Origin of the sequence: Pseudidiomarina sp., from assembly GCF_033722695.1 — a bacterium.
GTDB lineage: Bacteria > Pseudomonadota > Gammaproteobacteria > Enterobacterales > Alteromonadaceae > Pseudidiomarina.
Window position 1 is genome coordinate 1 of sequence record NZ_JAWVYM010000010.1, and the last position, 56,651, is coordinate 56,651.

General features: G+C 55.4%; 55 protein-coding genes, 1 rRNA gene and 1 riboswitch. Of the genes, 35 read left to right on the top strand and 21 right to left on the bottom strand.

Annotated elements, in window-relative coordinates; all coding sequences use genetic code 11:
• The 3 genes from rrf to R3196_RS05400 form a co-directional block, all read left to right on the top strand.
• Nucleotides 1-93 (top strand): 5S ribosomal RNA (gene rrf, locus R3196_RS05390); the annotation flags it as partial.
• 241 nt (nucleotides 94-334) lie between these two features.
• Complete coding sequence (locus tag R3196_RS05395) at nucleotides 335-877, top strand: cytochrome b (protein WP_318935645.1); 543 nt, start codon at nucleotides 335-337, stop codon at nucleotides 875-877.
• A gap of 23 nt (nucleotides 878-900) precedes the next feature.
• On the top strand, nucleotides 901-1,476 hold the full coding sequence (locus tag R3196_RS05400) for a YceI family protein (protein WP_318935646.1): 576 nt from the start codon (nucleotides 901-903) through the stop codon (nucleotides 1,474-1,476).
• Nucleotides 1,477-1,506: 30 nt separating this feature from the next.
• On the opposite strand, the gene R3196_RS05405 is transcribed toward R3196_RS05400, so the two are convergent.
• From R3196_RS05405 to cyaY, 5 genes are read right to left on the bottom strand one after another with little or no spacing between them, the layout of a single operon-like run.
• Nucleotides 1,507-2,661: a heme biosynthesis HemY N-terminal domain-containing protein gene (locus R3196_RS05405; protein ID WP_318935648.1), complete on the bottom strand. Its 1,155-nt coding sequence runs from the start codon at nucleotides 2,659-2,661 to the stop codon at nucleotides 1,507-1,509.
• Nucleotides 2,658-3,809 (bottom strand): uroporphyrinogen-III C-methyltransferase, encoded by a 1,152-nt coding sequence (locus R3196_RS05410; RefSeq protein WP_318935649.1) that lies wholly within the window; start codon nucleotides 3,807-3,809, stop codon nucleotides 2,658-2,660. The genes R3196_RS05405 and R3196_RS05410 overlap by 4 nt, the downstream gene beginning before the upstream one ends.
• Nucleotides 3,799-4,593, bottom strand: a complete 795-nt coding sequence (locus tag R3196_RS05415) for a uroporphyrinogen-III synthase (protein WP_318935651.1) — start codon at nucleotides 4,591-4,593, stop codon at nucleotides 3,799-3,801. The genes R3196_RS05410 and R3196_RS05415 overlap by 11 nt, the downstream gene beginning before the upstream one ends.
• Nucleotides 4,590-5,531, bottom strand: a complete 942-nt coding sequence (hemC, locus tag R3196_RS05420; protein WP_318935652.1) for a hydroxymethylbilane synthase — start codon at nucleotides 5,529-5,531, stop codon at nucleotides 4,590-4,592. Before hemC ends, R3196_RS05415 begins: the two co-directional genes overlap by 4 nt.
• Entirely contained in the window at nucleotides 5,528-5,854 is a 327-nt protein-coding gene (cyaY, locus tag R3196_RS05425) for an iron donor protein CyaY (protein ID WP_318935653.1), read from the bottom strand. Before cyaY ends, hemC begins: the two co-directional genes overlap by 4 nt.
• Nucleotides 5,855-5,948: 94 nt before the next feature.
• Between cyaY and lptM the strand changes: the two genes are divergently transcribed.
• From lptM to uvrD, 7 genes are all read left to right on the top strand, one after another.
• Complete coding sequence (gene lptM, locus R3196_RS05430) at nucleotides 5,949-6,107, top strand: LPS translocon maturation chaperone LptM (RefSeq protein WP_318935654.1); 159 nt, start codon at nucleotides 5,949-5,951, stop codon at nucleotides 6,105-6,107.
• On the top strand, nucleotides 6,097-7,347 hold the full coding sequence (gene lysA, locus R3196_RS05435) for a diaminopimelate decarboxylase (RefSeq protein ID WP_318935655.1): 1,251 nt from the start codon (nucleotides 6,097-6,099) through the stop codon (nucleotides 7,345-7,347). Before lptM ends, lysA begins: the two co-directional genes overlap by 11 nt.
• 11 nt (nucleotides 7,348-7,358) lie before the next feature.
• Nucleotides 7,359-8,165: a diaminopimelate epimerase gene (dapF, locus tag R3196_RS05440; protein WP_318935718.1), complete on the top strand. Its 807-nt coding sequence runs from the start codon at nucleotides 7,359-7,361 to the stop codon at nucleotides 8,163-8,165.
• Nucleotides 8,162-8,857, top strand: coding sequence for a DUF484 family protein (locus R3196_RS05445; protein ID WP_318935656.1), 696 nt, complete (start codon nucleotides 8,162-8,164; stop codon nucleotides 8,855-8,857). The genes dapF and R3196_RS05445 overlap by 4 nt, the downstream gene beginning before the upstream one ends.
• Complete coding sequence (locus R3196_RS05450) at nucleotides 8,844-9,743, top strand: tyrosine recombinase XerC (RefSeq protein ID WP_318935657.1); 900 nt, start codon at nucleotides 8,844-8,846, stop codon at nucleotides 9,741-9,743. Before R3196_RS05445 ends, R3196_RS05450 begins: the two co-directional genes overlap by 14 nt.
• Nucleotides 9,744-9,758: 15 nt before the next feature.
• Nucleotides 9,759-10,484 carry an HAD-IA family hydrolase gene (locus tag R3196_RS05455; protein WP_318935658.1) on the top strand — a complete coding sequence of 242 codons (726 nt, stop codon included), beginning with the start codon at nucleotides 9,759-9,761 and terminating at the stop codon, nucleotides 10,482-10,484.
• Between the two features lie 92 nt (nucleotides 10,485-10,576).
• Nucleotides 10,577-12,787 carry a DNA helicase II gene (gene uvrD / locus R3196_RS05460; protein WP_318935720.1) on the top strand — a complete coding sequence of 737 codons (2,211 nt, stop codon included), beginning with the start codon at nucleotides 10,577-10,579 and terminating at the stop codon, nucleotides 12,785-12,787.
• Here the strand turns inward: uvrD and rarD are convergent.
• Nucleotides 12,763-13,662 carry an EamA family transporter RarD gene (gene rarD / locus R3196_RS05465; protein ID WP_318935659.1) on the bottom strand — a complete coding sequence of 300 codons (900 nt, stop codon included), beginning with the start codon at nucleotides 13,660-13,662 and terminating at the stop codon, nucleotides 12,763-12,765. The genes uvrD and rarD overlap by 25 nt on opposite strands.
• Before the next feature lie 132 nt (nucleotides 13,663-13,794).
• Here rarD and recQ point away from each other — a divergent pair, with 132 nt between their 5' ends.
• Nucleotides 13,795-15,627 carry a DNA helicase RecQ gene (gene recQ, locus R3196_RS05470; RefSeq protein ID WP_413242901.1) on the top strand — a complete coding sequence of 611 codons (1,833 nt, stop codon included), beginning with the start codon at nucleotides 13,795-13,797 and terminating at the stop codon, nucleotides 15,625-15,627.
• A 14-nt stretch (nucleotides 15,628-15,641) separates the two neighbouring features.
• On the opposite strand, the gene R3196_RS05475 is transcribed toward recQ, so the two are convergent.
• Nucleotides 15,642-16,262, bottom strand: a complete 621-nt coding sequence (locus R3196_RS05475) for a LysE family translocator (RefSeq protein WP_318935661.1) — start codon at nucleotides 16,260-16,262, stop codon at nucleotides 15,642-15,644.
• Between the two features lie 77 nt (nucleotides 16,263-16,339).
• Between R3196_RS05475 and R3196_RS05480 the strand changes: the two genes are divergently transcribed.
• Nucleotides 16,340-17,443 carry a transporter substrate-binding domain-containing protein gene (locus R3196_RS05480; protein ID WP_318935662.1) on the top strand — a complete coding sequence of 368 codons (1,104 nt, stop codon included), beginning with the start codon at nucleotides 16,340-16,342 and terminating at the stop codon, nucleotides 17,441-17,443.
• Nucleotides 17,444-17,454: 11 nt separating this feature from the next.
• Nucleotides 17,455-18,420: a lyase gene (locus tag R3196_RS05485; protein ID WP_318935663.1), complete on the top strand. Its 966-nt coding sequence runs from the start codon at nucleotides 17,455-17,457 to the stop codon at nucleotides 18,418-18,420.
• Here R3196_RS05485 and R3196_RS05490 read toward each other — a convergent pair.
• The 6 genes from R3196_RS05490 to yegQ form a co-directional block, all read right to left on the bottom strand.
• Nucleotides 18,417-18,800 carry a diacylglycerol kinase gene (locus R3196_RS05490; protein WP_318935665.1) on the bottom strand — a complete coding sequence of 128 codons (384 nt, stop codon included), beginning with the start codon at nucleotides 18,798-18,800 and terminating at the stop codon, nucleotides 18,417-18,419. The genes R3196_RS05485 and R3196_RS05490 overlap by 4 nt on opposite strands.
• A complete protein-coding gene (locus R3196_RS05495; protein WP_318935666.1) occupies nucleotides 18,801-19,856 on the bottom strand; it encodes a malonyl CoA-ACP transacylase in 1,056 nt (351 codons plus the stop codon).
• Nucleotides 19,853-22,051 carry a thiamine pyrophosphate-dependent enzyme gene (locus R3196_RS05500; protein WP_318935667.1) on the bottom strand — a complete coding sequence of 733 codons (2,199 nt, stop codon included), beginning with the start codon at nucleotides 22,049-22,051 and terminating at the stop codon, nucleotides 19,853-19,855. Before R3196_RS05500 ends, R3196_RS05495 begins: the two co-directional genes overlap by 4 nt.
• A gap of 17 nt (nucleotides 22,052-22,068) precedes the next feature.
• Entirely contained in the window at nucleotides 22,069-23,247 is a 1,179-nt protein-coding gene (locus R3196_RS05505; RefSeq protein ID WP_318935668.1) for an acyl-CoA dehydrogenase, read from the bottom strand.
• Between the two features lie 101 nt (nucleotides 23,248-23,348).
• Nucleotides 23,349-23,546 carry a YfhL family 4Fe-4S dicluster ferredoxin gene (locus R3196_RS05510; protein WP_318935669.1) on the bottom strand — a complete coding sequence of 66 codons (198 nt, stop codon included), beginning with the start codon at nucleotides 23,544-23,546 and terminating at the stop codon, nucleotides 23,349-23,351.
• Entirely contained in the window at nucleotides 23,546-24,859 is a 1,314-nt protein-coding gene (gene yegQ, locus R3196_RS05515) for a tRNA 5-hydroxyuridine modification protein YegQ (protein ID WP_318935670.1), read from the bottom strand. The genes R3196_RS05510 and yegQ overlap by 1 nt, the downstream gene beginning before the upstream one ends.
• A gap of 169 nt (nucleotides 24,860-25,028) precedes the next feature.
• Nucleotides 25,029-25,172: riboswitch (molybdenum cofactor riboswitch) on the top strand.
• Here yegQ and moaA point away from each other — a divergent pair.
• The 9 genes from moaA (at nucleotide 25,162) to modC (ending at nucleotide 31,030) form a co-directional block, all read left to right on the top strand.
• Nucleotides 25,162-26,133: a GTP 3',8-cyclase MoaA gene (moaA, locus tag R3196_RS05520; protein WP_318935671.1), complete on the top strand. Its 972-nt coding sequence runs from the start codon at nucleotides 25,162-25,164 to the stop codon at nucleotides 26,131-26,133. It overlaps the preceding riboswitch by 11 nt.
• A gap of 2 nt (nucleotides 26,134-26,135) precedes the next feature.
• On the top strand, nucleotides 26,136-26,720 hold the full coding sequence (locus R3196_RS05525) for a molybdenum cofactor guanylyltransferase (protein WP_318935672.1): 585 nt from the start codon (nucleotides 26,136-26,138) through the stop codon (nucleotides 26,718-26,720).
• On the top strand, nucleotides 26,717-27,271 hold the full coding sequence (locus tag R3196_RS05530; protein WP_318935673.1) for a molybdenum cofactor synthesis domain-containing protein: 555 nt from the start codon (nucleotides 26,717-26,719) through the stop codon (nucleotides 27,269-27,271). Before R3196_RS05525 ends, R3196_RS05530 begins: the two co-directional genes overlap by 4 nt.
• Nucleotides 27,268-27,771: a cyclic pyranopterin monophosphate synthase MoaC gene (moaC, locus tag R3196_RS05535; protein ID WP_318935674.1), complete on the top strand. Its 504-nt coding sequence runs from the start codon at nucleotides 27,268-27,270 to the stop codon at nucleotides 27,769-27,771. The genes R3196_RS05530 and moaC overlap by 4 nt, the downstream gene beginning before the upstream one ends.
• Nucleotides 27,758-28,006, top strand: a complete 249-nt coding sequence (gene moaD, locus R3196_RS05540; RefSeq protein WP_318935676.1) for a molybdopterin converting factor subunit 1 — start codon at nucleotides 27,758-27,760, stop codon at nucleotides 28,004-28,006. The genes moaC and moaD overlap by 14 nt, the downstream gene beginning before the upstream one ends.
• The gene (gene moaE, locus R3196_RS05545; RefSeq protein ID WP_413242900.1) at nucleotides 28,006-28,476 is read left to right on the top strand and encodes a molybdopterin synthase catalytic subunit MoaE; all 471 of its coding nucleotides are present in this window, start codon (nucleotides 28,006-28,008) and stop codon (nucleotides 28,474-28,476) included. The genes moaD and moaE overlap by 1 nt, the downstream gene beginning before the upstream one ends.
• Before the next feature lie 37 nt (nucleotides 28,477-28,513).
• On the top strand, nucleotides 28,514-29,275 hold the full coding sequence (modA, locus tag R3196_RS05550; RefSeq protein WP_318935677.1) for a molybdate ABC transporter substrate-binding protein: 762 nt from the start codon (nucleotides 28,514-28,516) through the stop codon (nucleotides 29,273-29,275).
• Nucleotides 29,262-29,960 carry a molybdate ABC transporter permease subunit gene (gene modB / locus R3196_RS05555; RefSeq protein WP_318935679.1) on the top strand — a complete coding sequence of 233 codons (699 nt, stop codon included), beginning with the start codon at nucleotides 29,262-29,264 and terminating at the stop codon, nucleotides 29,958-29,960. The genes modA and modB overlap by 14 nt, the downstream gene beginning before the upstream one ends.
• A gap of 2 nt (nucleotides 29,961-29,962) precedes the next feature.
• Entirely contained in the window at nucleotides 29,963-31,030 is a 1,068-nt protein-coding gene (gene modC, locus R3196_RS05560; protein ID WP_318935680.1) for a molybdenum ABC transporter ATP-binding protein, read from the top strand.
• Here modC and R3196_RS05565 read toward each other — a convergent pair.
• From R3196_RS05565 to narL, 3 genes are all read right to left on the bottom strand, one after another.
• On the bottom strand, nucleotides 31,027-32,655 hold the full coding sequence (locus R3196_RS05565; protein WP_318935681.1) for a thiamine pyrophosphate-binding protein: 1,629 nt from the start codon (nucleotides 32,653-32,655) through the stop codon (nucleotides 31,027-31,029). The genes modC and R3196_RS05565 overlap by 4 nt on opposite strands.
• A 116-nt stretch (nucleotides 32,656-32,771) precedes the next feature.
• The gene (moeA, locus tag R3196_RS05570) at nucleotides 32,772-33,995 is read right to left on the bottom strand and encodes a molybdopterin molybdotransferase MoeA (RefSeq protein ID WP_318935682.1); all 1,224 of its coding nucleotides are present in this window, start codon (nucleotides 33,993-33,995) and stop codon (nucleotides 32,772-32,774) included.
• On the bottom strand, nucleotides 33,988-34,644 hold the full coding sequence (gene narL, locus R3196_RS05575; protein WP_318935683.1) for a two-component system response regulator NarL: 657 nt from the start codon (nucleotides 34,642-34,644) through the stop codon (nucleotides 33,988-33,990). The genes moeA and narL overlap by 8 nt, the downstream gene beginning before the upstream one ends.
• A gap of 273 nt (nucleotides 34,645-34,917) precedes the next feature.
• On the opposite strand from narL, the gene R3196_RS05580 reads away from it, so the two are divergent.
• Nucleotides 34,918-36,282 (top strand): hypothetical protein, encoded by a 1,365-nt coding sequence (locus tag R3196_RS05580; protein WP_318935684.1) that lies wholly within the window; start codon nucleotides 34,918-34,920, stop codon nucleotides 36,280-36,282.
• A 6-nt stretch (nucleotides 36,283-36,288) separates the two neighbouring features.
• Here the strand turns inward: R3196_RS05580 and R3196_RS05585 are convergent, their stop codons facing one another.
• On the bottom strand, nucleotides 36,289-38,100 hold the full coding sequence (locus R3196_RS05585) for an ATP-binding protein (protein WP_318935685.1): 1,812 nt from the start codon (nucleotides 38,098-38,100) through the stop codon (nucleotides 36,289-36,291).
• 301 nt (nucleotides 38,101-38,401) lie between these two features.
• Between R3196_RS05585 and R3196_RS05590 the strand changes: the two genes are divergently transcribed.
• From R3196_RS05590 to R3196_RS05610, 5 genes are read left to right on the top strand one after another with little or no spacing between them, the layout of a single operon-like run.
• Complete coding sequence (locus R3196_RS05590) at nucleotides 38,402-42,121, top strand: nitrate reductase subunit alpha (protein ID WP_318935686.1); 3,720 nt, start codon at nucleotides 38,402-38,404, stop codon at nucleotides 42,119-42,121.
• A 21-nt stretch (nucleotides 42,122-42,142) separates the two neighbouring features.
• Nucleotides 42,143-43,678: a nitrate reductase subunit beta gene (gene narH, locus R3196_RS05595; RefSeq protein WP_318935687.1), complete on the top strand. Its 1,536-nt coding sequence runs from the start codon at nucleotides 42,143-42,145 to the stop codon at nucleotides 43,676-43,678.
• Nucleotides 43,679-43,682: 4 nt separating this feature from the next.
• Nucleotides 43,683-44,411: a nitrate reductase molybdenum cofactor assembly chaperone gene (gene narJ / locus R3196_RS05600; RefSeq protein WP_318935688.1), complete on the top strand. Its 729-nt coding sequence runs from the start codon at nucleotides 43,683-43,685 to the stop codon at nucleotides 44,409-44,411.
• A gap of 11 nt (nucleotides 44,412-44,422) precedes the next feature.
• Nucleotides 44,423-45,112 (top strand): respiratory nitrate reductase subunit gamma, encoded by a 690-nt coding sequence (gene narI, locus R3196_RS05605; RefSeq protein WP_318935689.1) that lies wholly within the window; start codon nucleotides 44,423-44,425, stop codon nucleotides 45,110-45,112.
• Between the two features lie 16 nt (nucleotides 45,113-45,128).
• Complete coding sequence (locus R3196_RS05610) at nucleotides 45,129-45,896, top strand: peptidylprolyl isomerase (RefSeq protein WP_318935690.1); 768 nt, start codon at nucleotides 45,129-45,131, stop codon at nucleotides 45,894-45,896.
• A 34-nt stretch (nucleotides 45,897-45,930) separates the two neighbouring features.
• Here R3196_RS05610 and R3196_RS05615 read toward each other — a convergent pair whose 3' ends face one another.
• Nucleotides 45,931-46,260 (bottom strand): hypothetical protein, encoded by a 330-nt coding sequence (locus R3196_RS05615; protein WP_318935691.1) that lies wholly within the window; start codon nucleotides 46,258-46,260, stop codon nucleotides 45,931-45,933.
• Nucleotides 46,261-46,423: 163 nt separating this feature from the next.
• Here R3196_RS05615 and R3196_RS05620 point away from each other — a divergent pair, with 163 nt between their 5' ends.
• From R3196_RS05620 to R3196_RS05635, 4 genes are all read left to right on the top strand, one after another.
• On the top strand, nucleotides 46,424-47,620 hold the full coding sequence (locus R3196_RS05620; protein ID WP_318935692.1) for a hypothetical protein: 1,197 nt from the start codon (nucleotides 46,424-46,426) through the stop codon (nucleotides 47,618-47,620).
• Between the two features lie 99 nt (nucleotides 47,621-47,719).
• Nucleotides 47,720-48,202, top strand: a complete 483-nt coding sequence (nrdG, locus tag R3196_RS05625) for an anaerobic ribonucleoside-triphosphate reductase activating protein (protein ID WP_318935694.1) — start codon at nucleotides 47,720-47,722, stop codon at nucleotides 48,200-48,202.
• Between the two features lie 26 nt (nucleotides 48,203-48,228).
• Nucleotides 48,229-50,067, top strand: a complete 1,839-nt coding sequence (nrdD, locus tag R3196_RS05630) for an anaerobic ribonucleoside-triphosphate reductase (RefSeq protein ID WP_318935696.1) — start codon at nucleotides 48,229-48,231, stop codon at nucleotides 50,065-50,067.
• A 128-nt stretch (nucleotides 50,068-50,195) separates the two neighbouring features.
• Complete coding sequence (locus R3196_RS05635) at nucleotides 50,196-50,603, top strand: ribonucleotide reductase subunit alpha (RefSeq protein WP_318935697.1); 408 nt, start codon at nucleotides 50,196-50,198, stop codon at nucleotides 50,601-50,603.
• 1 nt (nucleotide 50,604) lies between these two features.
• Here R3196_RS05635 and hemN read toward each other — a convergent pair whose 3' ends face one another.
• A complete protein-coding gene (hemN, locus tag R3196_RS05640; protein ID WP_318935698.1) occupies nucleotides 50,605-51,972 on the bottom strand; it encodes an oxygen-independent coproporphyrinogen III oxidase in 1,368 nt (455 codons plus the stop codon).
• Nucleotides 51,973-52,053: 81 nt separating this feature from the next.
• Nucleotides 52,054-52,560 (bottom strand): ubiquinone anaerobic biosynthesis accessory factor UbiT, encoded by a 507-nt coding sequence (gene ubiT / locus R3196_RS05645; protein ID WP_318935699.1) that lies wholly within the window; start codon nucleotides 52,558-52,560, stop codon nucleotides 52,054-52,056.
• A 111-nt stretch (nucleotides 52,561-52,671) separates the two neighbouring features.
• Between ubiT and ubiU the strand changes: the two genes are divergently transcribed.
• From ubiU to mog, 3 genes are read left to right on the top strand one after another with little or no spacing between them, the layout of a single operon-like run.
• A complete protein-coding gene (ubiU, locus tag R3196_RS05650; RefSeq protein ID WP_318935700.1) occupies nucleotides 52,672-53,667 on the top strand; it encodes a ubiquinone anaerobic biosynthesis protein UbiU in 996 nt (331 codons plus the stop codon).
• A 5-nt stretch (nucleotides 53,668-53,672) separates the two neighbouring features.
• On the top strand, nucleotides 53,673-54,545 hold the full coding sequence (locus R3196_RS05655; protein WP_318935701.1) for a U32 family peptidase: 873 nt from the start codon (nucleotides 53,673-53,675) through the stop codon (nucleotides 54,543-54,545).
• A 16-nt stretch (nucleotides 54,546-54,561) separates the two neighbouring features.
• Complete coding sequence (gene mog / locus R3196_RS05660; protein WP_318935703.1) at nucleotides 54,562-55,101, top strand: molybdopterin adenylyltransferase; 540 nt, start codon at nucleotides 54,562-54,564, stop codon at nucleotides 55,099-55,101.
• Between the two features lie 9 nt (nucleotides 55,102-55,110).
• Here the strand turns inward: mog and R3196_RS05665 are convergent, their stop codons facing one another.
• Complete coding sequence (locus R3196_RS05665; protein WP_318935704.1) at nucleotides 55,111-56,379, bottom strand: MFS transporter; 1,269 nt, start codon at nucleotides 56,377-56,379, stop codon at nucleotides 55,111-55,113.
• Nucleotides 56,380-56,651 lie beyond the last annotated feature (272 nt).

The following is a 56,651-nucleotide window of genomic DNA, read 5'->3' on the forward strand; positions in this document are numbered from 1 at the left end:
AACCACCTGATCCATTCCGAACTCAGTAGTGAAACGCTTCAGCGCCGATGGTAGTGTGGGGTCTCCCCATGTGAGAGTAGGACACCGCCAGGCTTTAAATAACGAAAGCCCCTGTCAGATGACAGGGGCTTTTTTTATGTGAAATTTTTCCTACCTGCTTTTAATACCGCCCCAGGGAAAAATGGAGATGCCAGGGATACCGTCATTCCTGGCAACCGATATTTGGTCCAACCGTTCGTTTTAATAGAACCTATACTGCGATTTATACCACTATTCTTTCCAATTAGTTCATTTAAACTGGCTAACGTAAATATCAGTCACAGGGTTTTTGATCGTGATCGCAGATAACAAACGTAGCTATGGATGGTTAACCATATTCATGCATTGGGTTTCGGCACTGGTCGTTGTGGGCCTGTTCGCTCTCGGCTACTGGATGTTGACGCTAAGCTATTACGACCCTTGGTATCGCCTGGGGCCCTGGTGGCATAAGTCATTTGGTATGTTGCTGCTGATCCTGACTCTGAGCCGGGTTATCTGGCGGGCCGGAAATAAAACCCCAACGCTCAGCGGCAGTGGTTTTGAACAAGTTGGGGCGCGCCTTGGCCACTGGCTGCTGTACGCCCTGTTACTGGTCACCATGCTGAGCGGCTATCTGATCTCAACCGCAGATGGACGCGGCATTTCGGTATTTGACTGGTTTACGGTACCGGCTGTAATTACCAGCATCCCGGCGCAGGAAGATCTGGCTGGCGAAGTGCACTGGTATTCGGCACTGGCGCTGGTGATTCTAGCCGGCGGCCACGCCCTGATGGCATTAAAGCATCATTTTTGGGATAAGCATGACACGCTAAAACGCATGCTTAAACCGCAAAAGTAACCCCCTCTGACAGGAGCAATAAAATGAAAAAGTTATTATTAGCATCGCTGGTTTCAGCGGCTTTATTAGGCGGCACCGCAGCACAAGCTGACGACTATGTGATTGATACTGAGGGTGCGCACGCATTTATCCAGTTTAAGATCAGCCACCTTGGGTATAGCTGGTTGCTCGGCCGCTTCAACGATTTTGAAGGTACGTTCAGCTACGATGAAGCGAATCCTGAAGCTGCAAAAGTATCTGTTGTTATTGATGTCGCAAGCATCGACAGCAATCATGCCGAGCGCGATAAGCACTTACGCAGCGAAGACTTCCTGAATGTCAGTGAATTTCCGCGGGCGCAGTTTGAGTCAAGCAGTTATGTGTCGAACGGTGATGGTACCGGTGTACTGGTTGGCGATTTCACTTTACATGGCACCACCAAAGAAATCGCCATTAATGTGAGCGAAATTGGTGCCGGCCCTGATCCATGGGGCGGCTATCGCCGCGGTTTTGAGGGCGCTATCACTTTCGCGCCGGCTGATTATGGGATCGAGTACGATTTGGGTCCGGCGGCTGAAACGGTTGAGATCTTCTTATCGATTGAAGGTATCCGTCAGTAACCTGACGGCAACTACCTGAGGCGCTGCGGGTTAATCCCGCAGTGCCTGCTGGTAGGCTTTAACAGCATTGACCGGATCGCCCTGCTCGGCATAGGCCTGGGCTAAATCCAGATAGACCCGCCGTGATGGTGCAACATCTGCCGCTTTACGCAATGCCCGCTGTGCCAGTGAATAATCTCCGGTCAGCAGCGATAGTTGCCCTAACGCCTGCAACGCCATTGCGTCGTCAGGTTTGCGTTTAAGCGTGTCCTGAATCCATTCCTGCAATTCTTTACCCGGTACCAGCAGTTCGCCTTCAATAAGGTGAGCCAGCTTCAGATCGCCCCGTTTTAAGCCGCGGGCCGCGACTTTTCCGGCTGCTGCGGTGTAGCCGAAATGAATCAAGGCCGCCAGATAAGCGCGTCGAATGGGCGCAAAGCGGCGTTTTTCACGGCTTAGAGCGCGCCAGTATTCCTGGAGTTTTTCCGCGCTGGAACGGCCGGCTTCGAGCATCAACTCGCGGTGTGCCCGTTCACATAATTGCTGATATTCCGTGGTATTGAACAGCTGCAGCCGCTCGGCAGTTGGCAACAGGCGGAGCACATCCTGCCAGCGATGCAGGCTGACATAAGCATCGATGGCCTGCCGGATAAGCTGCGGATGATGGAGGTGCTGGTTGGTGAGTTTCTCCAGCAGCTCGGTACGCCGGGCTGCCTGTTCGGGCTCCGCTCGCAGGGATAGCAGGGTCTCGGCGAGTTGCAGCTTATCAGCCTGCCCGGCTCGCGCTAGCCAGTCTTTTGCCTGCGCAAGTTCACCAATCTGCTGGGCGCTATATCCGGCAAGCATGGCGGTGACCGGGGTGTGGTCTAGCTGCCAGCTGCGGTTGAAAGCGGCTGACGCTGCCCGGTAGTCGCCGTTAAGCAACTGCCGCGCGCCCTCATCAAATGCTTGTTGTGCTTTGGCTTGCCGGCGTTGACCAAACCACCGCATTCCCCAGCGGGTGCTGCGGAATAGCCCCATTACGAGCCTGAAGAGAAACCGCAACAGGATTACTGCGACGACCAGAAAAATCGCCGCTGCTACCAGGCTGGTCTCTATTGTCAGATTGCCAATAGCAATGAGCACATACCCGGTATTACCCGACCACAATGGGCCCAGCAGTAAGCCAGCGGCTAATAACAGAACCAGAATTAAAGCGGTTTTCATTCAGCAGCCCCCGCAGTGATCTGATTAGCGAGACGGTTGAGGAAAGCCGGAGACTTCAACTCTTCGGGATAATCAGGCTGCAGCGTCAGGCCACGAAGTTTGGTAAGTTCCTCATGCGCAAACTGCAGCCCTTTGTGCTCCGGATCGCCAGCTTCCTCCAGCAAGTTCAGGGCGGTATCTATAGTGGCTTCATAAAGGGGCTGACGGCCAGTCAGCGCGGCTTGCTGAGCCAGCTGCAACTGCAAAAAAGTACGTTGCTGAATGAGCTCAATGTAGCTGTCAGAAAGCATCGGCTGCACGGGCTTATCGCGATACTGCACCCGTACCAGTTGATCCGTTAACGTGCCGGCACGTTGCTTTAAACGCTCCCACCAGTTTGTCGTCGTGGCGCCGGATTCAGCGCTACTGTCGCGGCTGGCCCGGCGTTGATACCAGTTGGCATCCTGCAATTGAGCATAAAGACTGTTCAGCTGCATTGCCGCGTCATACTGTTTTGGTTCGGGCAGGCTACGTAGCAGCATAATGTCATCCGCCAGCGCCTGGCGGGCCGACTGATGGGCCGGATTATCCAGTGCTGCCAGGTGCGACTCAGCTAATTTCAACAGCTCAAGCGCGGCTTTCGGATCCTGATCAATCCACAGCTTAACTGCCGCCCGGTCGGTCATATTGCGAGCTTCAAGAATGCGCCAGTCGGTTTCCTGGGAGATATCCAGCGCAGCAAGCTCAGCCTGCACCGACTGCACCGCTTGCTGGTAGTCGTTGATTCGCTGTTTCTGTTCTTGTAAATGGGAACTCAGCACCCCGGAAAACTGATCCAATTGCTGTCGTATATGCTGGCGGGTTTGCTCCTGCTGCTTATCAAGCTGCTCCTGAAACGACTCAATTTGGTTTTCCAGGTGCTGTTGGCGCGCCTCAAGGGTTGCGGTCTGCATCTGGTAATTTGGTAGCCAGTAGCGATAGCCATACCAGCCAAGGGCACTGACTAAGGCTATAACGATAATAAGGAGTAGCCAGCCCAGATAACTGTCGCGCCGCTGTTGTTTCGGTGGTGCTTTTTCAACACTGGCGGTGTTGGGCTTCGGGCCTTTTGGGGTTACCGGCTTATCCTGCGGGCCTTTATCTTTGTTTTTTTCTGCATCAGTTGTCATGGTCGGTTTCTTCCTTAAATTTCATGATGGCCTGCTGCCAGGCTTCAGCCATAGCAAAAGAAGCCGCGCTGTCGGCAATAACTGCCCGGCTGCGGATGGATGGCGGCATCAAATCGGCCAGGCGGGTACTGGCGACTACCCAATAACAGGATGTTAGCCAGCTTAGCCCTTCTTTGGGTACCGCGGCAAGAAAATAGCCCAGCTGTTCGGCACTGCTGACCATAATTCCGTTCATTTCGCGCTGCCAGCGGGTCATGATTGTTGGAGATACCGGCTGTGGCTGCCGCTGATAGACTTCCAGATAAGTGACTTCGGCGCCGCGTGCGCGCAGCGTATCTGCCAGTAGCTCACGGCCGCCATGGCCACGGACCAGCAACCAGCGCTGATCAGCAATATGTTTTAGCTCTGGCAGCGCCAGCAGCGTGTCACTGTTATGGCGGCGCCAGGAGCAGGTGACCGGGCGTCCGACGACAGCCTTTATGGCTCTGGCGCTGGTGGGGCCGACGGCATACCAACGTGCCGCTGGCATCGGTAAACCTGGCGCCCATTGGTGCGCCTGTTGCGCAAAGTACTGGGCGGCATTAACGCTGACCATTAACGCGGCATCCCAGTTCGCCGATAAAATCTCGGTAAGGCTATGATTCGGGTCATCGTAACTGCTGATGGCGACCATACTCGCGGCTTCGGTATTCAGCTCAAGCTGCTGTTCACCGGCACGGCGCTGCAGGGCCTGCTGAAGTTCAGCAGCCTGATCAGCCGGGCGCAGGATCAGCACGTTGCTCATGAATGCAGTTCTTGCTCGGCGTAGACGTCGGTCAGGATTTTGCCGGCCCCGCGTGACAGCAGATAATCTGCCAGTTCGGTGCCCAGCGCTTCGGCTCGCTCACGTGGCCCGCGAATAGCGCCTTCAATAATTTCGCTGCCATCGGGGCGACCGACCAGGCCGCGCAGGTGGATGGTGTCGCCATGGAGTTCTGCATAAGCACCGATTGGAACCTGGCAGCCACCTTGCAGGCGCCGGTTCATCGCGCGCTCAGCCAGCACACAACTGCGGGTATCCTGGCAGGCCAGAGGAGCGAGCAGGGCTTTGGTGGCTTCGTCATCACTGCGACATTCAATGCCAAGTACACCCTGGCCATTGGCTGGTAACGAGATATCGACTGGCAACCGCTGCCGGATACGTTGGCCCAGTTCGAGCCGCACCAGGCCAGCGGTGGCCAGAATGATGGCATCGAACTCGCCGTCATCAAGCTTACGCAGACGGGTTTGTACATTGCCGCGCAGATCAGCGATCTTCAAATGCGGATATTGCGCCAGGATCTGGCATTTACGACGCAGACTACAGGTGCCCACTACTGCATCTTCGGGTAATTCGTCTAAAGATTTATAGCGGTTCGATACAAAAGCATCACGTGGATCTTCGCGCTCACAGATGCCGAATAATTCCAGCCCCGGCGGAAACTCAACCGGCAGATCTTTCATCGAATGCACGGCCAGGTCGGCACGGCCTTCAAGCATAGCCACTTCGAGTTCTTTTACGAACAGGCCTTTGCCGCCGATCTTGGCCAGCGGGGTATCGAGAATGACATCGCCACGCGTGCTCATCGGCACCAGGTCAACGTGTAAGTCCTTATGCAAGGCTTCCAGTCGCGCTTTAATATGTTCGGCCTGCCACATGGCCAGCATGCTTTTGCGGGTGGCAATACGTAAAGTCCGGGTCATGCTTGCTCCGGGCGTAGGGTAATGTCCGTGCCAGCCTGTTTGCTGGCTGCTTCGCTTAGCAGCTGCCAGAGCTCGGCGCCGGTACGGTTGTCAATCCACACCCCGTCCCGGTATTCAAAGTGATGGCCATTAAACTTGGTGGCTACCCAGAGTTGATGCAAAGGCGGTTGCTTGTTGATCACCATCTTAGTGCCGTTCGTGAACGTGAGTTCAAGAATGTCACCACCAGATTCGCAATCGATATCGATGCCGCAATTCTCAACGGCCTCTTCTATGGCAAGGATAGTCGCTTCGGCCAGTTCATGATATTCCTGCTCTTGCATGTCTACTCCTGATAATGACATTTGTGCGCCGCAATGCGATGATAGGCGCATGGTTTAATTTGCAAATTACTATAGGTACAGTTTACCGATGTTTATGCTGAAAGTAATGCGTCTGATCATTGTAGCAGCTGCGCTGGGATTGGTCGCCTGCGGCCAGAAAGCGCCATTGCAGCAGCCGGCTCCGCCAGCAGATAAAAACACCGGCCTGACGGTGGAATTTGCGGTTATCGAATTGGGTCATCATGACGTTTGAATATCGAAGTAAACAGCTCCACGCAGAAGATTGTGCGCTGCGTGATTTAGCCGCCATTCACGGCACGCCGTTGTATGTGTATTCGCATGCCGCCATCGTCGCGAACTGGCAGCGTTTCGCGGACCACTGGCCGGCGCCGCATAAACTCTGTTACGCCGTTAAAGCCAACAGTAACCTGGCTATTCTGAATCTACTCGCCAGCCTGGGCGCGGGTTTTGATATTGTTTCAGGTGGTGAGCTGGCGCGGGTGCTGGCAGCTGGTGGCAAGGCCGAAGACGTCGTTTTTTCCGGCGTCGGGAAAAGCCGCGCAGAAATGCTCTACGCGCTCAAGCAGCAAATCCGCTGTTTTAACGTTGAATCCGCAGCTGAACTGGAGCGGCTCAATGAGGTAGCGCTGGAACTTGGTGTACGCGCGCCGGTTTCACTGCGGGTGAATCCCGACGTGGATGCGCAAACCCATCCCTATATAGCCACCGGCCTGAAAGCGAATAAATTTGGTATTGCTATGCAAGATGCTCGCGGCGTGGCTAAGCGCGCCGCTGAATTGCCGGGCATCCAGCTGCGCGGCCTGGATTGCCACATTGGCTCGCAGATTCTCAAAGTCAGCCCCTTTCTGGACGCCGCTGATCGCATGCTGGCCTTGATCAGAGAGCTCCGTGAGCAGGGCCTCGAAATTGATCACCTGGATATGGGTGGCGGCATGGGCATCCCTTATCAACAGGAAGATGCGCCCGATGTAGGTGCTTACTTGCAAGCGCTGCGGGAACGCGCTGAAGCGGTTGGCGGATTGACCCTGTTGCTGGAGCCCGGGCGGGCCATTGTTGGCAATGCCGGCGTGTTAGTGACCCAGGTGGAATACTATAAACCCGGCGCCGAGAAGAACTTTCTGTTGGTCGACGCGGGCATGAATGATCTGATTCGCCCGTCGCTTTACCAGGCCTATCACGCCATTCAGCCAGTCAATCAGAGCGCCGAAGACGCCAATCTGGTCGATGTAGTAGGTCCGGTGTGTGAAACCGGTGACTTCTTTGGTCATGCCCGCCATCTTGCCGCCCAAGAGGGCGATTTGCTGGCTATTATGAACGCTGGCGCTTATGGTTTTACCATGAGCTCCAATTACAATACCCGCCCGCGCGCCGCTGAGATTATGGTGGCCGGCAGTGATGTCCATGTGATTCGGCAGCGCGAACCCCTTGAAGATCTCTGGAAAGGTGAACAACTGATGGAGAAGCCACGTTGAATTTTGCCAAAATGCATGGGCTCGGCAACGACTTCATGGTGGTTGATAACGTCACCCAGAACTTTTACGTCAATCCGGAGCAAATCCGTCAGTGGGCCGATCGTCATCGTGGTATTGGCTTCGATCAGTTGTTGCTGGTAGAGCCGCCCTACGATCCTGATCTGGATTTTCACTACCGCATTTTTAACGCCGATGGCTCTGAAGTTGCCCAGTGCGGTAATGGCGCACGCTGCTTCGCGCTTTTTGTACGTCTGAAAGGGCTAAGTAATAAAAACCACCTGCGGGTCAGCACGAAAGCCGGTAAAATGGTGTTGCATCATGAACGCGATGGCCAGATCACGGTTGAAATGGGTGAGCCCGAGTTCGTGCCGGCCAATGTACCTTTTAAAGCCAATAAAGAAGAACTGACTTACGTAATCAGAGAGCAGGAACAAACCGTGTTGTGCGGGGTGATGGGGCTGGGCAATCCGCACTGTGTGATTGAAACGGAAAGCGTTACTGAGGCGCCGGTGGCAACCCTGGGGCGGCTGCTGGCCACCCACGAGCGCTTCCCGGAAGGGGTTAACGTGGGCTTTATGCAGGTTATCGACCGCGACCGGGTTAAGCTGCGCGTATATGAGCGCGGTGTTGGCGAGACCCAAGCCTGCGGCAGTGGCGCCTGTGCGGCGGCAGTCATTGGTATGCGCCAGGGCAAGTTGGCCGAGCAGGTACAGGTAGAATTGCCGGGTGGGAATCTGACCATTCGCTGGCAGCCGGGGCAGACTGTGCGTATGACAGGCCCGGCCGTGCATGTTTTTGACGGATATATAAAACTATGACGAACGAAATGAAAAAAACCAGCGCGCCTATTGTTGATGACAGTCTGATCGCCTCCTACCTGGAAGAAAATCCGGATTTCTTTGAGCGGCATCCGGCGCTGCTGCAGCAGATGAGTCTGCGTCATAACCAGCGCGGTGCTGTGTCGCTGGTTGAACGGCAGCAGCAGGTGCTGCGTGACCGTATTCGGCTGATGGAAGAAGAAATCACCGATCTGATGACCACCGCGCGGCGCAATGAAGAGCTGTTTCGTTATTACAGCGAGCTGTATGTGAAGTTACTGGGTTGCCGTAGCCTCGCTGAAGTCATGGACAGCCTGCAGCAAACCTTTGCTGAGCAATTGCATATGCCGGCCCTGTCGCTGAAGTTTTTTGATAGCCCACTGGAGCTGGACGAACAGTTTACTTTTGCGTCTGACACCCACAAACAGCTGTTAAGTAAGCGTTTTGCTGATGGTCCGGTTTACCTGGGCCGCCTTACTGCCGATGAGCAGCGGCTGCTGTTCCCTGCCGAGGCCATCGCTTCAGTGGCATTATTACTGCTTGGCGAAAAGGGCGAACTGGGTATGCTGGCAATTGGTAATCAGGACGCCGGTCATTTTGAACCCGCCATGGACACCTTGCTGGTCCGCCAGTTACAGGCGCTGCTCAGCATGATCTTACCGCCCTTGTTAACGCACTATGATACTGCCTGACGCACTGACCCGATTTATTAATCACCTGGCCGGCGAGCGTGGCCTCGCCGAGCTGACTTTAACCAGCTATTCCCGCCTGCTTTCTGAAGACATCAATCAGCTCCAACAGGATCGCATTACTGCCCCTGAACAATTAAGCTTACCCGTACTTGAACGGCTGTTTGTCAGTTGGCGCCGGCGCGGCTTAGGCGATGCGTCGCTGGCGCTGCGACTGGCAGCCTGGCGCACTTTCTGCGGCTATCTGGTGCGCGAGCGTGTGTTGCCCGACAATCCGGCCAGCCAGCTGAAAGCCCCGCGCGGAGCCAAGCGCCTGCCGAAAAACCTGGATGCTGATAGTATCAGCCAGTTATTACAGCTGCCCCAGAACGAACCCTTAGCCATCCGCGATGCGGCCATGATGGAATTGCTTTACGGTAGCGGCTTGCGACTGGCCGAACTGGTGGCACTGGATATCGATTCGATCAATCCGCGTCATCGCGAATTGCGGGTGCTGGGCAAAGGCAGTAAAACCCGTATCGTGCCATACGGGCGCTATGCCGCGGCGGCCATTGAGCGCTGGTTGCCGGTGCGCACCAGCTGGTTACCGGGGCAGATGCATGAAGTCGCCTTATTTATTACCCAGCGACAAAACCGCATCAGTCCGCGGGCAGTGCAGCAACGGCTGAACCACTGGGGCCAGCAGCAGGGGCTGTCGAGCCCGCTGCATCCCCATAAGCTACGACACTCCTTCGCCTCACATATGTTAGAATCCAGTGGTGATTTGCGAGCCGTGCAGGAGCTGCTGGGGCATGCCAACCTCAGCACTACCCAGGTTTATACCCACCTGGATTTTCAGCATCTGGCCAAAGTATATGATGGTGCCCATCCGCGGGCGCGCAAAAAATAGCGAACAGGATCAGTCATGCAGTTTTTCCGTCGCCTGCAGCCGGTGCAGGTGCTGAGTTTTGATTTAGACGATACCCTTTATCCGAATGCGCCCGTCATGCGTGCCGCGGAACAGGCCGTGCATAGCTATCTGTGTGAGCGCCACCCGCAGGTTGCCCACTGGACGGCCGAGGACTGGGCCCGGCGACGGCTGCATATGATGGGACGTGATCAGGACCTGGCCAGCGACATGACCGCGCTGCGGCTAGCCACTCTTAGTGAGGGCTTCCGCGAAGCTGGTATCGGTAACGTGGAAGCGGCCGCTGAAGCAGCCATGCAGGAGTTTCTCAAGCACCGTAATGCAGTGGAGATGGAAGCGAGCACTCGCCATAATCTCGAGCGGCTGGCCGCGCATTACCCGCTGTTTGCCCTGAGTAACGGCAATGTCAGCGTTGATGCCATTGGACTATCCGACTACTTCACCGGTATTTTTCAGCCCCGCAAAGGGCGGCGTGGCAAACCGCACCCGGATATGTTCGATGAAGCCCGGCAGTTACTTCCCGATATTCCTCCTTCCGGCTGGCTGCATATTGGTGATAGCCCGACCGCTGATGTTCTCGGCGCCTGTCGGGCTGGCTGGCAAACGGCCTGGTTTACCGGCGGGCTGGGGGTTAGCGGGCAGCTGCACGTATTGCCGAGCCTGGCTTTTGATGACTTTAGCCGACTCACCGACTTTCTTCTGAAAGACAAAGAGCAGGGTTAACAGCGATAACTGGTTGCATATACAGTAGTCGCTGATTAAACTGCCTGCAGACACGAGACTCCAGATCATTGGATAAGCAAATGGACAAACAGATGCCGACACATCCTTTACTAGCTGAACTTAATGATAAACAGCGCGAGGCTGTGGGCGCCGAGGAACGCCATATGCTGGTACTGGCTGGCGCTGGCAGTGGTAAAACCCGGGTACTGGTGCACCGTATTGCCTGGTTATTGCAAAACCGGCAGGTGTCACCTTACAGCATCATGGCGGTGACTTTTACCAACAAAGCCGCCGCCGAAATGCGCGGCCGGGTGGAGCAGTTATTGGGCAGCTCGGTGCGCGCGATGTGGATCGGCACCTTCCACGGACTGGCGCACCGGCTGCTGCGTGCTCACTATATGGATGTTGGCCTGCCACAGAACTTCCAGATCCTCGACAGCGATGACCAGCAGCGCCTGGTAAAACGGATTATCCGCAGTATGAACCTGGATGAAAAACGCTGGCCCGCCAAGCAGGCCCAGTGGTACATCAACGGCAAAAAAGATGAAGGCTTGCGGCCCCACCATCTGAATAGTTACGATATTAATGAACGTACCTTAAATGAAATTTATGACGGCTATCAGGTTGCCTGTGATCGCGCTGGCCTGGTAGATTTCGCTGAGCTGTTGCTGCGGGCCCACGAACTGATCCGCGACAATGCCATAGTTCGCGATCATTATCAGCGGCGCTTCCGGCATATCCTGGTGGATGAATTTCAGGATACCAACTCGATTCAGTACGCCTGGATCAAACTGCTGTCCGGTGTAGGCAATCCGGCGGCCGAACCCAGTTACGTTGCTATTGTTGGCGACGACGATCAGTCTATTTATGGCTGGCGCGGCGCCAAAGTCGAAAACATTCAGCAGTTTCTGCGTGATTATCCCGATGTGCTGACCATTCGCCTGGAGCAAAATTACCGCTCAACGGATACCATACTGACCGCCGCCAATGCCGTGATTGCCAATAACCGCGATCGCCTGGGTAAAGAACTCTGGACCGAGGGTAACAGTGGCGATCCGATTGAACTCTATGCCGCCTTTAACGAAATGGATGAGGCCCGTTATATCGCCGGACAAATCGAAAGCTGGCATGAAAAAGGTAACGCACTGCAGGATGTGGCGCTATTGTACCGCAGTAACGCTCAGTCACGGGTGCTGGAAGAAGCTTTGTTGCATGCCCGTATTCCCTATCGCATTTATGGCGGCCTGCGCTTCTTTGACCGGCAGGAAGTAAAAGATGCTCTGGGCTATTTGCGGTTGCTGGCGAATCGCAATGATGACGCGGCGTTGGAGCGCGTCATTAATACGCCTACCCGCGGTATTGGTAACCGCACTATTGAGATTATCCGCGCGGCCGCACGTGAACGCGGGCTGCCATTATGGGAAGCGGCACGCCAGCTGGTGGTTGAGAAGATCCTGACCGGACGCGCCGCCAACGCCGTGGCGGCCTTTATTGATCTGATTAACCAGCTGGAAGACGAAACCGGCGAGTTCAGTCTGGGCCGCCAGGTGGATGTGGTGATCAAAAGCAGCGGCCTGATGGCTATGTACGAAGCCGAGAAAGGCGAGAAAGCCGAGACCAGGGTGGAGAACTTAAAAGAGCTGGTGAACGCCTGCGATAACTTCGATGCCTTTGGCGGCCAGTATGATGAGGAAGAAGACGAAAACCTCACTCCGCTGAATGCGTTTCTTGCCCACGCCTCACTGGAATCCGGTGACGAGCAGGCGGACGAACACCAGGATGCGGTGCAGCTCATGACCCTGCACAGCGCCAAGGGGCTGGAATTTCCGCTGGTGTTTATGACCGGCGTGGAAGAAGGCCTGTTTCCCTCGCAACAGTCGATGGACGAGCCCGGCCGGCTCGAAGAAGAGCGTCGCCTGTGTTACGTCGGGATGACCCGGGCCATGCAAAAGCTGATATTGACCTATGCCGAGCAGCGCCGCATTTATGGCCAGGAAATGATGCACCGGGTGAGTCGTTTTGTTGGTGAGATTCCGGCCGACTTACTTCACCATGTGCGCATGCAAAGCCGCATGGATCCAAGCTCCGGCCGTGAGCTGGGGCGCTTTCACAGCGGTGCCAGCCATGAAGCATTCGAGCAAACCGGCTTTCAGCTGGGAGAGCGGGTGCGACACAGTAAATTTGGCGAAGGCACTGTGCTTAACTATGAAGGCAGCGGCCCGCAGAGCCGCATCCAGGTTAATTTTGAAGGCCTCGGCAGTAAATGGCTGGTGGTCGGTTACGCGCGCCTGGATCGGTGCTGATGCACCAGGGTATCGAGGCTATATAACAGCAAGGCCGACCAGATAATGGCGAAAGTGACCAGTTTATCCGTCGCCAGCGGCTCGCCATAAACCCACACAGCCAGAATAAACATCATACTGGGGCCTATGTACTGGAAGAAGCCCAGCGTTGAATAGCGGATGCGCTGGGCGGCCGCGGTAAAGCATAACAATGGTGCGGTGGTGACGATGCCCGCGGCGACCAGCAAGCTGTTCAGTTGCCAGCTGTTGGTGGTCATATCCACCGCTGCGGATTCAGCGATGAAGGCCAGATAAAACAGTACTATCGGCAACAATATCAGGGTTTCCAGCCACAGGCCGGTGATGGAGTCGACCGGCAGGCGCTTGCGAATGGCGCCATAAGTGGCGAAGCTGAAGGCCAGAGTCAGGGCGATCCAGGGCACTGAGCCGAACGAAATAATTTGGATCAGCACGCCGGTAACCGCCAGCGCGATAGCAAGCAACTGCATCTTGCGCATCCGCTCCGAGAAAAATGCCATACCAATAGCGACGTTCAGCAACGGATTAATGTAGTAGCCCAGGCTGGCGTCGAGAATGTGGTCGTTATTGATGGCCCAGATAAACAGAAACCAGTTACCTGCCAGTAAAAATGTCGCCAGTGTCAGCTTCAGCATGTGCGATCGGTGCCGCAGAATCGGCATAATGCGATCCTTACGCCGTAATAGCAGAATCAACATTAGCACCAATACGAAAGACCAGAGGATCCGGTGACTCAGGATCTCCAGCGCCGGTACCGCCTGCAGCAATTTAAAATAAATCGGGGCGACGCCCCACATGGTGTATGCGGCAATGGCAAAAAGTACACCCTGGCGGCCACGAAGGGCAGAATCGGTCATGGCGAAGCAATCTCAATAAGCATATGTATGATACCTGCGCAGCCGGTCACCGAATATTGCGTAAATCGTCCGGATACGGTGGTGCTCAGGGCGAGGGATGCATACAATAGAGCCAATCAACGACCGCCGTCAATCGGAGTATCTGTTTTGCCTTCACACCCCCTGTCAAAAGTCCTTGCCGAAGTTTTTGGTTACACGGGTTTCCGTGAAGGCCAGCAGCAGGTCATTGACGCTGTCACAGCGGGACGGGACGCGCTGGTGCTGATGCCGACTGGCGGTGGTAAGTCGCTGTGCTACCAGTTGCCGGCAATTCAGAGTGATGGTCTGACGGTGGTGATATCACCACTGATCTCGCTCATGCAGGATCAGGTCGAAGCCCTGCAGGCCATGGGCGTTGCCGCCGCAGCACTGCACAACGGTATGACCGGCGAAGAAGCCGCCAGCATCAGCCAGCAATTGCAGGACAATGCTATTCGCTTACTTTATGTGAGCCCGGAGCGCGCCTTACAGCATTACTTTACCCGGCAGCTGCAGCAGTGGCCGGTGCAGCTGATCGCCATTGATGAAGCCCATTGTATTTCGCAATGGGGTCATGACTTCCGGCCCGAGTATGGCCAGCTTGGCAGCCTGCGCGAGATGCTGCCGCAGGTTCCTTTCATGGCACTGACGGCGACCGCCGATGCCGCCACCCAGGCCGATATCGCCAGCCGGCTCCACCTGCACGACCCGGTTGTTTACAAGGGCTCATTCGACCGGCCGAATATCCGCTATGTGGTGGAAGACAAATACAAACCGCAGAAGCAGGTGCGCGACTATATCGCCCGGCAACGCGGTGCCTCCGGTATTGTTTATTGCGGTAGCCGCAAGAAAGTTGAAGATCTGGCCGAGAAGCTGCATCAGGATGGGATTAAAGCCGCGGCTTATCATGCGGGACTGGATCACAAGCTCCGCGAACAAGTGCTGCGCGGCTTTGTCCGTGACGATATTGACGTGGTGGTGGCGACCGTGGCGTTCGGTATGGGTATCAATAAACCTAACGTGCGCTTCGTGGTGCATTTTGATGTGCCGCGCAGTGTCGAGGCTTATTATCAGGAAACCGGCCGGGCCGGACGTGATGGCTTGCCCGCCGAGGCTCTGTTGCTGTACGACCCTTCAGACGCCGCCTGGATCCGCAGCATTATCAATGAACAGGCGGACGAAGATCGCCGGCGGGTCGAACAGCATAAGTTCGCGGCCATGCAGTCACTGGGTGAAGGGCAGACTTGCCGCCGCCTGATGCTCCTGAATTATTTTAATGAGTATCGCGATAATGCCTGCGGCAACTGTGATATCTGCCTGGATCCGCCGCGCCAGTACGATGGTACCGTGGACGCGCAGAAGGTGTTGTCCTGTATCTACCGGGTCGAGCAGCGCTTTGGTATGAATCATGTGATCGACGTGCTGCGCGGCAGCAAATCCCAGCGGCTCACTGAGCTGAATCATAATCAGCTGTCAACTTATGGTATCGGTGCCGAGCAGAGCCAGGAATACTGGCTGGCGGTAATTCGTCAGCTGATCCACCGCGGCCTGATTATCCAGAATATTCAGCAGTACGGAGTGTTGCAGCTAACCCAGGCGGCGCGGCCGGTACTGAAAGGCGAAGTGGCCCTGCAACTGGCCGAGCCACGGATCAACCTGGTCGTGAGCAAGCCACGAGTGGCTGATCGCGGGGACTATGATAAAGTTTTGTTCCGTCGCCTGCGCGCCTTGCGCAAGTCGATAGCTGATGCGGAAGAAGTGCCGCCCTTTGTGGTCTTTAACGACACCACGCTGGTGGAAATGGCGGTACATTATCCGACCGATAAGTCCGCATTGCTGGAGATTACAGGCGTGGGCCAGAAAAAACTCGAACGCTATGGTACCGAGTTTCTGGCCGCGATTACCGCCTACCTTGATGCTGACGATGAGCCGTTGCTGAGTTTCTGATCGCTAGCCCTCAATCAGCCCACGGCCAGATAGTACTGCCAGAGTTCCTGCAATACCGGCAGCAGCGACGCCACCAGAATCAATGCCATAGTGACATTGAAAATGCGCCGCATGGTTGCCGTTTTCAGCACTTTGCGCAGCAGCGAGCCAAATACCATCCACACGCCGACACAAGGGAACGCCATCAGCAGAAAGGCTGCGGTAATCGCCAGCACTTCCATCACCAGGTTGCCATCGACCGAGGTAAAGGCAGCGACAGCGCCGGAGGCCATCACCCAGGCTTTGGCATTGACCCACTGAAACAGCGCGGCCTGCCAGAAACTAAAAGGCTTGCGCTCGGTTTTGACGATGGGTGACGGTTCCGCGGTGGCAATGCGCCACGCCAGCCAGAACAGGTAGATCACACCCAGAATCTTGATCAGCTCATGCAGATTAGGAAAACGTTCGAACACCACGCCAAAACCAAACCCGACCAACAGCACCATCAGCGGGAAGCCCAGGCAAATCCCCAAAAAGTGCGGCAGGCTGGCGCGCACCCCGTAATTCATGCCTGAGGACATGATCATGACATTGTTTGGACCCGGTGTAATAGTGGTGGAAAAGGCGAAGAAAAGAACGGCGACAAAGATTTCCATGATCTGTTCACTGGTTAAGGGTCTATATTGTAGATACTAAAGAGTTAACTGATGCCAGGCAACACGAAGGAGACATTATGAAATTATGGAACTGGACCGTCGGACTGACGGTCGCCACATTGCTTAGCCTGAGCCCGGCTTCCGCGCAGGACCAGCCGCAGGCCGAATCCCAGGCACAGCCCGGCGAGGCGCTGCAGGTAGCAGTGCGTGTCAGCCCCCCTTTTGTGATGAAGAATGAGCAGGGCGAGTACAGCGGCCTGACGATTCGACTATGGGAGCGCATCGCCGAGCAGAACGGCTACGACTATGAGTATCAGGAAACCGGCCTGACTGAGCTGCTTGATGGCGTAGAACAGCAGCGTTTTCATATCGGTCTGGGTGCGATTTCCGTAACCGCGGACCGTGAAAGTCAGATAGATTTCACCCAGCCTTTCTATAATGCCGGACTCGGTATCGCTATCCCCGATAAAACCGGTAGTTCCTGGTGGTATGTGATGCAGCGCTTTATCAGCATCGAGTTTCTGAGTGTGCTGCTGGCGCTATTTGCCATCCTGTTGCTGGCCGGTTGGGCGCTGTGGTTGTTTGAGCGGCGCCATAACCAGGACGAATTCAGCCCTTATGCCAGTCGTGGTATCGGTGCGGGCTTCTGGTGGGCGGCAGTCACCATGACCACCGTGGGCTACGGCGATAAGTCGCCCCGAACGCTCGCCGGACGGGTCGTTGCCTTTATCTGGATGTTTACCAGCGTGATTATTATTTCGAGCTTTACCGCATCGATTGCCTCCTCGCTGACTGTCGGCCAGCTCGCCAGTCAGGTCGAGAGCCAGGATGACCTGGTTAACGTGCGCGTCAGCAGTGTACCGGGATCCTACAGTGCCGCCTGGCTGGAACGTCGCAACATTGGCTACCAGAAGTATGAGAATCTGGAAGCAGCCCTTGCCAGTGTCGATAGAGGCGAAGCCGATGCCGCGGTATACGATGCGCCGCTGCTGAAATATTTGCTGCGGCAGCAGAATGTTGAACTAACCACACTGCCTGCGACCTTCGCCCCGCAAGACTATGCCATCGTCATGCAGCAAGGGGACAAGCGGCGCGAGCAGATCAATCTGGCTTTGCTACGCCATACCCGCACCGCGGAGTGGCGTGAACTGGTCAGTGATTATTTGGGTGACTCTCTGTAAGGAGAAAACCAATGATAAGTTTAGTTTTGGCACTGATGGTAAGCGGCGAAGCCGCTACGGCTACCGTCGAAATCAACGAGTGGCAGGTTCCCTGGCCCGACAGCCGGCCCCGGGATCCCTATGTGGTCAGTAACGAGGAAGTCTGGTTTGTGGGCCAGAAGGCCGATTACGCGGCCATCCTGAATCCGCAGACCGGCGAGTTCGAACGCATTGACTTACCTGACGGCGCCGGCCCGCATAATATTATCGTGGATGAACGTGGCGGCTGGTATGCCGGCAATAAAGCCGCCCATATCGGTTTAATTGACCACGATGATCACAGCATTACCCAATATAAGTTACCGGGCGATGGCCGCCGTGATGTGCATACCCAGGCCTTTACCAGTGATGGTGACATCTGGTTCACCGCGCAGGGCGCCAATAAAATCGGCTTTTTTGATGCAGAGACCAAGGAAATAACCCTGCATGATGTGCCGACTAAAAACGCCCGCCCTTATGGTTTGATTGTGGTAGACGACACGCCCTGGGCCACGCTGTTTAACAGCAATAAGCTGATCACCCTAAACGATCAGGGTGAGCTGAAAGAGATAGAGCTGCCGCGGGAAAACAGCAACCGGCCGCGTCGTATTGCCACCACCGGCGACAACCTCATCTGGTACGTGGATTATGTAGGTGGCTACCTGGGCCGTTATAACCCGGACACCGGCGCTATTGATGAGTGGCAAATGCCAGGCGGAAGCCAGTCGATGCCTTATGGTATGGCTGCCGACGATAACGGTTATGTGTGGTTTGCCGAAACCGGCCTGCAACCGAATCGCATCGTTGGCTTTAACAGCGAAACCGAAACCTTTACCACGCCGGTCGATGTACCCAGCGGGGGTGGTACCGTCCGCCATATGGTATTTGACGCTGACACCGGCAGTATCTGGTTTGGGTCTGACGCCAATACCATAGGTCAGGCCGTTATTACCTACTAGCGGCTAAGCAGGTTGCCGAACCAGGGCCAGAGAATAATCAGCCAGGTGACGGCAATATTAATGAGCGCGAAACTGACAGCGGCCGAGGCAATATCTTTGGCTTTGCCGCTGAGTTCGTGACGCTCGGCGCCGATGCGGTCAATGGCCGCTTCAATTGCTGAGTTAAGCAGCTCGACAATAATCAGCAGGATCAGGCTGAAAATCATCAGCGCCCGCTCTACCGGTGAAACCGGGGCCAGCATCGCCAACGGCAGCAGTACGATCACCAAGATCACGTCCTGTCGTACCGCGGCTTCCGACTGCCAGGCCGCACGCATACCCCGCGCGGAATTTGCCGCCGCGCGGACAATCCGCATCAGGCCCTGTTGTTTGGGTTTCATTTATATTTTCTCAGCATCATGGCCAGTCACCAGCGCCCGCTGCTCGGGCAGACCCATACTGAGAACATAGGGCTGAGGCTGTTGCTGGCGTTTGCTGAAGCTTTCCTTGCTATCCAGCCCCTGCCAGTTGCACTGAATCAGTGCCTGCGCGACAGCGCCGCCCAGACCACTGCCCGGGCCGAGCAGAATAATATGGTCGGGCGCGTACTCTTTCACCGCGACCTGAATGGCTCGGGTGAAGTCATAGGTCTGGGTTACCTGATGGCCAAGGGTATAATCATGCAGGGCCTCGGCTGAAGTAATATGGCTTGGCCAGCAATGGCCGCGACCGTCAATCAGCGGCGTGCTGGGCGCCTTAAATAATACCGCTGGCCAGCGCTCCAGTGCGCTTTCTGAAGCTTCACTCATCAGGCTTGTATGGAAAGCCGCATGGCCCGGCAACAATAGCGGGAAGCGCTCGTCGACCGGCGGTAATGCCGCCATCGCCGCTTCGCAGGCGGCGGTAGAACCAGCCAGTACGGCATAGCCGCCATAGTTAATCGACATCATCAGCTCGCCCGGATGGGCAGCCAGCTGTTCGGCGATTCGGCTACGGTACTCAGCGCTGGGTTGCCAGTTGGCATCCACCAGCGGATAGATAAATTGTGCGCCTTCACCGCCGGCGGTGAGCTGCGCCATATTGGTTACCAGCCGGGTACTGGTATCGACGGACCAGCAACCGGCGCAAGCCATAGCGGTATACCAGCCCATCGAATTGCCGGTAATAGCGACAACCTCATATTCATCGCGGTTAATAGCCAGGAAATCCGTGTAGCCAGCGGCATAAATAAGTGCGGCGGCATTGTCCGGCGCCTGGTGAATGCGGCTTTTGTACAGGTCCATCTGATCCAGTTCAGCCACGGTCGGAACGCCCAGTTCAGCACGAACGTCGTCGATTTGCTGCATAATATCGCGAATTTTCGCGCTATCTTCGCCGATTTTCGACGAAATTGAGCCCAATTCCGGTTTGTTGTAGGTGCCACGCCCAGGGCAGACCACTAATGCTGTTTTCTTCATGAGGTCGCTCCCAGCAGTTTGCGCGCCTGTGCCTGGATTTGATCGGCCGATGGCAATACCGCATAAGCCGCTTTACCGAGCGGGATAAAGCTGTCCTCGGCATTCAGCCGGCTGATTTCATAATGATCAGGACGGGCTTCATGCAGTGCGGTGAACAGCTCTTCGCTCAGGCTGCCGCGACGGCGGCACTCGTCAACAATGAGGATCTTCTTACAGTTATCCAGCGCCGCGATAATCTTGTCGGTATGCAGGGGCACCAGACAGCGTAAATCCAGCACCCGAAGCTTATGGCCATCCGCAGCAAGTTTTGCTTCCGCCTGACGGCTCAGGTAGTAGCCGTTGCCATAGGAGATAATCGCCAGCTCCTCGCCATCACCAAAAACCGCAGGCTCACCAAGTTCGGGAATCGGCTGGTCAGGATCCGGATAGTCACATAACCAGCCGCCATCGCCTTCCTGATGCAAATCGCGTGTCATATACAGGGCGATGGGCTCAAGCATCACCACCACCCGTTGCTCGCGTGCAGCCAGCATGGTGGCCTGGCGCATCAGCAGCGCGCCGTCGTGACCATTGGACGGGCACAGCAGAATAATGCCTGGGATATCGCGGAATACGGCAAAGGAATTGTCGTTATGGAAATGCCCGCCAAAGCCTTTCTGGTAAGCCAGGCCGGCAATACGGATCACCATGGGATTGCTGTACTGGCCGTTGGAGAAAAACGACAAAGTGGCCGCTTCACCACGGATCTGATCTTCAGCGTTATGCACATAAGCCAGAAACTGGATTTCCGGCATCGCAATAAAGCCCTGTTGCGCCATGCCAATAGCCAGCCCCAGAATACTTTGTTCATCAAGCACCGTATTGAGCACCCGATTGGGCCCGAAAGCCTCCATCAGATGCTGGGTAACATGGTAGACGCCGCCTTTTTTAGCGATGTCTTCGCCGCAGAGCACCAGGTTACCGAACTGGGCCATCAGATCATGCAAAGCCCAGTTAATGAGTTTAGCCAGGTGCTGGCGCTTGCCAAGATTATGTTTATCCCAGTTGAACAGGCTGCGGCGCTGCTCTGCCCCGGGTAGGGCTGGCAGTGGGGTCTGCCGTGGCGGCGGAACAATGGCCTTCATGATAGCTGCAGGTGACTCCAGCTTCGGCTGCTGACTGGCCTGACCGGCAATGCGCGCAATGCGCTGTTGCTGGCGCACGACATAATCAGCCAGTTGCTGATGGTCAAACAGGCTCCGGCTGATGAGTGCCGCGCAGCTATGCAGCAGCGGGTCGCGCTCGGCATCCCGGGCAATTTCCTGCTTGCTGCGATAGGCACTTTCAGCATCGGCGCCGGCATGGCCGAATAACCGTACCGTGCGTAAATGCAGTACCGCTGGTTTGCGCTTATGGCGCACATAATCGGCAGCCTCCCGGGCCACCAGATAGGTCTCGGCCAGATTGCTGCCATCGGCGCGGAAATACTTAAGTGCCGGGCGCTGGCTCAATTGTTGCTGGATCCAGCCATTGGGCGTATGGGTTGAGATGCCCAGGCCATTATCTTCGCAGACCAGTAGCAGCGGCATTGGAATCTGCTGATAGGCCGCCCAGCTGGCTGAATTGATCGCCCCCAGGGCGGTGGAATGATTAGCCGAGGCATCACCAAAGCTACACATAGCGATGGCATCGCGCGGCCAGCGGCCCTGATGCTCGAGGCGCTGTGACAAGCCGATGGCAAAGGCCGTACCCATAGCTTTAGGCACATGGGAGGCAATGGTACTGGTTTGCGGTGGCACGCTAAGAGCCAGGCTGCCCAGTACTTTATGGCGGCCGCCGGAGATCGGGTCATCGCTGGAAGCCGCGAAGCTTAGCAGCATGTCATAAAGTGGTGTGGTGCCGGGCAGCTGTTTGGCGCGCTGAATAAAAAAAGCGCCGCTGCGATAATGCAAAAAGGCCGGGTCGGTGACCCGTAAAGCCTTGGCGACCGCGGCGTTGCCTTCATGGCCGGAGCTGCCAATGGTGTAAAAGCTCTGGCCGGCGGCCTGCATCAGGCGGGACTGCAAATCCAGCAGGCGGCTGGCTAACTGGGATTCGAACAGTTCAAAGAGTTCGCTATCGGTGAGCAACCCCCCTGCTGCCTGAGCCTGTGGCAGATTCTGCTGTTGCAGACGCTGGACAAACTCCGTCAGCCATGGATGTATGGACGCAGCCATATGAATTCCTTAGCTGATTAGCCGCTGAATGCTTGCAGACCGGTTTGCGCACGACCCAGAATCAGGGCGTGCACATCATGGGTACCCTCATAGGTATTCACGGCTTCGAGGTTCATCACATGACGAATTACATGGTATTCATCGGCAATGCCATTACCACCGTGCATATCACGGGCGACGCGGGCAATGTCCAGCGCCTTGCCGCAGGAGTTGCGCTTGATCAGTGAAATGGTTTCCGGTGCCAGCTCGCCGCTGTCCATCAGGCGTCCGGCCTGCAGGCAGCTGAGCAGGCCGATAGTGATCTCGGTCTGCATATCGGCAAGCTTTTTCTGAATCAGCTGGTTGGCTGCCAGCGGCCGGTTAAACTGCTCGCGATCCAGGGTGTACTGCCGCGCTGCATGCCAACAGAACTCGGCCGCGCCCAGCGAGCCCCAGGCAATGCCGTAACGGGCTTTATTGAGACAGCCGAATGGCCCTTTTAAGCCACTGACGTTGGGCAGCAGCGCGGACTCCGGTACTTCGACGTTATCCATCACGATCTCGCCGGTAACTGAGGCCCGCAGTGAGAACTTACCCTCGATTTTCGGTGCCGACAGGCCTTTCATGCCTTTTTCCAGAATAAAGCCACGGATTTCTCCGTCGAGCTTACCCCAAACCACAAACACGTCAGCAATCGGCGAGTTGGTGATCCACATTTTGTTGCCTTTGAGCACGTAACCGCCGTCGGTTTTGCGCGCAGTGGTGCGCATCGAGCCGGGATCCGAGCCGGCATCGGGTTCAGTCAGACCGAAACAGCCGACCCACTCACCGGTGGCCAGTTTGGGCAGGTATTTTTGTCGTTGTTCTTCACTGCCGTACTCATAGATTGGGTGCATCACCAGTGAGGACTGCACGCTCATGGCGCTGCGGTAGCCGCTGTCGACCCGCTCCACTTCACGGGCCACCAGGCCATAACAGACGTAATTGACTCCGGCGCAGCCATATTTTTCCGGCAGGGTGGCACCTAACAGGCCCAGTTCGCCAAGTTCGGTCATAATTTCGCGGTCAAAACGCTCCTCACGGTTTGCCATCAGTACCCGCGGCATGAGTTTTTCCTGACAGTACTGGTGCGCGGTGTCGCGAATCATCCGCTCTTCTTCGGTAAGCATGTTGCTGAACAGGAATGGGTCTTGCCAGTCAAATGAAGGACGTGCCATGAAAGTGCCTCGTTGATTTTTGTTGGTCTCGGTGGACGGTTAAATAGTGTCCGCAAGCTGGTTATTTTATGAGTAGCAGGTTACTCCGAAATAGCGCAAAGTTAAACATCTGCAGCGATTGTCATGCAATCAATAGGGCAGACCTTAAGGCAGGCCGGCTCCTCATAAAACCCCATGCACTCGGTGCAAAGGTCGCTGGCGACCTGGTAATGTTTAGCGCCCATGCTAATGGCATCATTGGGGCATTCCGGCACACACATATCGCAGTTGATGCAGTCGCTGGCAATCACCACCGGCATCAGCTGACGTCCTTAACGGCGATGGCCGGCGCTGGCACGGCGTGGATCTTGATCAGCATCGCCAGTTCAGCTTCGGTTTTACTCAATGCTTCCGGCAGCTCTATAGTCACCTGATGTCCTGAGCCCGGTGCCCGTTCAATCGCCAACCCCTCTTTGTCAGTCAATTGCTGCAATGTGAAAGCCAGGTTGCCGGAAGGCTTCATCAACAGCAGCTGATCACGCAGGTTAAAGGCATTTTTTACTTCAATACGAGCGCGCTTTCCCTGTACATCAATCACTTCGCCCACCAGTTGTTGGGTGCCCTGGCTATGGCTGGTCTGATAGTTCTGCAAATCTGACGGAACGTGGCGGCGCAGGAAACCTTCGGTAAAACCGCGATTTGCCATACCTTCAAGGTCAGCCAGTAATTGTGGATTAAACGGCCGGCCCGCAGCGGCATCGTCAATGGCCTGGCGATAAACCTGGGCGGTGCGCGCAACGTAATAGGGCGACTTGGTGCGGCCTTCGATTTTCAGTGAGTGCACGCCCATGCGGGTGAGCGCTTCAACGTGCTGGATGCCGCGTAGATCCTTTGAATTCATAATGTAGGTGCCGTGGATATCTTCGTCCATAAGCATCAGCTCGCCGGGGCGCATGGGCTCCTCGAGCAATTTTGGAGTGGGGTGCGGGCGGAACTGCCCTGCCTCATTTTCTTCGGCATCGTGCACCTGATACGGCCAGCGGCATGAGTTGGTGCAGGCCCCCTGATTCGGGTCGCGCTTATTGATGTAGCCGGACAGCAGACAGCGACCTGAATAGGCCATACAGAGCGCGCCGTGCACAAAGACTTCGATTTCCATGTCTGGGCACTGGGCACGGATCTCAGCGATTTCCCGCACCGCCAGCTCGCGCGACAAGATAACCCGTTCGATCCCCTGTTGCTGCCAGAATTGCACCGCCGCCCAGTTCACGGTATTGGCCTGTACCGATAAATGTAGCGCCTGCTGCGGATAGTGCTGGCGCAGTAACATCACAATGCCGGGGTCCGAAACAATAAGCGCATCGGGCTGCAAGGCGATAACCGGCGCCATATCTTCGACAAAGCGCGTGAGCTTGGCATTGTGCGGTGCGATGTTCACCACCACATAGAACTTCTTGCCGGCGGCATGGGCTTCGGCGATGCCAGTGGCCAGATTGGGCAGGTCAAATTCGTTATTGCGTACCCGCAGACTATAGCGTGGCTGACCGGCATAGACAGCATCGGCGCCATAGGCAAAGGCCAGCCGCATGGCCTTTAGGCTACCGGCAGGGGAAAGCAGTTCGGGTGTGTTCATGGATTCAGGTCAGCTAATCAGAAATGGCTGCTTATTCTATGGATCCGCCGGCGGCGTACCCTGATCCAGATCAATAAAAGGCATCTTCAGTGGGCGCGCCGCTATTCCTTTGTAGGTAGTCGCTCCCCTCCCTTCATGGCAATAACAAAAACGGGCGGCAGTCAGTAATATAGCGCCATCACACGCCGAGCTGCTGTGTCTAAATCCGCTTGCCGGACATGACCAGTGTGCCGTGGTCTTACTGACCACCGGGGTTGCGCTGGAAACGGCGTTACCTCCCGTTATCTGGAAAGGTGTCGCTTATGCTTATGGATCGTTTTGCCCGCCGCTTTACTTACCTGCGGTTGTCGGTAACAGAAAACTGCAACTTCCGTTGTAATTATTGCCTGCCCGACGGCCCGGACTGCAGTTCGCGCACGCCTGAACTGTCCCTGCCGGAGATCCGCCGGCTGGTAACCGCGTTTGCCTTGCTGGGCACCACTAAAATCCGTATCACCGGCGGTGAGCCCTGCCTGCGGAAAGACCTGCTCGACATCATTGCCACCTGTAAAGAAGTTCCCGGTATTGAGAAAGTGGCCATTACCACCAACGGCTACCGCTTACAGCGCGACCTGCCGGCCTGGAAAGACGCCGGCCTGGATGCCATCAACGTCAGCGTCGACAGTCTGGATCCGGCCACCTTTCACCTGATCACCGGCCAGAACCGGTTGCCTTATATTCTTGACGGCATCGATCAGGCGTTAGATCTTGGCATTCCCAGCGTAAAAGTAAATACGGTTCTGCTGAAGCACTACAACGGTAAAGCCCTGCCGGAGTTTCTTGACTACGTGCGTGAGCGCAATCTGGCGCTACGCTTTATCGAGCTGATGCGCACCGGCGACAATGTGCAGTACTATCAACGCAACCATGTCAGCGGCAACGACATCAAACAGCAGCTGCTGGCCGATGGCTGGGTGCAGCGGGAAAAGCCACGCAGTGCCGGTCCGGCCCAGGAATTCAGCCACGTCGACTTTGCGGGTCGCATGGGGCTGATCATGCCTTATAGCCCGGACTTTTGTGATGACTGCAACCGCTTGCGGGTATCCAGCCTCGGCCAGCTGTTCTTGTGCTTGTTCACCGAACACCACCAGGACATGCGGAGCTATTTGCAAAGCGATGATCCTGAGCCTTTGATGCAGGTGTTACAGGGCTTTGTGAAAACCAAGAAAGCACACCATTTTCTGCATAACGAGCAGAGCGGCTCAACCCGTCATCTGGCGATGATCGGAGGCTGACCATGGCTATTTTTACTGAGTTCACAGGTGTGATTCTGGCTGGCGGGCAATCGCGGCGTATGGGGCGAGATAAAGCCTTGCTGCCACTGGCCGGTCGCACCTTACTGGAGCACATGCAGTTGCTGCTCCGCCAGGCCGGCGTGGCAGATATCCTTATCAGTCGCAACCAGCCCGGCTTTATCACCGACAGCTATCCGGGCAAGGGTCCTTTAGCCGGGCTTGCTGCGGTACTGCCGCACTGCACCACTCCCCAAATGCTGGTGGTGCCCGTCGATATGCCGTTATTACAGCCCGGCCTGCTGCGCCATTTGCTTACCACCGCGTCTGCCGGAGAGTCGACCGGCGCATGGTACTTCGGTGAATCTCCCTTACCCTGTGTACTACCCAATATCCCGCAACTTGCGGATTATCTGACGGCACAGCTGGAGTCGGGTCAGGGGGATTTTTCAGTACGGGGGCTGTTGCGTTATCTGAACGCCAACGCACTGGCTGCCTGTGATGTGCTGCAGCTCGTCAACACCAATACCCCACAGCAATGGCAGCAGGCGCTCATGCAACGGGATCAGCCAGACAGGTTATCACTATGACAGCAAAGACCAAATCAAGCCGGCCATTTCAGCCTTTGTCCGTCGCGGTGGCGACCATTTCGGATCGCCATACCCGTGCGACCGACAGCACCGGCGACTGGCTCTGCCAGCAACTGGGGTCGGCCGGGCATAACCTGAGCGAGCGCTGCATCCTGCCGACGAATACCTATAGCATTCGCGCGCAGTTGTCGGCCTGGATCGCTGATTCAACGACTCAGGTTGTGCTGTTAAACGGCGGTACCGGATTTGCCGCAAACAATTGCGTGCCCGAGGCCATCAGCCCGCTATTCGATCGCCCGGTTGAGGGTTTTGGTGAGCTGTTCCGGCAACTGAGCCTGGCGGATATCGGATCTTCGGCAATGCAGTCACGGGCGCTGGCGGGTATGGCCAATGGCACCCTTATTTTTGCCATGCCGGGTTCCGGCGGGGCGGCGGCGCTGGCCTGGAATCAACTGATAGAGCCCCAGCTGGATTCACGCCAGGGGCCCTGTAATTTTGTCGCCCATGTGAAAAGCGGGGCTAACCTCTGTTGCGGAGAGTCAACATCATGACCGACAGCAAAAACTTTACTCATGTGGACGCCCAAGGCGCTGCCCACATGGTCGATATCTCCGGCAAAGTGCCGGGTCAGCGGCAGGCCATCGCCGTTGCCACCGTACAGACCAGACCGGATGTGATTCAACTGATTGAAGAAAACGGTTTAAAGAAAGGCGATGTCTTAGCCGTGGCCCGGGTGGCTGGCATTATGGCAGCCAAGCGCACCAGCGATCTGATTCCGCTTTGCCATCCGCTGGCGCTGACCAAAGTGTCGGTCAGTTTTCAGCTTGATCAGGCCAGCGGCCAGATTGAAATCAGCGCCTGCTGTGCTGTACAGGGACAGACTGGCGTGGAAATGGAGGCGCTGACTGCGGCCTCGGTAGCCGCATTAACCATTCACGATATGTGTAAAGCCGTTGATCCCGCCTTGCAGATCAATGGCATTCAGTTACAGGAAAAGACTGGTGGCAAACGCGGCCACTGGCAACGGGAGCAGAATCATGCTGACAGTTAAATTATTCGCAGCGCTGCGCGAACGGTTGGACTGCGCCAGCCTGACTGTGGATGCAACCGGCATCAGCCGCGTCAGTGAACTGAAGCAGGCACTTGCGGCGCGCTCGCCGAAATGGCAGCACGAACTTTCGCAAAATGACGTGCTTTGCGCCGTTAATCAGCAGTTGGCAGCAGCCGATATGCCGCTGCAGGCCGGCGACGAAGTGGCGTTTTTCCCGCCGGTAACCGGAGGCTGATGATGCAATCGCGGATCCAGGTGCAAACCACAGACTTTGATCTGAACCAGGAATACCAGCGCCTGCGGGAAAACCCTGCCTGTGGTGCCGTGGTGACCTTTACCGGATTGGTGCGGGAGCTGGCGCAAGGAAACCTGACGGGGATGACGCTGGAACATTATCCGGGGATGACCGAAACCGCGTTGGCAGACATTTGCCGGCAAGCTGAAGCGCGGTGGGAACTGGGCGCGGTCACCGTCATTCACCGCGTTGGCAGTCTGGGGCTCAACGACCAGATCGTCTTTGTTGGCGTGGCCGCTGCTCACCGGCAGGCGGCATTTATGGCGGCCGAGTTCATTATGGACTACCTGAAAACCCGCGCCCCCTTCTGGAAGCAGGAACAGACCACCACGGGCAGCTATTGGGTTGACGCCAAGGCCAAAGACCAGGCCGCCGCCGCCCGCTGGCAAACCCCCGGAGAGGGGGGCTGACACCATGCTGAGGAGGGGGCTGACACCATTTTTTCGGATGACTTGCTGGCTAGCATTAGCCTGGTTTGGCGTGTTGTCGGCTCATGCCGCGCCGCTGACCCTGGCTGCCGCCTCATCCCTGCGCGACAGCATGAACGCCCTGGTGCAGCAGTTCGAACAGCAGCACCCTGAGCATCCTGTGCGCGTGGTTTACGGCTCTTCCGGCAAACTGGCCAGCCAGATCATGCACGGCGCACCCTATGATATCTTTTTCTCTGCCCACGCTGATTACAGCGACAAGGTGGTCGCTGCTGGCCTGGCCGGCGCACCGCCGATGGAATGGGCGGAAGGCCGGCTGGTGTTATGGCATCCGGGCCATCCCGACCTGAAACCGGAGGATTTAAGCAGCGCGGCTATCCGGCATATCGCGATAGCCCAGCCGCGCCATGCGCCCTATGGCAAGGCTGCGATGGAGGTGCTGACAAGGCTGGCGGATGATCAGTTACAGCAACGCCTGGTGTTCGGCGAGAATGTTGGCCATGCGACCCAGATGGTACAAAGCGGTGCCGCCGAAGTCGGTTTAATAGCGCTTTCTGTGGTGCGTGGCAGAGTGCTGCGCGGCACCAGCTACACCGAAATTAACCCGGCCTGGTACCAACCGCTGAAGCAAACCCTGATGCTGACCAGGCAGGGTGCCAACCATGCCAGCGCGCAGCTCTTTCTGGAGTACCTGGAGCAGCGCGAAGCCCGTGACCTATTTGCAGATTTCGGCTACCTGCCGTTAACTCAAAACGGGGAGCCGATCCATGTCGCCGAATGACTGGCAAGCTGTCTGGCTGACCCTACAACTGGGGCTGGCAACCACAGTGATTCTGTTGGTGCTGGCAACCCCGCTGGCGTGGTGGCTGGCCTTCAGCCGCAGTCGCTGGCGTACCCCGGTGCAAGCGCTGGTGGCCTTGCCGCTGGTATTGCCGCCCACAGTGCTGGGCTTTTACCTGTTGTTATTGCTCGGCCCGCAGGGGGCTGTCGGTGGCACCCTCGAGGCGCTCGGCTTTCGTCACCTGGCGTTTAGCTTTACCGGCATCCTGATTGGCAGCGTGCTCTACTCACTGCCGTTCGCGGTGCAACCACTGGCAGAATCTTTCCGCACCATGGGCGTGCGACCGCTACAAATCGCCGCCAGCCTGGGCGCGGGTAGCTGGGATCGCTTCCGTTCAGTGGTGCTGCCCTTATGTAAGGGCGGCTTTATTGTGGCCGCCACCCTGACCTTTGCTCATACACTGGGCGAATTCGGCGTCATCCTGATGGTCGGTGGCAGTATTCCCGGAGAAACTCAGGTTCTTTCAGTGCTTATCTATGATCATACCGAAGCGCTCAATTATGCTGCTGCCCAGCGTTTGTCACTGGGGCTATTGGTGTTTGCGCTGGCAGTACTGCTGGTGGTTTACGGTTTTAATTATCGCGAGCCCAGCCGGCAGCGGCACAACCAGCAGGCGGAGCAATGACCATGAGCCTGCATATTAAAGTGACACCGCAGCCAGGTTATTTCCCCCTGCAAATCCAGCAGCGCATCCCCGCCGCGGGAATCACCGCCCTGTTTGGTCCGTCAGGGTGCGGTAAAAGTTCGCTGCTGTCGATTATTGCCGGGCTGGATAAAAGCCGTCGTGCTGAGGTGCTGTTTGGCGGGGAAACCTGGCAGTCGACCAAGCACTGGTGCCGGCCTGAACAACGTCGTATCGGCCTGATGTTGCAGCATCCCAGCCTGCTTCCTCATCTGTCAGTTGCTGATAACATCCTGTTTGGTTACCGGCGGGTACCGCCAGGCTTGCGCTATGTCGAGCCCGACGAGGTCATTACTGAGCTGGGCCTTGCCGCCCTGATGACGAGACGGGTTACTGAACTATCAGGCGGCCAGCAACAGCGGGTGGCGCTGGCTCGCGCATTGCTGAGTCAGTCGCGGCTGTTGTTGCTGGATGAGCCCCTAAGCGGCCTGGATCAGCACGCGCGCGGACCATTGCTTCAGTATCTGCGCTATTTCTCATCGCATTATGGGGTGCCGGTCATCTGGGTGAGCCACGATCTTGACGATGTAGTGCAGATCGCTGATCACCTGGTGCAGCTGGAACAGGGCCGGGTAGCCTCGGCGGGGCCGCTCACCGAGCAACTCAGGAAGCCGCCATTACTGTTTACCGGCGGCATGAGCATCCTGCAGGGCAAAGCAAAAGAATCCGCGGAAGCTCATCAGATAGGTGTCGAGTTAGGTACTTACCTGTTAGCGGTGCCGGCTCCCCCCGGCCGCGGCCTGAGCCAACCCGGAGCCAGCCTGCGCATGCGGGTGCTGGCCCGTGATGTTAGCCTGAGCAAACAGCAGCAGCCGCATAGTTCAGCAGCAAACCAGTTGCCTGCCACTATAATTGCGCAACATGCTGCTGCTCATCCGGCAGAGTGTCTGGTGGCGCTTGATGTTGAGGGTCAGCACCTGCTGGCGCTGATCACCCGAAGTTCATGGAAGCGTCTGCAGCTCGCTCCCGGTGAACAGGTTTACGCCGTGGTTAAAGCGGTGGCGCTGCATTAACTGAGCTCAGTTTCATTAAGCTGTGCGGCAGCACTGAGGAAGGTGTTGGCAAAGCCCTGCAAGCGTTCAGTACGGGGCGCATCCGCCAGCCAAACCTCAATCAGGTGAACCTGTGCCGGATCGGCCCAGGCCGCAGTAAAGGCGAGTTCCAGCTCAGCAGTGTTGCGCACGCGCACGGCCGCCGCACCCATTCCCCGGGCCAGCTGCTGATAATCCCAGTGAACCAGGCCGGTGCAGTTCAGCTCAGGTGCGAAGGCGTTAATCATGTCCCACTTCTGGTTATTAAAGAGGACGATCACCGGATTAAAGCCGTAACGCTGGCAATGGCCAAGTTCCAGACCGGTCATCAGAAAGGCACCGTCACCCACCAATACCACCGGCCGCTGCCCGGTTGCCGCCTGCAAGCCAATTGCCGCCGGTACGCTATAGCCCATTGAGGCGTAATAAGACGGTGCCAGCAGCTGGCTCGGCTGGGCGTGCAGCGAGGCAAACAGACAGTCACCGATATCACTGATAACCGGTACCTGAGTCGATTGTCTCAGCAACAGCGAGTCGATGGTTTCCACCACGCTGGTGGCGTTAAATCCATCATTTTTCGCTGGCGCGGTAGCAGGGGTCAATAACCGCTGTGGCGCCGGCGATAAATCTTCGGTCAGTAGCGCATTGAGCACAGTCGGTAAATCCACCTGATAAAAATGGCGGTCGTCCACGTAGCTGTATTGCTGCTGCAGATTAATCACCTTATCCGCCGGGAACAAATCTTTATGGGCGGCGAAGTTACTGTCGGTGTGAATGACACCAATCTGCAAAATCAGGTCGGCATCAGCAAGCAGTTCCCGGGGCCGGCTGTCACTTCCGTCGAGAAAAATGCCGGCGTACTGCGGATGTTGTTGGTCAATACAGGCACGGCCTAAAAATGTACTGATTAGTGGAGTGCCGAGCATGAGCGCAAGATCTTCAACACTCTGGCGGGCGTTAAAACGCCGGACATCAATGCCGGACAAGATCACCGGGCGCCGGGCCTTGCGCAGGCGGGTGCAGAGCAATTCACGCAATCCGGTGAGCTCGGCCGCGGGCATGGCGGGGGCCTTGTAGCACGGTAACGGTGACACTGAGAAGTGCACCGCATCCCGGGGAATTTCGATAAGCACGGGCCGTGATTGCTCCACGCACTGGCTGAGCGCCCGCCGTAATTCCGCTGCGGCGGTTTGTGGATTGTCGAGCCGGACCTGACAGGCGGTTACTTCCTGGTATACCGCACGCTGAGAATCGGGGCTGCGTGCCTGATGGTGGATCTGCAAGCCGCGACTCAGTTCGTGGGCGGCCGGGAAGCCGGCAATAATAATGAGCGGTACATGCTCAACATAAGCCTGAGCCACCGCGTTTACAGCATTTAACGCGCCGGCCCCATAGGTCAGAATGACCGCTGACGGCCGGTTCGTGATCCGCGCGGCGGCATCGGCGGCAAATGCTGCTGAGGGCTCATGGCTGAGGCAGTAAAGCGGTAGCGCATCGCGCTGCTGCAGTTGCTGGAACAAAGGCAAAACGAAATCGCCGGGAATGCCGAATAGTTGCTGAACCCCAAACTGCTGTAGTTCGCTGATTAACTGATCGACAAATTTCATGGTAGTTGTCCCTGCGCGGCTGAACGATATGCATACCAGTGTGCGTCGTCAGCCAGGCAGAGACATTGACCAGGGTCAAAGGTGCCGGGATTACCCTTTAAATATTGGTATGCGGGCTACTGCAGCAGCCGGTCAAAAGGCAATACGGTAACCGTTTCACCGGCCGCTACATTGCCGCGATCCTGCTCTAACAGAATAAAGCAGTTGGCGTTCGCGACCGAACTTAACACGCCAGAACTCTGTGAGCCCACCGGGCTGGCCTCAAGCTGATCACCGGCTTGCGTCAGCCTGCCGCGCTGAAAGTCAGCCCGTCCGGGCTTTTTGCGTATTGGTTTGCTGGCAACGGCGCGATACATCGTCTGTTCAGGCCAGTCTTCCCCCGCTAAATAGCGCAGCAAAGGTTGGACAATCTGGTTAAGGGTAACTACCGCTGCCACCGGGTTGCCGGGTAAGCCGCAGAACCAGCTCTCGCCGAGCTTGCCAAAAGCAAAGGGCTTGCCCGGCTTCATGGCGATTTTCCAGAAGTTAATTTCGCCCAGCTGAGCCATAACGTCTTTGGTGTAATCAGCATCCCCGATCGATACGCCGGCACTGGTCACAATCACGTCGGCTTGGGACATCGCTTTTTTGAAAGCGGCTGCAATCGCCTCAGGGTCATCGCGGATAAGCCCTAAATCAATGACCTCAATGTTAAGCCGCGACAGCATAGCCTGGATGGTATAGCGATTACTGTCGTATATCTGGCCGCTCTTCAGCGGCTGGCCCGGAGGTACCAGCTCATCACCGGTGGAAAAAGTGGCCACGCGCAGGGGCTTATTGACTGTTACTTCTGCAATCCCCATGGATGCCAGCAAACCGATATCCACCGGGCGTAAGCGCTGACCTGCGCGGATAATAGTTTCACCGGCCGCCAGATCGCTGCCCGCCAAACGGATATTATCGCCTTCGCAAAGAGCGGCCTGGCAGTGAATACCCTGTTCAGTTCTGTCAGTCTGTTCCTGCATGATCACGGCATCGGCGCCGGCCGGCAGCATGGCGCCGGTCATAATACGGACACAGGTGCCGGGGGTAACTTCGCCGGAAAAAGGATGGCCGGCAAAGGCTTCGCCAATGACACGCAGGCTGTTACCGGCATTGGCGTCAGCGGCTATTACGGCGTAACCGTCCATCGCTGAATTATCATAACCGGGCACATTCAGAGGTGCGGTAATGACTTGTGCCGCAACGTTATCCAGTGCCGCGGTCAGCGGCACCTGTGTTTGTTCCGGGCGGGGCGAGACACTATTTTTTATGGCTTCAAGGGCTTCCGGCAAACTCAGCCAGCGGGCCTGATCAGACATTGCTACCACCTTGCTTGTTGACCATCCAGACGGCGGCCTCGACCCGTGAACGTAAGCCCAGCTTTTTGAGCAAGTGCTTGACGTGGACCTTGACGGTGCCGTCAGAAATGTCCAGCTCGCGGGCGATGACTTTATTGCTCATGCCCTTGGCGATCAGGCTCAGGATCTCATGCTCACGGTTTGTCAGGCTATCGAGCTTGGCTGGTTCCTGGCGCGACGGCCGGCGCAATGCCGTGGCCAGCACTTCAGTGATGACTTCGCTCAGTACCATTTTGCCTTCAAGTGCGCGCTGGATTTGTTCCAGCAGCAGTTCCGGGTCGGTATCTTTAAGCAAGTAGCCATCAGCGCCATTAGTAATGGCGGCGACCACGTCTTCATCAGCATCCGATACCGTCAGCATAACTATGCGTGAGGTCACACCTTCGTCGCGCATGCGCTTGAGGGTTTCAAGCCCATCCATTCCCTGCATATTCAGATCAAGAATGATTAAATCAGGATCCAGTTCAACGGCTTTACCGATGGCGTCTTTGCCATTACTACACTCGGCAACGACCTCAAGTTCATCTTCTAACGAGATAAGCTGCTTAAGGCCTTTGCGCAGTAGCGGATGATCGTCGACCAGCATAATGCTGGAGGGTGCGTGGGACATAACTGTTCTCCTATGATTTCTATGACCTATTTTTGCACAAAATGCATGATCACGCATTTGTGGATCCGCCGGTTATCCGGAGCCGTTCGGTAAACCTGTCACAGCGATAAATAAAACAATATAATAAACAATAAGATAAATAAATTCATACTCCTTTGTGGGTAGTTCAGCTGCCACTTAATACCCGTTTTTTTAACTCTTCGGTTGGCTTTCCGAAGAGCCCCTCAGAGGGCAAAATTCTGCATCAGGATCAAGGAGTAAAGAGAACGGACTATGCAGGCCACAACAACGCCCCTGGTACTCGACAAATTAACCACAGCTTCCATCATAACCGGCACCGCCATGTGGATGAGCTGGAGTGTGCTCGTGGTATTGCTGTCCGCCGCTGTGCCCGAGTTGAGGGTAAGTCAGTTGTTTGGCCTGCTGGCGCTTTCCGGCGTAGCGGCTACGTTGGCCCACCTGTTGCTGTTTGCGTTTGGAGATAAAGCAATGCAGGCCAGCTTCGCACAAGCCGCTACGGTGTTGTTACTGATCCCCGCGCTGGGCCTTATCTGGCTGCTGCAGGACAACAGTGTCAGCTACAGCAACCTGTTACTGCTGGCGTTTATTTGTGGTCTTGGCGGGGCGCAGTTCATGGCACTGGGCGATACCCAGCAGCATGACCGGTCGCAGCTCGGCTGGAGTCTCGGCGTGAATGCCAGCGTGCTTGGGATCGGAATTATTCTGGCGCAGGTGAGTGTGCCGGTGCTCACTGCGATGCCGTGGGCGGGCGAACTCAGCGGGCAGCCCTGGACCACACAAGCTGCCACCGGCAATATGCTGGGCAATATTGCCGCCGGTACGCCTATGTGGCTGGCTAATGTGGGCTGGTTCATGGCGCTGGCGTTACTGGTTATTATCGTGCTGCGGCTGGTTCCGTTATGGCCATCACCCGCACCGGTGTACGTACCGCACCCGCCACGAGCCATAGCCAGACAGCTTATTTTTCGCAACAAACATACCTGGCTGATGGCACTACTGTACGTGATGGCGTTTGGTTCTTTTATTGGTTTTGCCATTACCTTTCCGCTCAGCCTGCAGTTTTTATTTGGTCTGAGCCGGGTGTGGGAAGGCGGTGAACTGATCCGCGTGGTGAGCAATGATCATGCGCCGAACGCACTGACTTACGCCTGGATTGGTCCTTTGCTCGGGGTGCTGGCGCGGCCGTTGGGGGGCTGGGTGTCGGATCAAACGGGCGGTGCAAGGTTGGCGCAATGGTGTGCGCTGGCGTTGGCAGCTGCCTGCAGCATAGCCGCACTGGTGGCTTATCAGGCGTTTTATAGCCGTACGCCCGAAGTCTGGTTTTTATCCTACATTCTGGCGTTTTTGCTGATTTTTATTGCCAGCGGCATGGCCAGCAGTGCCATCTTTAAAGCGATCAGTGAGATCTTCCCGCCGGAACAGCTGGGTACCGTGTTGCGCTGGGTGGTCGCGCTGGCTACCACGGGCGCCATTTATATTCCGTTACTCTGGAGCCTGCACAGCGCCACCGCGACGCCAGCCTTTGCCTTACTGGGATTCGCCGTGTTCTATGTGATCTGTGCGGTAATTATCCAGTGGGTTTATTTACGGCGCCGCAGCGAGTTTTACAATCCCTGACCTTGTTCAGGACTCGACGGCAACCGCAATGCGTTCCTGCATATACTCTGGCGTGAAGTTGAAGTACACGCCAGTGCCACCTTCCGGTCGCCGGATGATCTGTAGCTCACCGCCCAGATGGCGGGACCGTTCAAGCATAATTGCCAGGCCGTAGTGATTTAATTTCTCGGCGCTGTCAGGAATACCAATTCCGTTATCTTCAACTGCCAGTCCAATCCCCGTCTCCTGGTCTTGCCGCAACCGGACCACGACTTCATCGCCCTGGCTATGGTGAATAGCGTTCTGGCAGGCTTCACGGATGATCTGCAGCAGGTGAATCTCTTCATGGGGCGCCAGTGGCGCGTTCGCCAGTTGAAAGTCCAGCCGCACATTCATTCTGGACTGCTCGGAGAACTGTTTCACTGTGGTTTGTAAGGCCTGCAGCAGTCCGGCGCCATCGACTTTCAGGCGGAAGGTGGTTAACAATTCACGCAGTTGTCGGTAGGCGGCATTGAGACCTTCACGTAATTCGCCCGACACATCATCGATAATCGCCCGATCGTTTTGGGCGATGCCTTTATCCAATCGGGTGACCTGAATTTTCAGATAAGACAGCGCCTGGGCCAGTGAATCGTGCAGCTCGCGGGCGATAACTGTACGTTCCTGAATGAGGGCCAGTCGGCGTACCTGCGCTTCTTCCTGTTTCAGGCTCAGCGCCACGGCCAGCTGGTCGGTCACTGACTGCAGTAGTTGCAGCTGCCAGTCGTCGAGTCGCTCTTTTGCGGGCTGCCGAGCGACCAGCACGCCGTAATAACGTTGGTCGCGCTCCAGCGGGAAGCGATAAACGCGAATGCCTTCAATAACACTGACACCGCCACCGGCACTTACGCACTGAGAACAGTCGGCTCCGACGCAGGGGTCGTCCGGGGCATCCTGAGGCTGCACCTGCATATACGGCTTATCGCCGGTTTCAGTAATCAGGCAGAGTTCAAGATCGTCAATGTGAGATGCTTTTTTCAGGCCTTCCACGATTTCTGTAAAATCGCTGTAGCCAGGGGAGTGTTCGATTATTGCGCGCGCTGTGTCATACAAAAACTGCAGGCGCTGATTACTCTGTTGAATAGCTTTGGTTTGCTCATCGACCCGTTTTTCCAGATTGCCATACATGTAGGCAATGGCATCACTCATCTTATTCAGGGTATTCGCCAGCACGCCCAGTTCGTCAGACATCGGGTGATTCACGCGTGAGGTGAAATCGCCCTGCGCCACCCGGCGGGCTGCCTGCGTCAGAATGGTTAGCGGCTGGCGGACGCGGGTTTTCAGCCAGAAGAAAATAACCAGGGCCAGGCCAATGGTGGAAAACAGCGACAGCACCTGAATCAGCCGGATGGCCCGGATGCGGCGCTCTGCTTCCTGCTGCAGGCCATTCACCAGATCATTGATTTGTGCTATTTGCGGTTGCAGATAAAGCTCAAGATCGTCCGCGCTAATCTTGCCTGCTGCCAGTTCCTGCTCAAATTGCAGCCAGCTCTGGCGGGCTTCCCGAAACTGTTCGGCAAGTTCGGAATCATCCTGCGTAAAGCGGTTGAAGACGAAATGCGACCAGCGCTCATCAAGAGTGGTTGCCACCTCGGCGGCCGCCGCAGTATCAGGTTGATGAAGCTGGAACCAGCTGTAGCGATAGCTTTGCATGCGCAATGATCCCGCCACGTTGATGGCCATCGCGTCCTGGTCGGCTTTTTCGGACAGCCAGTAGGACGCCAGCAGCGTACCTATGGTGAGCGCGACCATACAGCCCAGGGCCACACCAATTCGGGTAACAATTGAAACTTGCCGCATAATAGCTTTACATCTTCTGCAGAGATTAAAAAACAACCTATACATAGTTTAACTGCAAATCTATCCCTTCGCACTAAGGATTAGAGTAATACGGGCTACCTCTTTTGTACTCATCCGGCAGAATCCTACTACCCCCATTTTTGCGATTATAGATAAAACAAAGAGTTAGCCCCGAAAGAGCCTACCTATTTGTAGGTAAATTACTGTATTACTTATAGTTTTTAGCCTTTTGGGGGCATAGCTTTATGCTGGAGACTTGTTCAGAATTAGCCCTGTATCGACATAGACCAGGAGTTTGAGGATGAGTCACCTACTCGACAAATTACGGTTTTTCAAAATCCGTAAAGAATCATTTGCTGATGGCCATGGCATGACCACTGACCAGGATCGTGCCTGGGAAAAAGGGTATCGCCAGCGCTGGCAGCATGACAAAGTTGTGCGCTCCACGCACGGCGTGAACTGTACCGGCTCTTGTAGCTGGAAAATTTACGTGAAAGATGGTCTGGTGACCTGGGAGACTCAGCAAACTGACTATCCCCGCACCCGCCCGGATTTGCCAAACCATGAACCACGTGGCTGCCCCCGTGGTGCGAGCTATTCCTGGTACATCTACAGTGCCAACCGGCTGAAGTATCCGAAGATGCGTCAGCAGCTGATGAAGCTGTGGCGTGAAGCCAAAGAGCAGCATCCTGATCCGGTGGATGCCTGGGAATCTATCGTCAGTGATCCGGTAAAAGCTAAGAGCTACAAAGAGCGTCGCGGCCTGGGCGGCTTCGTGCGCGCCAGCTGGGAAGAAGTGAACGAGCTGATCGCCGCATCAAACGTATACACCGCTAAAACCTATGGCCCGGACCGGATCAACGGCTTCTCGCCCATCCCGGCGATGTCGATGGTTTCCTATGCAGCAGGCTCACGCTACCTGTCGCTGATCGGTGGTAACTGTCTGAGCTTCTATGACTGGTACTGTGACCTGCCTCCGTCATCGCCACAAGTATGGGGCGAGCAGACCGACGTGCCGGAATCAGCTGACTGGTACAACTCGAACTACATTATTGTCTGGGGCTCGAACGTGCCGCAGACCCGTACGCCTGATGCGCACTTCCTGACAGAAGTTCGCTACAAAGGCACCAAAACCTGCGTTATCACCTCGGATTATTCCGAAGCATCGAAATTTGGTGACACCTGGTTGTCGCCTCGCCAGGGTACTGACTCGGCGTTAGCCATGGCGTTTGGCCACGTGATCCTGAAAGAGTTCTACGTGAATAAGCCAAGCAGCTACTTTAACGACTACGTGCGTCGCTACACCGACATGCCGATGCTGGTCATGCTGGAACCGGGCGAGAACGTATTGAATCAGGGCCGCTTCCTGCGTGCCGCTGACCTGGTCGACAATCTGGGTGAAGACAATAATCCAGACTGGAAAACCATTGCCATCAATGAAGAAGACCAGCGCCTGACCAGCCCGAATGGTGCTATCGGTTACCGCTGGGGTCAGAAAGGTAAATGGAACCTGGAGTCAAAAGACAGCAAAGGTGATCTGAACCTGGCGCTGACCCTAAAAGACAACCACGATGAAATCGTCGAAGTTGGCTTCCCGTATTTCGGCTCTGCGCCGCATGAGTATGAGTACTTCCAGCATACTCATCACGATGAAGTGCAGGTTCGTAAGATACCGGCCAAGCGCATCGAACTGGCTAACGGCGAAACCGCGTTAGTTGCCACTGTGTTCGACTTAATGCTGGCGCAGTACGGTGTTGATAACGGTATCAACGATGAAAACCGTGCCCAGAGCTATGATGACAACGTGCCTTACACCCCGGCCTGGCAGGAACATATCACTGGCGTTAAACCAGCTGACGTGATTCGTGTCGCGACCGAATTCGGCCGTAATGCCGACAAGACCAAAGGTCGCTCAATGATTATCGTTGGTGCCTCGATTAACCACTGGTACCACATGGATATGAGCTACCGTGGTCTGATCAACATGCTGATGATGTGTGGCTGTATCGGTCAGAGCGGTGGTGGCTGGGCTCACTATGTTGGCCAGGAAAAACTGCGTCCGCAAACCGGCTGGCAACCGCTGGCATTTGGTCTGGACTGGCAGCGTCCGCCACGCCAGATGAACGGTACCTCGTTTTTCTATAACCACTCCAGCCAGTGGCGTTACGAAAAGCTGGAAATGAGCGAAGTGGTATCGCCGCTGGCGAATAAAAACAAGTGGCAGAGCTCTATTATCGACTACAACACCCGCGCTGAGCGCATGGGTTGGCTGCCGTCTGCGCCGCAATTGGGCGTAAACCCGCTGACCATCGCCGACAAAGCCAAAGCAGCTGGTAAAGACGTTAAAGACTACCTGGTTGAGCAGCTGAAAAGCGGCGATGTGAAGTTCGCCTGTACCCAGCCCGATAGCCCGCAGAACTTTCCACGCAACATGTTTGTGTGGCGTTCTAACCTGCTGGGCTCGTCAGGTAAAGGTCATGAATACATGCTCAAGCACTTCCTGGGCACCACCCACAAAACCTTTGGTGACAACCTGGGCGAAATGGGCGGCAAGCTACCGGAAGACGTTGAATGGGTAGAGAAAGGCGCGGAAGGTAAAGTCGACTTGTGGGTAACCCTGGACTTCCGCATGTCAACAACCTGTCTGTATTCAGACATCGTGCTGCCGACCGCGACCTGGTACGAAAAAGACGACATGAATACCTCGGATATGCATCCGTTTATTCACCCGCTGACAGCGGCTGTGGACCCGGTCTGGGAAGCGCGCAGTGACTGGGAAATCTTTAAAGGCATCGCGAAGGAATTCTCGAAAGTCTGTAACGGTCACCTGGGCGTTGAGCAGGATGTGGTAACCACCCCGATTATGCACGACTCGGCCGGCGAAATGGCCCAGCCATACGGCGTAAAAGCCTGGTGGAAAGGCGAGTGTGAGGCCATTCCGGGTGTCACCATGCCAAATATCAGCGTAGTGGAGCGGGACTACCCGAATACCTATAACCGCTTTACCTCACTTGGGCCGTTAATGGATAAGCTGGGTAACGGTGGTAAGGGCATCAACTGGAATACACAGGATGAAGTCGATTTCCTCGGCAAGCTGAACCGTGTGCACTATGAGGAAGGCATCAACAAAGGCCGGCCGATTATCGACAGCGCTATTGACGCCTGCGAAGTCATCCTGTCACTGGCGCCGGAAACCAACGGTCACGTGGCGGTGAAAGCCTGGGCCGCGCTGGGAGAGCAAACCGGACGGGATCACACCCATCTGGCTAAGCCGAAAGAAGAAGAGAAGATCCGCTTCCGCGACATCGTGGCGCAACCACGCAAGATCATTTCGTCGCCAACCTGGTCAGGTCTGGAAGATGAACATGTGTCGTACAACGCGGGTTATACCAACGTTCACGAGCTGATTCCGTGGCGGACCATTACCGGCCGGCAGCAGTTCTATCAGGATCACGAATGGATGCGCGATTTCGGTGAAACCTTATGTGCCTATAAGCCACCGATTAACCTGAAAACCGTGCAACCGGTGCTGAACAAGAAGCCAAATGGCAATAAAGAAATCGTGCTGAACTGGATCACCCCGCACCAGAAATGGGGTATCCACAGCACCTATTCAGAAAACCTGATCATGCTGACGCTGTCACGTGGTGGTCCGATTGTCTGGATGAGTGAAATCGATGCCAAAGCAGCGGGAATTGAAGATAACGACTGGATTGAAATCTTCAACGTGAATGGTGCAATCAGCGCACGGGCAGTGGTTTCGCAGCGGGTACCGGAAGGCATGAGCATGATGTATCACGCTCAGGAACGCTTAGTGAACATCCCGGGCTCGGAACTGACCGGCACCCGCGGCGGTATCCACAACTCAGTAACGCGGGCGGTCATGAAGCCGACGCACATGATTGGTGGTTACGCGCAACAAGCCTATGGCTTTAACTATTACGGCACAGTGGGCTGCAACCGCGATGAGTTCGTGGTTATCCGGAAAATGGATAAAGTCGACTGGCTGGACACTGAATAACGTTGGAGTGAGGACAATACGATGAAAGTAAGAGCTCAAATTGGCATGGTGCTGAATTTGGACAAGTGTATTGGTTGTCATACCTGCTCCATCACTTGTAAAAATGTCTGGACCTCACGCGAAGGCGTGGAGTACGCATGGTTCAACAACGTTGAAACCAAACCCGGTATCGGCTTCCCGAAAGAATGGGAAAACCAGGACAAGTGGAACGGCGGCTGGGTGCGCAACAAAAAAGGCAAACTGGAACTGAAAATCGGTACCAAACGGCGGGTTTTGGCGAATATTTTCGCCAACCCGGATCTGCCGGAAATCGATGATTATTATGAGCCGTTTGACTTTGACTATCAGCATCTGCACACGGCAAAAGATACCAAGCATCAGCCGATTGCGCGGCCACGCTCACTGATCACCGGTCAGCGGATGGAAAAAATCGAGTGGGGCCCGAACTGGGAAGAAATCCTCGGTACCGAGTTTGCCAAGCGGAAGAAAGACAAAAACTTCGATGAAGTGGTACAGAAAGACATCTACGGTCAGTTTGAAAAGACCTTCATGATGTATCTGCCGCGGCTTTGTGAACACTGTCTGAACCCGGCGTGTGTGGCAGCCTGCCCGTCTGGCGCTATCTACAAGCGTGAAGAAGACGGCATCGTGCTGATTGACCAGGACAAGTGTCGTGGCTGGCGGATGTGTGTATCGGGCTGCCCGTACAAGAAAATCTACTACAACTGGAAAACCGGTAAATCCGAGAAGTGTACGTTCTGCTATCCGCGCATCGAAGCGGGCCAGCCGACCACCTGCTCGGAAACCTGTGTGGGCCGGATCCGCTACCTCGGCGTGCTGCTCTATGATGCCGACCGCATTGAAGAAGCAGCCAATACCCCAAATGAGCAGGATCTGTATCAGGCGCAGCTGGATATCTTCCTGGATCCCCATGATCCAAAAGTGCAGGCAGCTGCCCGCGCTGAAGGCATTGCTGAGAATTGGATTCAGGCAGCCCAGCGTTCCCCGGTTTACATGATGGCGATGGACTGGAAAGTCGCGCTGCCACTGCACCCGGAATACCGCACCTTGCCGATGGTCTGGTACGTACCGCCACTGTCTCCGATTCAGAGCGCAGTCGAAGCCGGCCACGTGGGCATGAACGGCGAAATCCCGGATCTGAAATCGCTGCGGATACCACTGCGTTATCTGGCTAACATGCTGACCGCTGGTGATGAAGCGCCTATCGTACGGGCGCTGGAGCGCATGATTGCGATGCGCGCCTACAAGCGGTCGGAATACGTAGACGGCGTCGAAGATCTGGATGTACTGAACCAGGTTGGACTGACCAAGCCACAGGTAGAAGAAATGTACCGCTACATGGCTTTGGCCAACTACGAAGACCGCTTCGTGATTCCAACCAGCCATCGTGCTTACGCCGAAAACGCCTACGACCTGAAAGGCAGCTGCGGCTTTAGTTTCGGTAACGGCTGTAGCGATGGCAATAACAAGGTCAATCTGTTTGGCGCGCGCAGCGGCGGCGTCCGCCAGGTCATCCCGGTGACCATGAAGGAGTAATACCATGCAAGTTTTACAAGTGATATCGCTGTTACTGGATTACCCGCAAAGCGGGTTAGCTGAAGCCCGGGATGATCTGCATGAGATCATCCAGGCCTCACCACTAACGGATACGAACAAGGCGCAGCTAAGCGCATTTCTGGATCGCCGGACCACCGGCGATCTGATGGACTGGCAGTCGGAATATGACGGCCTGTTCGAACGGGGGCGGTCGCTGTCGCTGCTGTTATTTGAACACGTGCACGGCGAATCAAGAGATCGTGGACAGGCGATGGTTGATCTGATGAATCAGTACCATGAAGCGGGCCTGGATATCGGGATCCGTGAACTACCGGATTACATTCCGTTATATCTGGAGTTTCTGTCTACCCAGGGTGACGAAAACGCCCGCGCCGGGCTGGCAGAAGTGGCCCATATTCTGGCGGTGTTAGCCTGCCGGCTGGAAAACCGCAAGAGCGACTACGCCGCCATGGCCCATGCGCTGCTGGACCTGTCTGGCGTCGAAATCGACCTGAATGACGTGCGTCAGCAGGTGGTAAAAGAAGAGCGCGATGACACCCCCAAAGCGCTGGATAAAGTCTGGGAAGAAGAAGTTGTGACCTTTACCGGCGCCGATTCCAATGCCGGTTGCCCGACGGCGCAGAACCGTCCTTCGGAGCAGCAGCGCCGCGACCAGTTTATTCCGCTGAATACGGATGATTTAAGTAAGCCAGCCAAACCGGTTGGGATCTGAGGAGATAAGTCATGAACAGTTTAAATATGTTGGCTTTTGGGATCTATCCTTACATAGCCCTGACGGTATTTTTAGTCGGCTCCTGGATCCGCTATGACCGCGAGCAGTTCACCTGGAAAGCGGCCTCCAGCCAGATTTTGGAGAAGAAGCAGTTGCGCCGCGGTAGTATCGCCTTCCATATCGGTATTATCGCGATCTTCTTCGGTCATTTCTTTGGCCTGCTGATGCCGGGTGAGTTGTGGTATGCGCTGGGTATCACCACCCAGACAAAACAGCTGGTGGCGATGGGAGCCGGTGGCTTCTTCGGCATAATCTGCTTTTACGGTCTGACCATTCTGATCAAACGGCGATTGTTTAACCCGCGGATCCGCGCCACTAGCAACCCCATGGATATCGTTATCCTGCTGCTGATTTATGTGCAGCTGATTCTGGGGCTGGTATCGATTTATGTGTCTATGGGCCACCTCGATGGTTCCGAGATGCTCAAGTTGATGGCCTGGGCACAGAACACCCTGCTTCTGAATGGCGATCAGGCTGCGGCGGCGATGGAAAGCGTGCACTGGATCTTCAAACTGCATGTGTTCCTGGGTATGACCTTGTTCCTGGTATTCCCCTTTACTCGTCTGGTGCATATGTTCAGCGTACCCATGCAGTATCTGACCCGCAAGCATCAGATTGTTCGCAAGCGTTTCGCACGCTAAGCGACAGGAGGAGATTATGATTAACGTGAACCAGGTGACTATTGCCGAGCCAGCGATCATGGCAGAGGTGCAATACCACCCGTCCGATTCGAAAGAGCAGGCGATGCAGCGTGCCGCCGAATCACTGATTATCGGAGAATTGCTGCGGCAGCGCGCCGCAGCACTGAACCTGACTGTGGGTGATGAAAGCGAGCAGGCCAGCGACCAGGACTTTCTGGATGCACTGATTGAGCGTGAAGTCAGCGTGCCTGAGGCCGATGAAGAAGCCTGCGCAACCTACTTTCAGCAGAATCCGGATCGCTTTACCACCTCGCCACTGCTGGAAGTACGGCATATTTTGCTGGCTGCCGCACCGGACGATGAGCTGGACCGGGTGAACGCCAAAACTATGGCCGAGCAGATTATCAAGCAGTTGCAGGAAGGCGGAAACTTCACCCGCCTGGCCAAAGGCCACTCCGCCTGTCCGTCCAGCGCCACCCAGGGCAGCCTGGGGCAGATCAGTAAAGGCCAGACGGTACCGGAATTTGAACGCCGGGTATTTACCGCCAGCGAAGGCTTATTGCCGCACCCGGTCGAAACCCGTTATGGTTTCCATGTGGTTGCTGTGGATCGGAAAATTGAAGGCCAGCCGCTTCCTTATGAAGCGGTCAAAGGGAAGATTGCTGAGTATCTTAGCGAAAAAGTTCACCGTAAAGCCATGGCGCAGTATATCCATACCCTGATTCAGGACGCGGATATCGAAGGCTATGACTTCTCGGTATCGGATTCACCGCTGCTTCAGTAATTGTTCTGGTAGTCAGAATTCACGACGGGCTCGTTCAGAGCCCGTCTTTGATCAGGTTATTACGCTGCAGCACTTTATGGGTACGGCGCGCCAGCTTTTCGACAAATGCCAGATCAGCAAAGGTCGGCGTTACCCGCAGGTTGTTCAGGTCCACTTCCCACTGACTGATTTCAGTATCCAGCATTTCCAGCATTTTCTTTGAGCAGCCGCGGCAAATGCCCTGACACATATCGGCTTCTTTCAGGCCAAAGGGGATGTGCGCACGGATCGTTTCGATAAGCTGCCGCATGGCCATTTCAGTTGAGGGTTTGCGGGCGCGGCTGAGGCCATCGGATGTGGCCGGAACATGTACCTCTGTCACCATAAAACGACTCCTTAGCTACCCCCTTTTTTACCGGTTTATAATTATATAACCCACTGATATAGATGAATATACACCCTTGGGTATAACCCTTTATTGCCGCCCGGCGTAGGCAATTAACAGATATGATAGAGGCAGTTCTGGTAACCACTTTAAGGAAAGCCCTATGTCTGTCTTTAAGCCCCTTTATATAGCCCTTGTTGTCGCTGGTTCGGCAGTCGCAATGCCGGTCAGCGCCGACATCATCAGCACCGATGAGATTAAACTCGATGTTTCGTTCCGTTATCGCCTGGAACAGGTGAATACCGATGCGCCTGTGCAGGATGCGCTAGCCTCTACTCTGCGTTCGCGGATCAAACTGACGACGGCGAGTTTTAACGGCTTCTCGGTGCTGACTGAAATTGATAATGTCAGCTATATCGGCGGTGATAGTTTTAATAATACGGTGAATGGCAAAACAGGCTACGCCGTGATCGCTGATCCCGATGGCACCGATATCAACCAGGTGGCGCTGCGCTATCAGCATGATAAGGCCGGTAGCTTTACCCTCGGGCGGCAGCAAATTAACCATCTGAATCAGCGCTTCCTCGGAGGTGTCGGCTGGCGCCAGAATGAGCAAACCTTTGATGGCTATCGCTGGCAGTTTAAGGCCAGTGAGCAGCTCCAACTTGAACTGGCACACCTGGATAACGTGAACCGGATTTTCGGGCCGGATGGCCCCGCTGCTGACCAGCGCGGCGACTTCCGGACACTGCTGGCGCAGTGGCAGGTTGCTAAGGAACACCGGCTGGCGGCGTTTGGTTATGACTTCGATTTCCGTGACTGGAATCCAAGAGACAGTCTGACCATGGGTATCGACTACAGCGGCAGTTTTGCGCTTAATGACGAGCACCGGCTGGCTGTGCATGTGGCTGGGGCCCGGCAAAACGATCGGCACCAGGCAACAATTGATTTTACCCACAACTACCACCGCCTCAGTGCTGGCTGGACCTATCAGGCGGTTACGGTTGAACTGGGCCAGGAACGGTTAGCCGGCGATGGCCAGTTGGCGTTTCAGACACCACTGGCAACACTACATGCCTTCCAGGGTTTCACCGATCTGTTTCTGGTGACTCCGCCGGCAGGGATCCGGGATAACTGGATAAAGCTGAACTATCAGAGTGACTGGGCAAAATTTGCCTTTGGTTACCATGAATTTAGCGCCGATGCCGGGACCAGCGAGTATGGCCAGGAGTTCAACGTGAGTGTCAGTAAAGCCTTAACCAAACAGCTTGCGGGGCTACTGAAAGCTGCGCGTTATGATGCGGATGACTTCGGCAGTGACACCAGTAAGTTGTGGTTCCAGCTGGTCTATACCCTGTAATTTAGTTGATCTCGATCAAGGTAATCACCCTCAAAAGGCCTAAGCTAAAACACAATATATAGTTGCTAAAACGAAATCGCACACTAAATATGGGGTTTTATGCTTAGGTCCTCTTCAGTTTCAGACCATCCGTTGCGCTACAGCGCTGAGCAGGTGGTATTTCAGGAAGTTCCGGGTCAGGTGTCACTTGCTTACACCATCACCGGCTGTCCTGTTGGCTGCAAAGGCTGCCACAGCGTCGATAGCTGGCCTGTCGGTAGCGGACAGTCGCTGACACCCGAGTATCTTGCCAGCCGGCTGCAGCAGTACCGGAAGCTTATCTCCTGTGTGTTATTTCTCGGTGGCGAATGGCAGCCGCAGGCACTAATCGAACTGCTTAAGCTAAGTCGTGAGCACGGTTTACATACCTGCCTGTATACCGGCTACGACGACGTTTCGCTTGCCATCCGCCAGCAACTGACTTTTTTAAAGACCGGGCCCTGGGTCGAGGCTCTTGGGGGGCTGACCAGCCCCACTACCAACCAGCGGTTTGTCGACCTGCGGAATCAACAACTGCTGAACAGCAGATTTATCACAGACTAAGAGCAACAAAAAGCGAGGGGATTGCTATGTTACGTTTACAACCAGAACAAATAGACCAGAAAATGGCATTCATTCAGGATTATCTGAGCGCTGCCAACGCCGCCGATGGATCCAAGATGGATGCCAATGCCAATGTAACCCAGAAGAATATCGCCACCCTGGAGTCTGAGCTAATGAAGGACTTCTTCGTGCAGGTGAACCGCAAGCAGGTGAGCACCAAAATAGCCGAACTCTTTGGTGACGAACTCGGCGTTGAGTACATCCGGCAAATCGAAGATCACGAGATCTATGTGCACGATGAAACCAGCCTCAAACCCTATTGTGTGTCGGTGACCATGTATCCGTTTTTGCGTGACGGCCTGACCAAGCTCGGCGGTGAATCGCTGGCGCCGAAACATCTGGAAAGCTTCTGCGGTACTTTTGTTAACTTCGTTTTTGCCGTCAGCTCGCAGTTTGCCGGCGCGGTAGCGACGGTTGAGTTTCTTGCGTACTTCGACTATTTCGCCCGTAAGGATTACGGTGATGATTACCTGCGCACCCACCGCCATCAGATCGAAAACCACCTGCAGCATGTGGTGTATGCACTGAACCAGCCGGCCGCCGCACGTGGCTATCAAAGCGTATTCTGGAACATTTCAGTATACGACCAGCATTACTTCGACAGCATGTTCGGCGACTTCGTTTTTCCGGACTTCAGCCGTGCCAGCTGGAGTTCAGTGAGCCAACTGCAGGAGTTCTTCCTGAATTGGTTTAACGAAGAGCGCAAGAAAACCATCCTGACCTTCCCGGTAGTGACTGTCGCGATGCTGACCGAAGATGGCCAGTGTAAAGATCAGAACTTTGCCCACCAAATTGCCGGCGAGCTGTCCCAGGGCAATTCATTTTTTGTCTACCTCTCAGATAACGCCGATTCATTGGCGTCCTGCTGCCGCCTGCGCAGTGAGATCAGTGACAACACCTTCTCCTACACCCTCGGCGCAGGCGGTGTAGCGACCGGCTCGATTAATGTCATTACCATTAACATGAACCGGCTGGTACAGGATGGCCGTGATCTGGCCACCGAAATCGACAAGATCCAAAAATATCAGGTGGCATATCGCCGGCTGATGGAGAGTTATCTTGAAGCCGGATTGCTGACCGTATATGACGCGGGCTTTATTTCGCTGGACAAGCAGTTCCTGACCATCGGCATTAACGGCATGGTTGAAGCGGCAGAGTCGCAGGGATTGGTGGCCAGCAACAACCCTGACTATATCGAGTTTGTGCAACGTCATCTGAAGGTAATCTACGATGCCAATAAGGCCGCCAAAAAAACCTATGGCTATATGTTTAATACAGAATTCGTACCGGCTGAGAACCTGGGCGTGAAGAACGCCAAGTGGGATCGGGAGGACGGCTACTTTGTGCCGCGCGATTGCTATAACTCGTACTTTTATGTGGTGGAAGACGATCAGCAGACCAATTCACTGGATAAATTTATCCTGCACGGGAGCGAACTGACTAACTACCTGGACGGCGGCTCGGCGCTGCACCTGAATTTAGATGAAAAGCTGACTCAGGATGGCTATCTGTCGATGCTCAATATAGCCGCTCAGACCGGCTGTAGTTACTTTTGCGTTAACGTCAAGATCACCATCTGTAATGCCTGCGAGCATATTGATAAACGCACGCTGGCCAGTTGCCCGGCCTGTGGTTCGGCCGATATTGACTATGGTACCCGGGTGATTGGCTATCTGAAGCGGGTTTCAGCATTCAGTGCTGGCCGCCGCAAGGAGCATCAGGCACGTCATTATCATCGCAAAAAGTCGGATCAGAGCATCGCCGCAGCGACGGCACAGAGTGCGGTGTTACGCCATGCCAGCTAAGGTCTTCCTGCACCAATCTAAAAAAACTACTCACAAAGAGGGAGCCTGGCTCCCTGTTTGTGTGTATGGGGCAAAAATCACCCGTTTGTTATGCTAGGCCCTCTATTTTCCCGGCGGATTTATTGCTCATGAACATTGAAAGCTATAGCGACTTAATTACTGCTGCCGCGCAGCAGCCAGAACCTCAGCGACTGCTCTTTGTATTGGCGCGTGCTGAATTGCCTGATGATGCTACTCAGAGCCAGAAGAGTCGCTTTGCTGAACGCAGCGGTGGTGCTTTGGAACCGGTACTCTGTGTCGATAAACTGCCCGAAGAAGTGCCGGCATTTGAGGTGTTACTGGAAGAGTCAAAGCGCACTGGTGTTGACTGGGACATCGCTTTTATTGCCAGCATGGAAGGCCGCGCTGGGCATCCGCCCAGTTCCGATGAAGCTGAACAACCGCTGACACTGATGGTCAATAAAATTAAAGCCGGCAGCATTGCCGACTTTATCACGATTAATCGCGAAGGCGATTTAATCCAGCTCTTCGCCTGATTCAGACCACTTTGGAGTAGCGCGGCGCTGTGGCCTGATCACTCAGATAGGCATCGAAACAGGCACAGATGCTGCGCACCCAGAGGCGACCTAAAGCGGTGACCTGGATCCGTTTCGTATTGATTTCCACCAGCCCATCTTCGGCAAAGGGGGCTAATTTTTGCTGCGCTGCCGCAAAGTAGTCCCAGAAACCGGCCAACTCCCACTGCTCGCTGAACGCCTGAATATCCAGCTCAAAGTGGCAGATAAGCTGAGAGATTAACGCCGCCCGAAGGCGGTCGTCGGCACTCAGGGCAAACCCCTTTACTACCGGCAGCTCGCCGCGATTTATTGCCTGGTAGTAATCAGGCAGATCCTTGGCGTTTTGCCAGAGTACGCCGTCAATCTGGCTGATCGATGACGCGCCCAGGCCCAGCAGGGCATCCTGTCCGGCGGTGGTGTAACCCTGGAAATTACGTTGCAGACGGCCCTGTTGCTGAGCGATGGCCAGCTCATCTTCGGCTTTGGCGAAGTGATCCATGCCGATGAACTGGTAGCCGGCAGCAGTAAAACGGGTAATCCCCAGTTGCATGAGTTCAAGCTTAAGAGGTGCGTCCGGCAGGCTCGCATCGGGAATTTTCCGTTGTCCGGCGAAGCGCTGGGGTAAGTGGGCATAGCTGAACAAAGATATGCGGTCCGGCGCCAGCTCAATAACCTGCTCAATTGATGACAGGAAGGTTTCGGGGCGCTGATAGGGCAGACCGTAAATAAGATCCAGGTTAATCGAGCCAAAGCCAAGCTCACGGCTTAGCTCCAACTGGTGTTTAATCAGGGCTGTATCCTGCACCCGGTTGATGGCGATTTGCACCTTCTCGTCGAAGTCCTGGATGCCGTAGCTCACCCGGTTGAAGCCAAGCTTGCGTAAATGGCGCAGCTTGTCATCGCTGCAACTGCGCGGATCAATTTCGATACTGAGTTCAGCGTTGGCAACGACTGAGAAGTTGCTGTTAATGAGCGTCATCAGCCGCGATAACTGGGTTTCAGTGAGAAAGGTTGGGGTACCGCCACCAAGATGCACCTGCTCGACCGGACGCGCGCCCAACAGCTGCTGGTACCTCGCCATTTCTTTGGCCAGAGCATCCAGATAGATGTCGGCTTTGTGCTGATGGCGGGTGATCACTTTATTGCAGCCGCAGTAATAACAGAGCTTATGGCAAAACGGCAGATGAATATAAAGGCACAAAGCCTTATCGGTATTAGCCAGGGTTGCGGCCACCTGATTAACCGGAAAGTCATCACGCAGAGCCAGAGCCGTCGGGTACGATGTGTAGCGTGGACCGTTGATATTGTATTTGTCTATTAATGCCTGACTCCAGGTCACTGCGCTCATTTGCCTTTCCCGTAAAACTCGAAACGTTGAGCTGCATTTTACTTGATCAGGATCAGAAAATTGATACTCCTGAAGGGTTAGTTAGTTGACACCGGTCAAGGATTGTTGCGTCAGGATTTGTTCCGCAAGTTGATCCGAAAAGCGATACAGAATGCCCGGCAAACGCTCTTTCAGTTCGATGGTATCGAGCAGGTTTTTTATCTGCAGGCCCAGCTCAGTGTCGCCGACAATAAGGAGCTTGCGGCGGAAAAACAGCGTATCGGGGTCGACTTTATTGGAGATCAGGAGCAGCAGCGCTGGCATCTCGCCGCGCATCGTTACATCAGCGGGTTGCTCATGCATGCTGACCTGAAGTCGCGGCCTGCTGTCATCGCCGGCAACGGAGACATAGAAGCTGAAGTCGAGATCCGTCACCTGCACCCGCACCCAACGGCCCTGCAGGAAAGCAAACTCACCGCGGCGCAGCTCACTGCGCAATATCTGGTTCATGGCAGCACTCATGCTGGCTGCGATTAATGCGTCCGGCGTGCAGCGCAGACATGCTTTTGTCAGCGCGGGTAACTGTTCTACTACTTTTGGAATAACCATTCTTAACCTCAGATTGAAGCCCCTGAATAAAGGTCCAGCCATTATAATAGGGATCTGTTATCTGGGTTCAGGGCACAGGTCAATAAACTCGCTGTTAAGAAGGAATGCAATATGGAACTTCTCTGTCCGGCTGGCAGTATGCCTGCCTTAAAAGCTGCTGTAGAGAATGGCGCCGATGCTGTTTATGTCGGTCTTAAGGATGAAACCAATGCGCGTCACTTCGCCGGCCTGAATCTGGATGAGGCAGGGCTGGCTGAAGCCGCGCGGATGGTTCACCGGCATGGCAAGAAACTGCATGTCGCTATTAATACCTTCGCCCATGCCGATACCTGGGAAACCTGGCGGCGGGCGGTCGACATGGCAGCCCGAGCTGGTGCCGATGTGCTGATTCTCGCCGATCTGGCGGTGCTGGCGTATGCTGCCGAACGCTACCCGAAACTGGAGCTGCATTTGTCGGTACAGGCTTCAGCAACCAATGCCGCCGCCATCGATTTCTACCGGCAGTTCCGGATTCAGCGGGTGGTTCTGCCGCGCGTCCTTTCCATGAATCAGGTGCGGGCCATTGCACGCACCACTGATATCGAGCTGGAGGTTTTTGCTTTTGGCAGCCTCTGTATTATGGCCGAGGGGCGTTGTTATCTGAGCTCTTATATGACCGGCGAGTCGCCAAATACTGCCGGCGCCTGTTCGCCGGCGCGCTTTGTGCGCTGGGACGAAACCGAGGACGGCACTTTAGAATCACGCCTCAATGACATTTTAATTGATCGCTTCGCCCCCGGTGAAACCGCCGGTTATCCGACTCTCTGTAAAGGGCGTTTTGAAGTGGGCGGCGAAACCTATCACGCGCTGGAAGAGCCAACCAGCCTGAATACCCTGAGTCTGTTGCCGGAGCTTTATCGCGAAGGTATCGCCTCGCTGAAAATCGAAGGCCGGCAACGTAGTCCTGCCTACGTGGCACAAATCACCCGGGTCTGGCGCCAGGCCATTGATGCAGTAATGGCGGATCCCGCTGGTTTTAGCGTCGCACAGGACTGGAACCGGGTGCTGGCATCGTTATCAGAAGGCAGTCAGACCACCCTAGGCGCTTATCACCGGAAATGGAAGTAACCACCATGAAGTTTTCTCTGGGAGCAATTCAGTATTTCTGGCCCAAACAAGTGGTCCAGAACTTCTATCGTCAGGCGGCTGAGTCGGACGTTGACATTGTTTATCTGGGTGAGACCGTTTGCAGCAAGCGGCGCGAACTCAAATATGAAGATTATATGGAGCTTGCGCATATGCTGCGCGAGGCGGGCAAACAAGTGTGCCTGTCGACCATGACCTTACTGGAAGCGCCGTCGGAGTTACGAGAGCTCAGGAAATACTGTAACAACGGTGAGTTTCTGGTGGAAGCGAACGATGTTGGTGCCATCAGCCTGTTACAGGAAAATCAGCTACCCTTTATCGCCGGGCCGGCCATCAACTGCTACAACCATCATAGCGTCAGGCGGCTGTTGAACATGGGCATGACGCGCTGGGTGGTGCCGGTTGAACTGTCCCGCGACTGGCTGCAGGATTTGCTCGGCCAGACCTTGATCACTGATGTGCGGGGCTGCTTTGAAACCGAAGTATTCGCGTTTGGCCACATGCCGCTGGCCTGGTCCGGCCGGTGCTTTACGGCGCGCTCAGAAAACCGGCCAAAGGATCAGTGTGAGCTCTGCTGTATTCAGTATCCTGAAGGGCGTACAGTAACCAGTCAGGATGGCCAGCAGGTGTTTGTACTCAACGGCATTCAGACGCAGTCAGGCACCCGCTATAACCTGGTTAACCAGCTGGCCTCGATGCAGGGGCTGGTGGATGTGGTGCGGTTAAGCCCGCAGCTTGAGGGCACTTTCGACTGGCTGCAGAAGTTTCGCCAGAATCAGCATGGCGAAACCCAGGTACCCTTAGCTAAGCTCGATAGTAACGGCTACTGGCTGAACCTGGCTGGGCTGGTTCAGAAATAATTTAAGGAGACAGTTTATGTCAGCAACACGGGTTGCGAAAATCGGCATTGTTACGGTTAGTGACCGTGCCAGTGCTGGCGTTTATGAAGATCTTTCCGGCAAAGCTATCGAAGCCACCCTCAATGATTACCTGGTTTCTGAATGGCAGCCGGTTTACCGGCTGATCCCGGATGAGCAACCGGAAATCGAACTGACGCTGGCATCGCTGGCAGATGATGAAGGCTGCTGTTTGATTGTCACCACCGGTGGCACCGGTCCGGCTAAACGCGATGTAACACCGGAAGCCACCGAAGCGGTTTGTGATCGCATGATGCCGGGCTTTGGTGAGCTGATGCGCTCGGAGTCATTAAAGTATGTACCTACTGCCATTTTATCCCGGCAGACCGCCGGTTTGCGCGGCCAGACGTTAATCATCAATTTGCCGGGCAAGCCAAAGGCGATCCGTCAGTGTCTGGATGCGGTTTTCCCGGCGGTACCTTATTGCATTGACCTGATGGACGGCCCCTATCTTGAGTGTGATGAGAGCGTCGTCAAGCCGTTCCGCCCCAAGCAATAACGCCGACTCTTAATCGTCTTCGAGAAAGTTATGCGCCTGCGCCTGTTGCAGGCGTTGCTGGTATTGCGCGGCCTGGTTGGCAAAGAACATGGTGATCATGCAGACCGCCAGCACGCCGTAAAGAATCATAAAACAGCCCGTGACTATGCCCAGTGCATCCTGCGCCAGGCCGAACAGAATTGGCAGAGTACAGCCACCCAGTGCGCCCATGGCGGCAACGAAACCACCGGCTGAACCCATATGGCGCGGATAGTAGTCGTGAATATTTTTATAGACACTGGCCCGGCCGAACCCCTGAGCCACCCCGATGACAAAAATCAGCCCGGTAAATAGCCAGACATTCATGCTGATCTCCAGTTGTACGTCTTTATCCATACCGTGGATGATTAAAGTGGTAGGCGGATAGCTCAGGAAGAACAGACACACCAGACAGACCCAGAACACACTCCAGTTTACCGCCCTAGCGCCATAGCGATCGGCGAACCAGCCGCCCAGCGCCCTGACCATGCTTGAGGTGGCGACAAAAAACAGGGTAAAAGCCATGGCTTGGGTTTCGGTCATGTCGTAGGCCTGCATATAGTATTGCGGCAGCCACAGCAGCAATGCCAGAAAGCTGCCAAATACAAAGTAATAATACAGTGAAAAACGCCAGATACGCACATCGCGAATAAGCTCGGCAAGCAGCAGCGAACGACTGGGTAAAGCGGTATTCAGCGCTGCCGTAGTCGGCGAGAACAACCAGAACAACAGGATCATCGCCAGTAACGCACCAGCATAAACCGGTCCGACCCAATTCCAGCCGAGTGTGAGTACAATCAGCGGCACCAGTATAAAAGTAATAGCTACGCCGGCATTACCCACGCCAAATAACCCCAGTGCGAACCCCTGCCGGGCTGACGCGAACCACTCAGACACATAGCGTACGCCCAGCGCGAACGAGGCCCCACTGATACCAAGCCACAGGCCAATAAGCAGGTAGCTGGTAAAGCTTTCAATAACAGGCAACAGCAGCAGTGCCGGAATGAGGGACAGCATCAGGGCTATCCAAAGTTTGCGGGCATCGTAATGGTCCGCCAGCATCCCCAGCGGAATCCGCAAAATAGCGCCGGAAAAGATCGGTGTCGCCAACAATAAACCATATTCAGTTGCGCTGAGCGCCAGTTGTTCACGAACTGTCAGACCCATTACTGCATAGAGCGTCCAGATCGAGAAACAGCCGGCGAAGGCCAGGGTCGCAAGCACCAGGGTACGCCAGGCCAACGGGTGGGTAGCATGCATAAAGAGTCTCCGGAACAAATCGTATTCAATAGCTTAACCGAGTTTAAATTTCTTTCACGAGCATTAAAGCAGTACCTCTCAAATCCTCATTAACCCCATGGCTATTTTTGTTCTACCCCAAAAGAGATAAAGCACCCATATAACATCGGTGCGGGCGCCCGATTTGCCGCTACCCACATATAGATATAGCCAATAAATTCAGTTGTTTATAGTGTGTTTTGGATGGTCTCGCAGGATGGATTACAGGTCATAAAAACTTATAATTGAAGTCG

Coding starts and splice junctions, on each gene's coding strand:
- R3196_RS05400 (WP_318935646.1), top strand. CDS start 901: ATGAAAAAGTTATTATTAGCATCGCTGGTTTCAGCGGCTTTATTAGGC.
- R3196_RS05405 (WP_318935648.1), bottom strand. CDS start 2,661: ATGAAAACCGCTTTAATTCTGGTTCTGTTATTAGCCGCTGGCTTACTG.
- R3196_RS05410 (WP_318935649.1), bottom strand. CDS start 3,809: ATGACAACTGATGCAGAAAAAAACAAAGATAAAGGCCCGCAGGATAAG.
- R3196_RS05415 (WP_318935651.1), bottom strand. CDS start 4,593: ATGAGCAACGTGCTGATCCTGCGCCCGGCTGATCAGGCTGCTGAACTT.
- hemC (WP_318935652.1), bottom strand. CDS start 5,531: ATGACCCGGACTTTACGTATTGCCACCCGCAAAAGCATGCTGGCCATG.
- cyaY (WP_318935653.1), bottom strand. CDS start 5,854: ATGCAAGAGCAGGAATATCATGAACTGGCCGAAGCGACTATCCTTGCC.
- lptM (WP_318935654.1), top strand. CDS start 5,949: ATGCTGAAAGTAATGCGTCTGATCATTGTAGCAGCTGCGCTGGGATTG.
- lysA (WP_318935655.1), top strand. CDS start 6,097: ATGACGTTTGAATATCGAAGTAAACAGCTCCACGCAGAAGATTGTGCG.
- dapF (WP_318935718.1), top strand. CDS start 7,359: ATGCATGGGCTCGGCAACGACTTCATGGTGGTTGATAACGTCACCCAG.
- R3196_RS05445 (WP_318935656.1), top strand. CDS start 8,162: ATGACGAACGAAATGAAAAAAACCAGCGCGCCTATTGTTGATGACAGT.
- R3196_RS05450 (WP_318935657.1), top strand. CDS start 8,844: ATGATACTGCCTGACGCACTGACCCGATTTATTAATCACCTGGCCGGC.
- R3196_RS05455 (WP_318935658.1), top strand. CDS start 9,759: ATGCAGTTTTTCCGTCGCCTGCAGCCGGTGCAGGTGCTGAGTTTTGAT.
- uvrD (WP_318935720.1), top strand. CDS start 10,577: ATGCCGACACATCCTTTACTAGCTGAACTTAATGATAAACAGCGCGAG.
- rarD (WP_318935659.1), bottom strand. CDS start 13,662: ATGACCGATTCTGCCCTTCGTGGCCGCCAGGGTGTACTTTTTGCCATT.
- R3196_RS05475 (WP_318935661.1), bottom strand. CDS start 16,262: ATGGAAATCTTTGTCGCCGTTCTTTTCTTCGCCTTTTCCACCACTATT.
- R3196_RS05480 (WP_318935662.1), top strand. CDS start 16,340: ATGAAATTATGGAACTGGACCGTCGGACTGACGGTCGCCACATTGCTT.
- R3196_RS05485 (WP_318935663.1), top strand. CDS start 17,455: ATGATAAGTTTAGTTTTGGCACTGATGGTAAGCGGCGAAGCCGCTACG.
- R3196_RS05490 (WP_318935665.1), bottom strand. CDS start 18,800: ATGAAACCCAAACAACAGGGCCTGATGCGGATTGTCCGCGCGGCGGCA.
- R3196_RS05495 (WP_318935666.1), bottom strand. CDS start 19,856: ATGAAGAAAACAGCATTAGTGGTCTGCCCTGGGCGTGGCACCTACAAC.
- R3196_RS05500 (WP_318935667.1), bottom strand. CDS start 22,051: ATGGCTGCGTCCATACATCCATGGCTGACGGAGTTTGTCCAGCGTCTG.
- R3196_RS05505 (WP_318935668.1), bottom strand. CDS start 23,247: ATGGCACGTCCTTCATTTGACTGGCAAGACCCATTCCTGTTCAGCAAC.
- R3196_RS05510 (WP_318935669.1), bottom strand. CDS start 23,546: ATGCCGGTGGTGATTGCCAGCGACTGCATCAACTGCGATATGTGTGTG.
- yegQ (WP_318935670.1), bottom strand. CDS start 24,859: ATGAACACACCCGAACTGCTTTCCCCTGCCGGTAGCCTAAAGGCCATG.
- moaA (WP_318935671.1), top strand. CDS start 25,162: ATGCTTATGGATCGTTTTGCCCGCCGCTTTACTTACCTGCGGTTGTCG.
- R3196_RS05525 (WP_318935672.1), top strand. CDS start 26,136: ATGGCTATTTTTACTGAGTTCACAGGTGTGATTCTGGCTGGCGGGCAA.
- R3196_RS05530 (WP_318935673.1), top strand. CDS start 26,717: ATGACAGCAAAGACCAAATCAAGCCGGCCATTTCAGCCTTTGTCCGTC.
- moaC (WP_318935674.1), top strand. CDS start 27,268: ATGACCGACAGCAAAAACTTTACTCATGTGGACGCCCAAGGCGCTGCC.
- moaD (WP_318935676.1), top strand. CDS start 27,758: ATGCTGACAGTTAAATTATTCGCAGCGCTGCGCGAACGGTTGGACTGC.
- moaE (WP_413242900.1), top strand. CDS start 28,006: ATGATGCAATCGCGGATCCAGGTGCAAACCACAGACTTTGATCTGAAC.
- modA (WP_318935677.1), top strand. CDS start 28,514: ATGACTTGCTGGCTAGCATTAGCCTGGTTTGGCGTGTTGTCGGCTCAT.
- modB (WP_318935679.1), top strand. CDS start 29,262: ATGTCGCCGAATGACTGGCAAGCTGTCTGGCTGACCCTACAACTGGGG.
- modC (WP_318935680.1), top strand. CDS start 29,963: ATGAGCCTGCATATTAAAGTGACACCGCAGCCAGGTTATTTCCCCCTG.
- R3196_RS05565 (WP_318935681.1), bottom strand. CDS start 32,655: ATGAAATTTGTCGATCAGTTAATCAGCGAACTACAGCAGTTTGGGGTT.
- moeA (WP_318935682.1), bottom strand. CDS start 33,995: ATGTCTGATCAGGCCCGCTGGCTGAGTTTGCCGGAAGCCCTTGAAGCC.
- narL (WP_318935683.1), bottom strand. CDS start 34,644: ATGTCCCACGCACCCTCCAGCATTATGCTGGTCGACGATCATCCGCTA.
- R3196_RS05580 (WP_318935684.1), top strand. CDS start 34,918: ATGCAGGCCACAACAACGCCCCTGGTACTCGACAAATTAACCACAGCT.
- R3196_RS05585 (WP_318935685.1), bottom strand. CDS start 38,100: ATGCGGCAAGTTTCAATTGTTACCCGAATTGGTGTGGCCCTGGGCTGT.
- R3196_RS05590 (WP_318935686.1), top strand. CDS start 38,402: ATGAGTCACCTACTCGACAAATTACGGTTTTTCAAAATCCGTAAAGAA.
- narH (WP_318935687.1), top strand. CDS start 42,143: ATGAAAGTAAGAGCTCAAATTGGCATGGTGCTGAATTTGGACAAGTGT.
- narJ (WP_318935688.1), top strand. CDS start 43,683: ATGCAAGTTTTACAAGTGATATCGCTGTTACTGGATTACCCGCAAAGC.
- narI (WP_318935689.1), top strand. CDS start 44,423: ATGAACAGTTTAAATATGTTGGCTTTTGGGATCTATCCTTACATAGCC.
- R3196_RS05610 (WP_318935690.1), top strand. CDS start 45,129: ATGATTAACGTGAACCAGGTGACTATTGCCGAGCCAGCGATCATGGCA.
- R3196_RS05615 (WP_318935691.1), bottom strand. CDS start 46,260: ATGGTGACAGAGGTACATGTTCCGGCCACATCCGATGGCCTCAGCCGC.
- R3196_RS05620 (WP_318935692.1), top strand. CDS start 46,424: ATGTCTGTCTTTAAGCCCCTTTATATAGCCCTTGTTGTCGCTGGTTCG.
- nrdG (WP_318935694.1), top strand. CDS start 47,720: ATGCTTAGGTCCTCTTCAGTTTCAGACCATCCGTTGCGCTACAGCGCT.
- nrdD (WP_318935696.1), top strand. CDS start 48,229: ATGTTACGTTTACAACCAGAACAAATAGACCAGAAAATGGCATTCATT.
- R3196_RS05635 (WP_318935697.1), top strand. CDS start 50,196: ATGAACATTGAAAGCTATAGCGACTTAATTACTGCTGCCGCGCAGCAG.
- hemN (WP_318935698.1), bottom strand. CDS start 51,972: ATGAGCGCAGTGACCTGGAGTCAGGCATTAATAGACAAATACAATATC.
- ubiT (WP_318935699.1), bottom strand. CDS start 52,560: ATGGTTATTCCAAAAGTAGTAGAACAGTTACCCGCGCTGACAAAAGCA.
- ubiU (WP_318935700.1), top strand. CDS start 52,672: ATGGAACTTCTCTGTCCGGCTGGCAGTATGCCTGCCTTAAAAGCTGCT.
- R3196_RS05655 (WP_318935701.1), top strand. CDS start 53,673: ATGAAGTTTTCTCTGGGAGCAATTCAGTATTTCTGGCCCAAACAAGTG.
- mog (WP_318935703.1), top strand. CDS start 54,562: ATGTCAGCAACACGGGTTGCGAAAATCGGCATTGTTACGGTTAGTGAC.
- R3196_RS05665 (WP_318935704.1), bottom strand. CDS start 56,379: ATGCATGCTACCCACCCGTTGGCCTGGCGTACCCTGGTGCTTGCGACC.